The sequence below is a fragment of the Micromonospora sp. NPDC047467 genome, from assembly GCF_040643095.1.
Lineage (GTDB): Bacteria > Actinomycetota > Actinomycetes > Mycobacteriales > Micromonosporaceae > Micromonospora.
In genome coordinates this window covers 57,672-114,339 of the sequence record NZ_JBEYTO010000012.1, presented here as the reverse complement: position 1 = coordinate 114,339, position 56,668 = coordinate 57,672, and the positions used below count along the sequence as shown (strand labels likewise).

Here is a 56,668-nt window from a genome sequence, read left to right as displayed (position 1 = left end):
GAAGATGACGTCGCTGTCGTCCGGGAAGTCGTTGTCCGCCATCGTCTGCGCCAGCTTGTCGCGGTACTCCGCCAGATCACGTCGCGCCGGCTCGTGCGCGATGAGCCGGATCCGACGCCCACTGCGCTCGGCGATGAACGACGACGCGGCCGGGTCCAACTCGACCCGGTCGACCCGCAGTTCGAAGGCCCGCATCAGCCGCGACAGCGCCGACACCAGGATCATCCCGCCGATGAAGCAGGCGGCGATCTTCACGCCGTCGGGACGTTGCACCACGTTCGCCGCCGTGGTGTAGACGAACACCACCGCGATGATCCCGAACGCGACCATGCGCCCGCGCTGCCGGCGCCGCCGCGCGGCGAGGGTCACCGCCGTCGACGCCGAGGTGATCAACACCAGAACACCGGTGGCGTACGCGCCGCCCTGCGCGTCGACGCTGGCCCGGAAGACGATCGTGATCAGGAACGCCACCCCGGTGAACACCAGCACCAACGGCCGGACCGCCCGGGCCCAGGCCGGCGCCATGCCGTAGCGGGGCAGGTAGCGGGGGACCAGGTTGAGCAGACCGGCCATCGCCGAGGCGCCCGCGAACCAGAGGATCCCGATGGTGGACAGGTCGTACACCGTGCCGAACACCTGGCCGAGGTGCTCGTGCGCCAGGTAGGCCAGCGCCCGCCCGTTCGCCGGACCGCCCGGCTGGAACGCCTCGGGCGGGATCAGCACGGTGGTGGTCACGCTACTGGTGATCAGAAAGACGCTCATGGTGGCGGCGGCGGTGGTGAGCAGGCGACGCGCGCCCCGGATCCGACCCAGCGGCCGATCCTCCGAATCCTGGCGGTTCCCCCGGATGTGCGGCATCACCGCCACGCCGGTCTCGAAGCCGGACAGGCCCAGCGCCAGCTTCGGGAACACCAGCAGCGACAGCGCGACGACCATCAGCGGGTCGCCGTGTCCGGTGGTCAGCGTGTGGGTCCAGTCCCCGACCGCGCTCGGATGGGTCACCACCCGCCACAGCGCGTCGACGATCACCACCGCGTTCAACGTCAGGTAGACCGCGACCAGCACGACGGCGATCCCGATGGCCTCGCCGAATCCCTTGAGGAACACCGCGCCGAGCAGCGCCACGAGCAGCAACGTGAGCAGCACCTCGTGACCCTTGAGGCCGCTGGGCCAGAAGGGGTTTTCGTCGAGGTGCGCGGTGGCGTCGGCAGCGGACAGGGTGATGGTGATGATGAAGTCGGTGGCCGCGAAGCCGAGCAGCACCAGCACGAACAGCTTGCCCGGCCAGTAGCTGAGCAGGCGTACCAGCATCGCGATGGAGCCCTCGCCGTGCGGGCTCTCCACCGCCACCCGCCGGTAGACCGGCAGGGCGCCCAGCAACGTCACCAACACCAGCACCAGGGTCGCCACCGGCGACAGCGCCCCGGCGGCCAGCGCCGCGATGCCCGGCTGGTAGCCCAGCGTCGAGAAGTAGTCGACGCCGGTCAGACACATCACCCTCCACCACGGGTGGTGCCGCTGCTGCGGGCGGCGGACGTGCAGGCCCTGCGGCACGGGCCGCTCCGACGCGTCGGTGAGCAGCCAGCGCCGCAGCCGGTCGGTCCGCCGGCCGGCGCGCCTGTCGACCTCCATCGGCGCTACCCCCGTCGTCCCGCCCATGGTCACCGCGAGTATCCGCCGGCAACCCGGCGCCCGTCCGCCGGTGCGCGGAACCCGCCCGTCGTGGCGTCCGGGTGAGCGCCGTGTCGGTGGGTTTCGGGCCGGAGGCAGGGGGGAAGCAGCGCCTCCCGGCGCCACCCCGACTGCCCCGGGTGGGTCGGCACGCCGCCGGACGGGCGGCACCGGGAAAGGGGAGCGGGTCATGGTCGGCGGCCGTCGGTTCCGCCCGGGTGGTGGCTTCGGCCGTCAGCTCGACGAGTACGAGACCCGCGTCGGTGTTCCGCCGGTGGGGGAGCCGGCCGCCGCACCCGCCGGCGGCCTGATGGACAGCGCCGTCTACATCCGGGGTCACCGGTTCGCCTCGCCGAGCGGCCTCGCCGAGACCTACCGCTGCCTTCAGGAGCAGGACGACGCGATGGCCTGGATCGGGTTGTACCGACCCGACATCGACCAGGTCACCTCGCTGGCCCGGGAGTTCCGCCTGCACGACCTGGCGGTGGAGGACGCGATCAACGCCCACCAGCGGCCCAAGCTGGAGCGTTACGGGCACACCCTCTTCGTGGTGCTGCGGGCCGCCCGCTACGACGACCTGAGGGAGGAGGTCGAGTTCTCCGAGCTGCACCTGTTCATCGGGCCGGGCTTCGTGGTGACGGTCCGCCACGGCGAGGCCCCCGACCTGGCCGCCGTACGGCGGCGGATGGAGGCCGACGCGCCGATGCTCGCCCAGGGCCCCGAGGCGGTCCTGTACGCGATCCTCGACCAGGTCGTCGACGGGTACGCGCCGGTGGTGGCCGGTCTGGAGAACGACATCGACGAGATCGAGACGCAGGTCTTCGGCGGCGACCCGAATGCCAGCCGGCGCATCTACGGGCTGAGCCGGGAGGTCATCGAGTTCCAGCGGGCGGCCCGACCGCTGCTCACCATGCTCGACGCCCTCGCCAACGGCGCCGGCAGCTACACCAGCGACGAGGAGCTGCGCCGCTATCTGCGGGACGTCACCGACCACCTCACGCAGGTGGTGGAGCGCGTGGACGGTTTCCGGCACCTGCTACAGAACATCCTCACCGTCAACGCCACCCTCGTCTCACAGCAGCAGAACGAGGAGATGCGCAGCCTCACGGCGGCCAGCTACGCGCAGAACGAGGAGCTGAAGAAGGTGTCCTCGTGGGCCGCGATCCTGTTCGCGCCCACGCTGATCGGCACCGTGTACGGCATGAACTTCGTCCACATGCCCGAGCTGCACTGGCGCTTCGGCTACCTGTTCGCGCTGCTGCTCATGCTGCTGGTCTGCGGCACCCTCTACCTGATCTTCAAGCGGCGCGGCTGGCTGTGACCGGGCAGCCGAGCGTCACTCGATGCCGCGCAGGATGTGCCGCTCGTCTTCGAGGTCGTCCTCGCCAGCGCCGATGCGGCCGAGCAGCACGGCTGCGGCCCAGATGGTCAGTGGCGTGGCGGCACCGGTCATGCCGCCGCCGGTGCGGTCGTCCCGGGTCTGGCTCCGCTGGTTGCGCGGTGGCCTGCGCTGAGCCTGCATGGGCCCTGCCTCTCCTCGTCGAAGCCGCCCTCGGCGCGCGATGTGCACCCGCGCCACCGGCCGGGCCACCCGAGGGCGGGTCGACACCGGTACGGCATCCACGTCGAACCATCCCACGCCCGGCCGCCTCCGCACCGCATGTTTTCAGTTTCCCGACTGTCGCCTGCCAAACCGGACATCACGCACCAACGTCCCTGGTCGCGCCGCCGACGGCCAAGGGGCATGATCATCGCTGCGGCCGAGGTTTGACGCGTCGGTGTCGGCGGTACCTGATCCGCAACAGACCAGGAGGCGTGACCCGTGGACGTGAGTGACCTGCTGACCGAGACGTACGACCGGCTGCCCGACCTCGTCCGCGCGGCGGTCGACGGGCTCACCCCGGAGCAACTGCGCTGGGCGCCCGGCCCGGGCGCCAACTCGATCGGCTGGCTGGTCTGGCACCTGACCCGGGTGCAGGACCACCACGTCGCGCACCTGCTCGACGTCGAACAGATCTGGGCCAGCGGCGACTGGGCGGGGCGGTTCGGGCTGCCCGCCGACCCGGACGACACCGGCTACGGCCACTCGTCGGCGCAGGTCGCGGGGGTCCGCCCGGAGAGCGCGCAGGCGCTCATCGACTACTACGCGGCCGTCGCGAGGCGTACCGGATCGTTCCTGGCCGGGCTTCGACCGGCGGACCTGGACCGTGTGGTCGACGAGACCTGGGACCCGCCGGTCACCCTCGGCGTGCGGCTGGTCAGCATCGCCGAGGACGACCAGCAGCACGCCGGGCAGGCCAACTACGTCCGGGGCCTGCTCGAAGCCGGCTGACCGCCGGGCTCACGGCACGATCACGGCCCGGCCCTCCAGCGTCCCGTCGCGCATCTGGCGGTACGCGTCGAGCGCGTCGTCGAGCGCGAAGGTGGTGGTCTTCGGCCGGATCAGACCACGGGCACCCAGGTCCAGCACCTCGACCAGCTCGGGGCGGCTGCCCCAGTAGGTGGTCGCGATGCTCACCTCGTACGGCACCGAGAAGAACGACACCGGCAGGGTGCCGCCGCCGATGCCGACGATCGTCAGGTCGCCCACGGTGCGGGCCACCGCCACGCCGAGCGCCAGGGTGGCGTCCGCGCCCACGAAGTCGAGCACCACGTCGGCGCCCCGGCCCCCGGTGGCCGCCCGGATCTCCTCCGCGGCGGTCGGGCCGGAGGCGACGGTCTGGTCGGCGCCGCACTCCGTCGCCAACCGCAGCGCCTCGGCGCGGGTGTCCACGGCGATCACCCGGGCGGCCGTGGTGGCCTTGAGGATCTGCACGCCGACGTGGCCCAGCCCACCGACCCCGATGACGACGGCGGTGCTGCCCGGTGGCAGCTTCGGCCAGGAGCGCCGGATGGCGTGGTACGGGGTGAGACCGGCGTCGGTCAGCGGCGCCGCGTCCACCGGATCCAACCCGTCCGGCAACGGCACGATGTGCCGCGCGTCCGGCACCAGCTCGTACTCGGCCATGCCGCCGTCCAGGCCGAGCCCGCCGCCGCCACCGGGCACCGGCGCGCCGGCCGGGTTCTCGCAGTACGGGTCGACGCCGACGCGGCAGCGGGCGCAGGTGCCGCAGCCCCACGGGCCGTACACGGCGACGGGCTGACCGATCGTCAGCCCGCTCACGCCGTCACCGACGGCGTGCACCCACCCCGCGTTCTCGTGGCCCAGGGTGAACGGCGGGTTCCACGGCACGGTGCCCGGTTCGAACTCGTCCATCAGGTGCAGGTCGGAGTGGCAGGCGCCGGCAGCGCCGATGCGTACCACCACCTCGCCGCGTCCGGGCGTTGGCTCGGGGACCTCCACCAGTTCCGGTTCCGACTTCCACTGCCGTAGTCGCAGCGCACGCATTCGATGCCTCCCGTTGGTTTCGGCCTGCCGATTCCTCCCGATGGCCTGGCCTGCCCACTCCCGGGGCCGACAAACGGGCCGGCTCCGGATGCTCGGCGTGACAGCCGTGCCGCCCAGGCCCCGCGTCACCCGGTCCGGGTGAGTTGGGCTCACCCCGACGTGGGCGATCCTGCGGCTATGCCGGAAGAGGGGACGTGATGGCCACGACCGCGGCGCAGTTCCTGCAACGCCTGGACACCCGTCGGCGGCCCGATCTGCCGGAGACCACCGCAGGGACACTGCGGCTGGACATCCGCAGTGACGGCTGCACCGAGCACTGGTACCTGACCATCGCCGACCAGCACGTCCGGGTCACCCGGTCGGCCGACGACGCCGAGTTGGTGGTCAGCGCCTCCCGGGAGATCTTCGATCAGCTGGCCAACGGCCAGATGCACCTCGCGGTGGCCCTGCTGCGCAACGAGCTGAAGGTGCGGGGCAACCTGGCGCTGTTGATGATGCTTCGCCGGATCTTTCCCGGCCCGGCCGGCGCACGGCACCCCCGCGAGCTGGGCCAGGCCGCGCTGGCGCGACGGGAGACGCGTTCATGAAGCAGGAGCAGGTGCACGTCATCGCCGGCAACGTGTTCGCCATCAGCGACGCCCAGGGCGACATGGAGGTCGATCCCCGGGAGCCGGTCGGTCTCTTCTCGTTCGACACCCGGTTCCTGTCCGACTGGGTGCTCAGCATCGACGGGGAACGGCTGCACGCCCTCTCCCGCGACGACATCGCGTACTTCGAGACCCGGTTCGTCCTGGTGCCCGGCGTGGCGAGTCACTACATCGACGCCGACGTGTCGGTCATCCGGCACCGCTCGATCCACGACCGCCTGCACGAGCGGATCACCGTGCTCAACCACTCGTCCGAGCCCGCCGAGTTCACCGTGCGGATGGAGGTGCGCAGCGACTTCGCCGACATCGCCGAGGTCGGCAACGTCCGGCAGCGCGACGTCCAGGTCACCGTCGACGACCGAAACCAGCGGCTCGTGCTGCGCTACGAGCGGGAGCGGTTCGCTCGCGAGACCACGGTGAGCAGCAGCGTCCCCGCCGAGATCGACGAGCGGGGACTGACGTTCCGGATCCGTGTCGCGCCCGCGGGGACGTGGGAGACCACCCTGCACGTCGCCATGATCATGCGCGGCGAGGGCGGCCGGGACATGCGCGCCGGCCTGGAGTCCCACCAGCGCGATGTCGGCAGCGGGATGCACGACGACCTGTCGGCCTGGCTGGACCGGGCGCCGCAGCTGGTGGCCGAACGCGGCAGCCTGGAGCGGATGTACCAGGGCAGCCTCGCCGACCTGGCGGCGCTGCGGTACACGCCGCTGGCGTACAGCGAGCGGGTGCCGGTCGGTGGCCTGCCGTGGGCCATGGCGCTCTACGGGCGGGACAGCCTCATCACCTGCCTACAGACCGTCGCGTTCACCCCCGAGTTGGCCCCCGCGACGTTGCGGATGCTGGCGCTGCTCCAGGGCTGCCAGCTCGACGACGAGCACGAGGAGGAGCCGGGAAAGATCCTGGCCCGGCTGCGTTACGGCGAGTCGGCCGCGTTCGGCGAGCTGCCGTACGCCGGGTACTACGGCGCGGTGGACACCACTCCGCTGTTCGTCGTCCTGCTCGACGAGTACGAGCGCTGGTCCGGTGACACCGACCTGGTCCGCGAACTGCGGCACCCGGCCCGGATGGCGCTGGACTGGATCGACGAGTACGGCGACATGACCGGCGACGGCTACCTGCGCTACGAGCGCCGAAACGAACGGCAGGGCACGATCAACCAGTCCTGGAAGGACTCCACGGACGCCATCATCGACGCGTACGGGCGCCAGCCGGCGTTCCCCCGGGCCACCTGCGAGGTGCAGGGCTACGCGTACGACGCGAAGCGGCGCGGCGCGCGACTGGCCCGCGAGTGCTGGGGAGATCCCGAGTACGCCGACCGGCTGGAACGGGAGGCGGCGGCGCTCAAGGAGCGGTTCAACCGGGACTTCTGGCTGCCGCACCGGGAGTACTACGCGCTGGCCCTGGACCCGTACGGCGAGCCGGTCGACGCCCTGTCGTCGAACATCGGGCACCTGCTGTGGAGCGGGATCGTCCCGAACGATCGAGCCGAGGCCGTCGCCGAACACCTGGTCGGGCCGCGGCTGTTCAGCGGCTGGGGAGTGCGGACCTTCGCCACCGACCAGCATCCGTACAACCCGATGGGCTCGCACCTGGGGTCGGTGTGGCCGTCGGACAACGCGCTGATCGCCGCCGGGCTGCGGCACTACCGCTTCGACGAGCAGGCGGCCCGGATCGCGGCCGGCATCTTCGACATGGCGCAGACGCTCGGCGGCGCGGTGCCGGAGGTGATCGCCGGCTACGAGCGCAGCCTGACGAAGTATCCGGTCCAGTTGCCGCTGGCGGGCCGTCCCCAGTCGTGGTCGTCGGGCGCGCTGCTGATGCTGCTGGGCACCCTGCTGGGCCTGCGACCCACCGGCGACAACCTGCTGGTGAACCCGGCCCTGCCCGCGGGTTTCGGCCGCATCGAGCTGCTGGGCATCCCCGGCCGGTGGGGTCACCTGGACGCCTACGCCGGAGACCGCACGGCACCCCGCCCGCCAAAGACCTAGCGTCGAACCGCCCGATCAGGAGGGTCGGATCACGACGCGTCGGCCTCAGCCCATCGTCTTGGCGCCGTCGATCGCCTCGCGCAGGATGTCGGCGTGCCCGGCGTGCTGGGACGTCTCGGCGATCACGTGCAGCAGCACCCGGCGAACCGTCCAGGTCGCCCCCGCCTCGAACCACGGCTCCTCGGGGAGCGGGTGGGCCGCGTCCAGGTCGAGGGTGCCGACCAGCTCGTCAGTCTGGTCGGCCACCGCACGGAACCGCTCGACCAACCCGGCGAGGGTCTCGCCCGGCGCCATCCGGAACTGACCGGCCCAGTCGACGGCCACGCGCTGCATCTCCTGGGCGCCGCCCACGGCGAAACGCATCCACCGCTCCTCGACGCCGGCCACGTGCTTGACGAGGCCGCCGAGGCACAGCTCGCTGACGGTGCTGCGGGTCGCCGCCTGCTCGTCGGTCAGCCCGTCGACCGTGCGCAGCAGGAAACCCCGGTGCTGGCGCAGCGCTTGCAGCAGGTCGGCCCGCTCGCCGGTGAGCTGGGTGGTGCTGGTCATGGTGATGTCCCTCCGTCGATGTGCGGCCGCGGGTCAGCGTATGGCGGTCCACCGACACTTTCCGGACGCGACGCCAGCGGTTGCCGATCCGCCCGCGGGGCGGTCCACTGAATGACATGGGTGTCATTAGGGTGGGTACGTCCTCCTGGGCCGACCAGTCACTGCTGCGCTCGGGGTGGTACCCGCGCTCGGCCAACACGCCGGCCCGGCGGCTGGGCTTCTACGCCAGCAGGTTTCCCCTGGTCGAGGTGGACACCTCCTACTACGCGATCCCCGTGCCAGAGGTCACGCAGGGCTGGGTCGACGCCACACCGGACGACTTCACCTTCGACGTGAAGGCGTTCAGCCTCTTCACCGGCCACCCCACTCCGGTGGCAACGCTGCCCCGCGACCTTCGCCCGGCCGCCGGCCCGAGCCGGGTCCGCCGCCGGGACCTGCCGGAGCCGACGTACGACGAGCTGTGGGCCCGGTTCCGGGCGGCGCTGGACCCGATCGCGGGCGCCGGCAAGCTGGGCGTGGTGCTGTTGCAGTTTCCACCGTGGCTGGCGCGCGGCGCCGCCGCGCAACACCGGATCGTCGAGCTGGCGCAGCGGTGCCGGCCGTGGCGGGTCGCGGTGGAGCTGCGGCACGGGTCCTGGTTCGACGGTCCGGCCGCACCCGACACTCTGGACCTGCTGCGCGCGCACGACCTGTCGCTGGTCTGCGTCGACATGCCCCAGGGGCACCCGTCGTCGGTGCCGCCGATCGTCACCACCACGGCGGAGCCGGCGATCGTCCGGTTCCACGGCCACAGCGACGCCTGGCGGGACGGCGACAAGCAGGAGAAGTTCCGCTACGCGTACGCCGAGGAGGAATTGCGGCGGTGGGCCGGGCGGCTGGCCGAGCTGGCCGACCCGGTGGACGAGCTGCACGTGCTCTTCAACAACTGCTGCGCCGGCCAGGCGCAGCGCGACGCGACCCGGATGGCGCAGGTGCTCACCGAGACCCTGATCGGCGACGAGGCCGGGCGGCCGACCGTCCCTGCGGTCTCCGGTAGCTGACGACCGGATCGGCGGGCAGCCAGCGCGTGGGTCGGGCCGGCGGGTGCCTCAGGAGCGTCGGCCCCGGCTGCGCAGGGCGTCCTGTGTTCGGTCGTTGACGTCCGCGTCGTCGGGAAAGGACCGGCCGCTCGGAGCCGGGTCCGGAGGCGCGGTCGGTCCGGCCGCTGTCGTACGCGTCGGTTCCACCGAGCCGAAGCCGTGCCGTCCGGCCGGGTCGTGCCGGCCCGCCGCGGCTCCCGCGCGGCGCTCCCCGCGCCGCCCCGGCGGCACCGCGGTCTCCTCGCTGCCCTCGTCCAGCGGCGAGTCCTCGTCGGTGCCCCAGGGCGCTTCGGCGTCGAAGCCGTCGTCGGCCTTCCACGGCTGGGTCGCCTCCGGCTCCAGCCGGTCGCCCTCGCCACTGCGTCCCTCGTGTGCCGTCATGGCCACCTCGCTCGTCGGTCCGCCGCAACCGGCGGACGATTGCCCGTCCTCGGACCGCTGTGCCTCCCGGCCTGCTGTGCCCGCCGGCCTGCTGTGCCGTGCGGGTGACGGTGGCGTCGTACCCGGGGTTGGCCCGGCGTAGGCCGGCCGGAGCCCCGCCGTCGAGGTGTCGGCGGGACGCCGGCCGGGCCGGGCGGTCAGCGCCCGGCCATCGCCATTGGTCGCTTGCCGGCGCCCATCCCCATGTTCATGCCCATCTTGGCCATCGACTTCGGGGCGCTCATCAGCCCACCGGACCGACTGAGAATTCCCCGGAGAACCTGGCCGGGCTTCTGTTGCTCGCCCATGTACGCGGTCACCACCACCAGGGTTCCGGTTATCGCCGGAACGGCCCACTGGAGCAGCTTCATCTGCCGCTGTGAGGAGGCCACGCTGGCCGGTGTCTGGTGATTCGGCTCGGTGGTGCCGTTCACCGGTGGGCTGCCCGCCTTCTCCAGCCGCATGCCGACCAGGCGGCTGTAGCCGGTCACCGCGAGCGCGCCGATCGTCAACGCCGTCTTGAGGGCGCTGGCCCGGGCCACCCCGGACTGGGCGGCCACCCGTGGGCTCTCCGTCACCAGTTCGCCGACCGCACCGGCCAGGTGGGCGCCGATCGCGGCCGCGTTGACCGGAGTCCACTTGGACCATCCCGCCGATGCGACCGGGAGCCGCTGGGTCGAGTCGTTGATTTTCGCCGCTGCGCCGTTGACGCCCAGTGCTCCCATCAGGGAGCCTCCGAACCAGGCCGCCAGGCCCAGATCGTGCATGGAGCGCAGTGCGGTATGCCGTTCGGACATCTGATCCCCTTCCGCCGTGTCGGGCGCTGCGGCTTACCCGCCGCCCGGGTGGCTAACCCCGCCCCGGGCTGGCCGATCCCTGTCCCAGCGGGCACGTCACGGACATCCGGGTCCGGAGCTCCGGGACAGGAGTCGTCGGGGCGGTGGCGGGTAGACCCCGAGCGTCGCCGACGAGAGGGGAACGCGATGTCGCAGCCGGACGAGAGCCGAGAGAAGACCCCCAAAACAGACGCAGTGCTCATGCACCCGGGCAACGACCCACACCGGAACACCGCGGAGGTCGCACCGCGCAAGGATCACGCGGAGATCCAGGTGGAACGCGACGACGAGTTGGTCCCGCTGGAGGATGAGTGAACCGAGGGCGCTCGGTGCGACTCAGCGGGGCGGCAGGTTGCCGGCGAAGTGGGCCACCTGCTGCGCCAGCGGGGTGCTCGCGCGTACCCAGGTGAAGTGGTCCAACGCCGCGCCAGCCTGCGTCGCCGTGTAGCGCTGCCGGGTCACCGGGGCGGCGGCGAGCTTCGCGCAGAGGTGGTCCACGGTCTCGTGCGGGGTGTACTGGTCGTCGTCCACGCTGATCGCGAGCACCGGCGTCCGCACGGCGCGTACCGCCGCCTCGGTGTCCGTACCGTCGAGGCGGGGGAAACGGCCGGTCCGCGCGGTGTGCGCCCAGTCGCGGATCACGCCGCGTGCCTGCCGGCCACCGAAACCCCACCCCGGCCAGACGCCGAGCAGCGCCGCGGTGGCGGCGATCCCCTGGGTGTACGGCAGCACGCCGAACCCTCGCGGGCCCGGGTAGCTGCGCCAGTAGGGGATGCCGACCGCGATCAGCGCCAATCCGTCGACCGCGTCGCCGCCGTCGAGGGCGAGGTGTAGCAGCGCGGCCTGGCCGCCGAGGGAGTGGCCGAGCAGCAGTCGGGTACGCCCGTCCAGGCGAGGCTTCAGCGCGGCCAGGACGGCGCCCACGTCGCCGGCCAGCTCGGTGTAGCCGTACCGGTCGGCGCGGCTCGGCGCGGGGGTGCTCGTCCCGGTGCCGCGCAGGTCGGCGACCACCACGGCCAGCCCGGCGGCGCGCAGCTCGGCGGCGAACGGCCGGTAGTAGCGGGCCCGGACCCCCATCGCGGGCCAGATCACCACGACGGGCGCGCCCTCCGGGCCGTCCGGCTCCGGATAGATCTGCACACCGATCCGGGCGCCGTCGACCTCGATGAACTCCTGCGCGTACTCCGGGTCACCGTTCACCGGCTCAGCCTAGCCGCGCGAGGTTACCGGCTGGTAGCCGCAGGGGTCGGGCGGCCGGACGCGACGGAGGCCCCGCCGGGGTGGCGGGGCCTCCGGTGACGCGGACGCCTCAGGAGACGGAGATGGCGCCGTTGCCGGCCCGGACGCAGCTCACCGCGCGGGCGCTGGTGGCCGCCGCGCCGGCGAGGCACTGGCCGAGCACCTGGTGCCCGGTGGCGTTCGGGTGCCACGACTCCTGGCAGGTCTGGAAGTAGCTGACGCACGTGTTGGCGATCCGCTGAATCGCGATCTTGTCCTTGCCGGAGAGGCTGGTGACGAAGGTGCCGTTCGGGTTGCTGTCCTGCAACCGGATCGGGGTGGCCAGCGCGCCGGTGGGGCTGGTCGTCGTCTCGCAGAGCCGAGCGCCGTCGAAGGCCCGCTGCACGTTGAGGTAGACCAGGTCGTCGGCCGGGAACTCGGCGGCCAGCGTGTCCCGGGTGGTCTTCACGATGGTGCCCAGGCCCTGCGAGAAGCGGTGCCCGGGAGCGAGGCTGGCCCGGTGGATCGGGCAGCCGGCCGCGTACCGCTCGGCCCCGAGGTCGCGGAACTTGTCCCGGGTGTCGTCGCGGCCGTCCTCGGTGTGGAACGTCGAGTTCAGGTCCAACGGCAGCGGGTTGGTGTAGTCCTGGAACACCACCCGGTGCTGCCCGTCCGCGTCCACCTGGTCGAGAGTGGTCAGCAGTTGTCGTACGGCGGCGGTGGTCTCCGCGGTGGCGGCGCTGAGCTGCGCGGCGGTGGCCAGGTCGGCGTCGGTGCACGGCTTCTGCTCCACCGGGCCACCCAGGTATGCCCAGAACTCCCACCAGCCGGTCCAGGCGTCGGCGATGAAGCGGTTGGCGCACTTCTCCGCGACGCTGCCGAACGTGAACGAGCTGTTGTTGGACCCGAGGCCGATCAGCACCAGGTCGATGTCCTGGGTCTGCGCGACGGCACGCAGTTGGGCGAGCTGCGCGGCCACCGTACGGCCGTTGGCCCGCGCGCCGGAGGCGTTGGCGATGTCGTGTGGCTGGCCGCCGGAGCACGCCAGGTTGAACCGGTTCTGGATGCCCGGCAGGTTGGCCTTGTGCAGCGAGGCGTTCGCCGACCGGTGGCAGAAGTACGCGTTGTTGTTGGGAGCCGTCCAGCCCGGGAAGCCCTGGGCGACTCCGTTGGCGTCGACCACCGGGGTGTACGCCCCGGCGCCCTCGCCACTGATGAAGCTGTCACCGAGGGCCACCGCGGCGGTGGGCAGCGCGGCCACCGCGGGAGTGGGCAGCGCGACGGCCGTCGACAACGCGGCCGTGACGATCGTGAGTGCCGCGGCGAGCGCGGTACGCCGGATTCTGGGCATGGGGCCCCCATCCATCGAAAGATGAAAGATTCTCTGAGGGCGCGATCACATCACCCGCGTGTGACGGGCGTCAATGGCCCGTAACAGAATCGTTCGATGAAAGACACGGCCGTGCGGCTGGACGGCCAGCAGGCTGCCCGGGACGCAACCGCCGACCCGCGTACCGGTGGGGTGTTTCCTGGCTCACGTTCGGGGGCCGCCGCGCGGCGGGTCGCGCGGGGCCTACGGATGTTGTCTGGGCCTCGGGCTAGGCTCGCTGCGGCGCGCCACGCCGGCTGATCTCGCCGGTGACCGGCAGCAGACCGCCGAGACCGGGGAGTACGACCAGTTGACCGCAGAGCCTGACACCCTGTACGGGGCCGATGACCTCACCCACCTTGAGGGGCTGGACGCCGTCCGCAAGCGGCCCGGCATGTACATCGGTTCCACCGACAGCCGTGGCGTGGGTCACCTCGTCAACGAGATCCTCGACAACTCGACCGACGAGGGTGTCGCCGGCCACGCCACCAAGGTCGAGGTGACGCTGCACGCCGACGGCTCGGTGCAGGTCGACGACGACGGTCGCGGGATCCCCACCGACGTGCACGCCAAGTCCGGCATCTCCGGCGTCGAGCTGGTGCTCACCCGACTGCACGCGGGCGGCAAGTTCGGCGGCTCCGGCTACAAGACCTCCGGCGGCCTGCACGGCGTCGGCGCCTCGGCGGTCAACGCGCTCTCCCGCCGGTTCGACGTGACCGTCCGCCGCGGCGGCAAGGTCCACGCGATGTCGTTCCGGCACGGCGTCCCCGGGATCTTCGACGGCGACGGCCCGCAGGCGCCCTTCACCGCCGGCCCCGGCCTCCAGGTGACCGGCGCGATGAAGCGCGGCCACCGCACCGGCACCTCGATCCGCTGGTGGCACGACGCCCGCTACTTCGAGACCGGCGCGGCGCTCGACGTCGACGCCGTCCGCACGAAGCTGCGCAACACCGCGTTCCTGGTCCCCGGCGTGAGCTACCTGCTGCGCGACCTGACCGGCGAGACGCCCGTCGAGGAGCGGTTCCACTACCCCAACGGGCTCAGCGACATGGTGGAGTTCCTCGCCCCGGCCGGCGACCGGCCCGTCTCCGGCATCCTGCTCGTCAACGGCGAGGGCGCATACCGGGAGAACGCCGCCGACGCCAACGGCGTCATGCAGTCCAACGTGCAGCGCCGCGCCGAGGTCGAGGTGGCGTTCCGCTGGGGCACCGGCTACGAGCGCACCGTCGAGTGCTTCACCAACACCATCCGCAACGCGCACGGCGGCACCCACCGCAAGGGCTTCGAGCGGGCCCTGGTCCGCTCCCTCGGCGACGCCGTCCGCAACACCCGCGGGCTGCTCAAGGCCAAGGAGGAGCCGCCCACCCTGGACGACGTCCTGGAGGGCATGACCGCGGTGGTGCACGTGCGGATCCCGGAGCCGCAGTTCACCTCGCAGACCAAGGACGAGCTCTCCACCACCGGCATCACCAAGGTGATCCAGTCCCTCGTCGACGCGCACGTCAAGGCGTGGCTGGACGACCGGCGCACCAAGGCCGAGGCGCGCGTCGTCCTACAGAAGATCGTCGACGCGGCGCGGGTGCGGCTCACCCAGAAGCAACAGAAGGACGCCGCCCGGCGCAAGACCGCCCTGGAGGGCGCGTCGATGCCGCCGAAGCTGGTCGACTGCCGGGCCACCGGCATCGACCGCAGCGAACTGTTCATCGTGGAGGGTGACAGCGCCCTCGGGACGAGCCGGATGGCCCGCTCCTCGGAATACCAGGCGCTGCTGCCGATCCGGGGCAAGATCCTCAATGTGCAGAAGGCCAACCTCCAGCAGGTTCTGGACAATGCCGAGTGCGCGGCCATCGTCCAGGTGCTCGGTGCCGGCTCGGGGCGGACGTTCGACCTGTCCGCGCTGCGCTACGGCCGGGTGCTGATCATGGCCGACGCCGACGTGGACGGCGCGCACATCCGTACGCTGCTGATCACTCTCTTCGCCCGGTACATGCGCCCGCTGATCGAGGCCGGCCGGCTCTACGCCGCGATGCCGCCCCTGCACAAGATCACTACCAAGGGGCGCAACCCGCAGACCGTCTACACCTACACGCAGGCCGAGATGGAGACGACGGTCCGCAAGCTGGAGAAAGCCGGCAAGCAGATTGTCACGCCCATCCCACGCTTCAAGGGTCTCGGTGAGATGGACGCCGACGAGCTGTGGGACACCACGATGAACCCGGCCACCCGCGCCGTACGCCGGATCACCATCGAGGACGTGGACGCCGCCGAACGGATCCTCGAACTGCTGATGGGGGAGAAGGTCGAGCCGCGCCGCAACTGGCTGATCGACTCCGCCGACCGCGTCGACCGTGACGCCATCGACGCCTGACGGCAGAAGGAAGAGCTGAACCATGGCACGCCGTAAGGAAAACAAGGTCGATCTCTCCTCGTTCGACCAGGCTGGCGCGCGGGTCTTCGACAATCCGCTGGTAACCGAGGTTTCCGACTCCTACCTGGAGTACGCGTTCTCGGTCATCCACTCCCGCGCTCTGCCGGACGCGCGCGACGGCCTCAAGCCCGTGCACCGGCGCATCCTGTGGTCGATGTACGAGCAGGGCTACCGCCCGGATCGCGGGCATGTGAAGTCTGCCCGAATTGTCGGGGATACGATGGGAAAGTACCATCCGCATGGCGATACGGCGATCTATGACGCCATGGTCCGCCTCGCGCAGGACTTCTCGCTCAACGTGCCCCTTATCGATGGGCATGGAAATTTTGGATCTCCAGACGATGGCCCGGCAGCGAGCAGATACACCGAAGCGCGGATGTCCCGCGAGGCGATGCTGCTCGTCGGTGAGCTGGGCGAGGACACCGTCGACGTCGAGCCCAACTACGACGGGTCGCTGACCCAACCGACCGTGCTGCCGGCCGCATTCCCCAACCTGCTGGTCAACGGCGCGTCCGGGATCGCGGTCGGGATGGCCACCAACATGATCCCGCACAACCTGGCCGAGGTGGTCTCCGCCGCCCGCTGGCTGATCAACCACCCGGACGCCACTCTGGACCGGCTCATGGAGTTCGTCCCCGGTCCCGACCTGCCCACCGGTGGCGTGCTGCTCGGCTTGGACGAGGTGCGCCGGGCGTACGAGACCGGGCGTGGCGTGGTGCGGATGCGCGGCAAGGTGGAGATCGGCCCGATCGAGGGCAGCCGGGGCCGTCAGGCGATTACCGTGGTCGAGTTGCCCTACGGCGTGGGCGCGGAGAAGGTCATCGCGGCGATCACCAACGAGGTCACCAAGACCAAGCGGCTGACCGGGATCGCCGACGTCAAGGACCTCACCGACCGCGAGAGCGGCACCCGACTCGTCGTCGAGTGCAAGGTGGGGGTCAACCCGCAGGCGCTGCTCGCCGACCTCTACCGGTTGACCCCGCTGGAGCAGTCCTTCGGCGTCAACAACCTGGTCCTGGTCGACGGGCAGCCGCGTACCCTCGGGCTCAAGGCGTTGCTGGAGGTCTTCCTGGCCCACCGGTACGAGGTGGTCACCCGGCGCACCTCGTTCCGCCGCCGTAAGCGTCAGGAGCGGCTGCACCTGGTCGACGGTCTGCTGATCGCGCTGCTCGACATCGACCGGGTGGTTCGGCTGATCCGGGGCAGCGACGACGCGCAGGCCGCCAAGGACGGGCTGATGAGCCAGTTCGGTCTCTCCGACATCCAGGCCACCTACATCCTGGACACTCCGCTACGCCGGTTGACGAAGTTCGACCGGATCGAGTTGGAGGCCGAGCAGGAGCGTCTGCGCGCCGAGATCGCCGAGCTGTCCGCGATCCTCGACGACGAGCGGGTGCTCAAGAAGCTGGTCTCCGACGAGCTGGCGGCCGTGGTCAAGCAGTTCGGCACCGACCGGCGTACGACGCTTGTCGACGGTGACCTCAAGGAGGTGCTGGCCGCGTCCGCGCCGGCCGGCCCACTGGAGGTCGCCGACGACCCGTGCCAGGTGATCCTCTCCGCCACCGGGCTGGTCGCCCGGACCGCGGCCGAGTCGGAGGAGAGCGCCGAGGGGCGCCGGCGCAACGGCCGGGTCAAGCACGACACGGTACGCGCGATCGTGCACTCCACCGCCCGTGGCCGGGTGCTCCTGGTGACCAGCGCCGGCCGCGCCTTCAAGATCGATGTGTTGCCGCTGCCGGTGCTGCCCGAGCAGGCCGGCACGGTGTCGTTGCGCGGCGGCATGTCGGCCGCCGAGTTGGTGCCGCTGGAGGCGGGGGAGACCGTGGTCGGCCTGGCCCCGCTCGGTGGGCCGGCGGACGGCTCGCCCGGGCTGGCGCTGGGCACCCGGCAGGGCGTGGTGAAGATCTGCTCGCCGGAGTGGCCGGTGCGGTCCGACGAGTTCGACGTGATCGGCCTGCGCGACGGCGACGAGGTGATCGGGGCGGCCTGGCTGACCGACGGCGCCGAGACGCTGGCCTTCGTCACCTCGGAGGCGTCGCTGCTGCGCTTCGCCGCCGGGGTGGTCCGCCCGCAGGGCCTCAAGGGTGGCGGAATGGCCGGCATCAACCTGCCGGCCGGGGCACGGGTGGTCTTCTTCGGGGCGGTACGCACCGACGACCCGGGGCACGGTGAGCCGATGGTCGTCACGTCCACCGGGGCGACGGTCAAGGTGACGCCGTTCAAGGCGTACCCGGCGAAGGGCCGAGCGACAGGCGGCGTGCGGGCGCACCGCTTCCTCAAGGACGAGACGGACGTCGCGGTCGCCTGGGTGGGGCCGCGCCCGGTCGGCGCGACCGGCACCGGTGAGCCGGTCGAGCTGCCCGCCGCCGACCCCCGCCGCGACGGCAGCGGCTTCGCGGTGATGCTCGGCCCAACGGTCATCGGCCACCTGATCGAACGCGACTAACCCCCACCCTCCCCCTCCCCTGCCCCGCCCCCGCCGGTTGATCATGAAGTTATTGCCTCTCGCCTCGGCGCGTCGCGGCAATAACTTCATGATCAACGGTGAGGGCGGGGTGGGCCGGGGAGAGGGCGGGGAGGGGGCGGGGGTTAGGCGACGTTGATGGGGCGGAACTGGACGCTCACCCGGGGCCCGACCGGGCGGGCGGTCTTGGGGATGGCGTGTTCCCAGGTGCGTTGGCAGGAGCCGCCCATGACGATGAGGTCGCCGTGGCCCACCGGGAAGCGCAGGCTGTCGCCACCGCCGCGCGGACGGAGCAGCAGCGGTCGGGGTGACCCGAACGAGACGATCGCGACGATGGTGTCGCTGTGCGCGGAGCGGCCGATGGTGTCGCCGTGCCAGGCGACGCTGTCGCGGCCGGAACGGTAGAGGCACATGCCGGCGGTGACGAACGGCTCGCCCAGCTCGGGAGCGTAGTGGCGGGTCAGGGCCGCCCGTGCCGCGGTGAGCACAGGGTGCGGCAGTTGCCGGTCGGCGGCGTACCAGCACAGCAGGCGGGGCACGTCGACCTCGCTGTCGTACATGGTGCGTCGCTCGGCCCGCCAGGGCACCTCGGTGAGCAGGGTGTCGAGGACCGCGTCGGAGCCGCGCACCCAGCCGGGCAGGTGGTCGACCCAGGCGCCCCGGCTGAGCTGGTGCCGGCGGATCTGACCGGCCAGCGGCCCCAGGGCCGGCCCGGCGTCGGCGAGGTCGAGCATCGACGGCTGGTAGGCGGCCTGCGTCATGCGGCCACCCTAACAGCACATTCGTACACCCGTGCTATGCCCGCGTCCCGCGCATCCCTCAAGGTCGTGCTCGATCCTCGATGTAGTGCCATCCGCGCGGATCGAGGGGACTATTTCCAGGATCGAGCGTGACCATGGCGGTCAGCCGCCGGGCGTACGGACTCGAACACCGCGTCCACGACTCGGGCCCGGCCCTGCCCGTCGACGGTGGACCAGGCTCGGGCGGCCAGCGCGGCGCGGCGCGGCGGTGAGCTGAGCAGCCCGTGCAGGGTCCGTGCCGCCGCCGCGCGGGCGGTGCGTCCGGGCAGGCCGGCGGCGGTCAGCTCCGGCAGTTCGCCGAGGCCGGCGGTCAGGCCGTGCTGGACCACCCGGGCGTACGACTCGCGTTGGTTGTCGACCACGCAGACCAGCGCGGCGGGTGCGCCGAGGCAGCACAGCTCCCACGTCGAGGTGCCGGCGGCGCTGACCACCAGGTCCGCCTCGGTGATCAGCGACGGCAGTGAGCCGGTGGGTGGGACGGTACGGACGAGTTGCCCCCGGCCGGGGGTGATCTCCTCCAGTTCGGCCTCGATCTCGGGTCTGCCGACGACGACCGTGAGGTCCATCGGGTGGCCGGTGGCCAGCAGCACCCGGGTCAGCACCGGGGCGGCGCCGAGGGCGTCGGTTCCGCCGAAGAAGGCCAGCACCCGGGGCCGGCTGACGGCCGTGGCGGGTCGGGGCGTTGCCGGTCGGGCGGCCACGACTGAGTCGCGCAGCAGGGCGTACCCGCTGCCGACGAGCAGCCGCCCGGGCAGTGTCGCAAGCTTCGCCCCGAAGTTCTGGTCGAGGTAGAGGTCGGCGTCCTGACCCCGGCTGTCCCCGTCGACGATGGCGAGGGTGAACACCCCGGCGGCGCGTAGCGCACCCGCCCCGGCCGGGTCCAGCTCGTAGGAGTCGAGGACCAGCACGTCCAGGTCGTGCCGCCGAGCTGCCTCGACCAGGTCGGCCGGCGACTCGGGGCCCGGGTGCAGTCCGATACCGCGAGCGGCCAACTCGGCGGTGGCCCAGTCGAGCCGCTCCACCGTGCCGAACACCGCGACGTGGGCGCCGCGGGCCAGGAACTCCTCGGCGAGCGCGAGGCAGCGGACGAGGTGCCCGACACCGCGCTGCGGCCCGGCGTCGCAGCGCAGTCCGACGCGTAGCGTGCTCAGGACTCCTCCAACCGCTTCTGCCGTACGTCGGCGTTGAGCGCCCGCAGCCGGGGCTGCCCGTCCAGCCAGTCGGCGAGATTGGCCAGCGGCACGCTGACGTCGCCGAAGTGGTCGGTCACCGCGCTCACGAGCGCCCAGTCCTGTTCGGTGTCGAGGGTCAGCCGCAGCGCCGAACGGTCCGGCGTGAGGGTCACCCCGAGCACCCGGAACAGCTCCGGATGGGTGTACGCGTACGAGGTCACGTGCACTCGGTGGTGCCCGGTGGCGAGCCGGTCGAGGGTACGCAGCGTCTCCGCGCGGATGATCTCGACGTCCAGCCCTCGGGGCAGGGTGCGGGCGATCGACGTGCTCGCGTAGTCCAGGCCCGGCACAGCCCGGTACACGGAGGCGACCAGTGTGATGATCTCCGGGTCGAGCAGTGGACAGTCGGCCGTGAACCGCATGACCGCGTCTCCCGGGTACGCCGCCAGGGCACCCACGAACCGGCCCAGCACGTCGTCGACCGGCCCGCGGTGGCACGGGACGTCCAGTCGCCGGCACTCGGCCACCACCGCGTCGTCGACCGGGTCCGTGCTGGTCGCGACCACCAGGTCGGCGAGGACGCCGCTGTCCCGGGCGGCCCGCACCACCCGGCCCAGCACGGATCGCCCTGCGAGCGGGCGGAGCACCTTGCCGGGCAGCCGCGACGAGCCCATCCGGGCCTGCACGATCCCGACGATGCGCGGCCCGCCGACTTGCGGCCCGCCGGCTTGCGCCCCGACGGCGAGCGGCCCGCCGGCTTGCGCCCCGACGGCGAGCGGCCCGCCGGCTTGCGCCCCGACGGCGAGCGGCCCGCCGGCTTGCGCCCCGACGGCGCGAAGCCCGCCGCCCTGCGGCCCGGCGGTCTGTGCCCCGACGGCCACCCCCGTGTCGGCCGTCGGGGCCGTCCCACCCGTCGTCTCGGCACCGACGAGGGCGTGGCTGTCGCCGGTCACCGCTGCTCCTCCTGCCTCGGCGCGAGCGCGGCGCGTGCCCGGCGTTTGGCAGCCCGGGCACCCCGCTTGGCGAGCCGGGCGGGGGTGATGGCCAGCCGGCCGACACGGTAGCTGATGGACCCGCTGAGCAGGCCGATCTTCGCCTCGGCCCGGCGCAGCGCGCGTTCCCGGGAGGTGAGCAGCTCGTCGGTCCATCTGGTCAGCGCCACGAGCCGGCTGATCTCCTCGCGCTGGCGCAGCCACGCCTCGCGCAGCTGTTGGTAGCTGTGCGAGCCGACCGGTGGGTCGGTCGGCTCGACAGCCCGTAGTTCGCTGGCGAGGTTCGTCTGACCGTCGGCGTCCAGGCCCTGCAGCGTGGCCGTGATCGCCGCCTCGGCCCGCACCGCCTCGGCCACGGTCGCCCGGTCGAGTTCGTGCCCGGCGAGCCCGCCGAGGACCACCGTCAGACCCGCCACGTCGAGGGTGGACGGCCACGGGTGGGCGTACCCACCGGTGAGCAGGCCCGCCGCGAAGCGCCACAGGCCGCGGGCCAGCACCACGTCGCCGGGCAGCGTGCCGGTGGCCCGCCAGCTCGGGTCGAGCACCGCGTAGCGCTCGCCGCTGACCACCACGTTGTCGGTGCTGGCCAGCGCCACCGCGCCGGCCAGTCGGCCGTCGCTGTCGGCCTGGTCGGCGAGCCAGCCCGCGTACCCGTGCAGCAGCGTGCGCAGCGTCGTCAGGTCGCGGCGCAGCGCGGCGTCGAGCAGCAGGGTGCGCAGCAGCCGTCCGGACGGCACCGGCCCGGACAACGCCTCGGGGTCCCGGTACGCCGCCTCGCGACTGGCGGCCGGCGCGGCCGCATCACCCCCGGCGACGCGGCCCCACCGCCAGCCCGACGGGCCGTCCAGCACCTCCAGCAAACCGGTTCCGGGCCGCCCGGTCTGCACCAGCGCCACCGGCAGGTCACCGTCGGCCGGCGTGACCGGGGCGTCCGGGCCGCCCGGTCGGCTGGCGAGCATCAGCCAGCCCGGCGCGAGGTCGGCGGCCCGCCCCGCGTGCAGCGCGTCCACCGCCAGCCGGGCCGGGTCCTGGAGAACCGTCGCGGTGCCGAAGGCCCCGGCGCAGGCGCCGTGCAGCACCGCGTCGAACAGCCCCGAGCCCGCGCCCCGGTCGAGCTGGTCGGCGTCGAGCAGCGCCGTCGCGGTTCCACCATCGGGGTACGCGGCCCAGCAGGCGCTCGGGTGCAGCCCGGCGCCGGTGAGCCGCTCGCGCAGCTGGTCCCGGTTGGCCGGACGGGTCTGGTCCAGCACCCCGCCGATGACCCAGGCGGAGTCGTCGCGGCCGGCGTACCAGGGGGTGGCTGCGACCAGCCGGTGCAGCCCGATCGGGTTGTCCAGGCGCAGCAGCAGCGTGCCACCCGGCCGCACCGCCGCGGCCAGCCGCGCCAGCACGCCGTCCCAGCCGAGTCGGGTGCCCTCCACCGACTCCACCGGGTCCAGCCCGGCACCGGCGATGACCACGTCGTACGTCTCGTCGTCGGGTAGCCCGGTCGGGCCACCCACCACCACGCGGGCGGCCCGCTCGGCCAGCGCCACCGCGTCCGGGTGGCTGCGCAGCAGGCAGGTCACCTCGGCGTGGGCGAGCCGGTCGAGCAGCGCCGGGTCGTGCGGGCCGGCGAGCAGGACCCGGCCGCCGGGCGGCACGATCCGGGCGGCCAGCGTGGCGAGGGGCCCTCCGTCGGCCAACCGTTCCCTCGGAAGGTCGGACCAGGCCAGCATCTCGCCGCCCGGCAGGGTCATCCGGCCGGCGGGTGCCGTCTCAGTCTTCACGGTCGTCCTCTTCCTCTTGCGGGAGGTTCGCCCAGCCGAGCAGCTCACGCAGCTCCGCGGGGGTGCAGCGGTGATCGGTGCCCAGTTCGGCGCGGGCGATCTCGACCGCGGTGGGCAGGTCGACCGCCGTGCCGTGCAACTCCGGCCACTGCCGCCGGATGCGGGCTGTTCCGCCGAAGGTCGGGTCCTCGTTGGACAGGATCATCGGGTCGCCGTACACCGCTGGTTCGCAGCCGGCCGCGATGCCGTAGAAGATCGCGCTGGTCAGGCGGTTGGATGCTACCCGGCGGTGCCGGCGCAGCTCGGTCAGCTGCTTGTCGAGGAACTCCGGGTCGGTGTCCTTCCACCAGTGCCCCCGGTAGCCGTGGCAGATCACCCGGAACCCGGCGCGCTCGTAGAGCCGGCGGACGTGGCGCATCCCGTACTCGTGCCAGTAGAGGCAGACGGTGACCGGGCCGGGCTCGGTGTCCCGGATCAGGGCGATCAGCGCCCGGTGGTCACCCTTGACGTGTTGGCCCTCCCAACCGTGGAACGGGTACCAGATGGTGCCCTCGCGCTCCTCGGTCGGCGGGTCCTCGGGCCGCATGCCCAGCAGGTAGACGAACGGGGCGCCGATCACCACCACGTTGCGCCGCCCCACCGACCAGGCGCGGCGGCGGGTCTGCTCGGACCAGAGCAGGCTCGGGGTACGGTCGGCGTACGGGTGGCCGGGGGCCAGGCCGTCGCCGATGTTCCAGCCGTGCTGCACGTACCCGTTGATCCGGGGCGGGTGGCGGTCGCCGAGCCCGGCGTAGCGGGCCAGGACGTGCGCGTGGCCGTAGAAGTGGTTGGCGTGGTGCATCACATTCCCATCAGGCGGCGGAACGCACCGAGCCGACCCGCAGAGACGCGGTCAGCGCGTCGATGACCCGGTCCTGGTCGGCGTCGCTGAGTCCCGGGTAGAGCGGCAGCGACAGCTGTTGGGAGTAGAACGACTCGGCCACCGGGCAGGAGCCCCGACGGTAGCCCAGGTCGGCGAAGGCCGGGTGCCAGTGCACGGGGATGTAGTTGACCTGGACGCCGATGCCGGCCGCGCGCATCGCGTCGTACACCGCGCGGCGGCGTCCATCCAGGACGCGGACCGGGTAGAGGTGCCACGCCGGCTCGGCCCACGGTTGCTGGACCGGCAGCCGCACCCCGTCCAGGCCGGCCAGCGCCTCGTTGTAGCGGGCGACCAGTTCGGCCCGGCGGGTGACGAACTCACCGAGCCGGCGCAGTTGGCTGCGGCCCAGCGCGCAGAGCACGTCCGGCAGGCGGTAGTTCAGCCCGAACTCGGGGACCTCGTAGAACCAGCCGCCCTCGTCGGGCCGGCGCAGGTCGTCGCGCTCGCGCACCATGCCGACGCCGCGGAACCGGCGGGCCCGCTTCAGCATCTGCGGGTCGAGCGCGGCGACCCCGCCGCCCTCGGCGGTGGTGAGGTTCTTCGTCGGGAAGAACGAGAACGTCGTCAGGTCGGCAAGCGACCCGACCGGTCGGCCGTGGTACGTGCCGCCGATCGAGTGCGCCGCGTCGGCGAGCAGCAGCGCGTCGCTGCCCTCGACGGACGTGCGCAAGGCGTCGTAGTCGGCCGGGTGGCCGGCGTAGTCGACCGCCGAGATCACCTTCGTCCGCGAGGTGACCGCGGCGGCCGCCGCGGCCGGGTCGAGGCAGAAGGTCTCCTCCTCCACGTCCGCGAAAACGATCTTCGCGCCGAGGGCGACTGCGCTGCTGGCGGTCGCCACGAACGTCATCGGCGGAACGATCACCTCGTCGCCGGGGCCGACACCGGCCGCCGCGTACGCCACGTGCAGCGCGGCGGTGCCGTTGGAGACGGCGGCGACACCGACCCCGCCGGTCACCTCGGCCAGGTCCGCCTCGAAGGCGTCGACCTGCGGGCCGGTGGTGAGCCAGTCACTGCGCAGCACCGCCGAGACGGCATCGACGTCCGCGTCGGTGACCGACTGTCGGCCGTACGGGAGCATCGGCATCACGCGGTGAGGCCGAGCATGGTGCGTAGCTGGTCGACGCTGAGCCACTCGTCGTTGGTGTCCGACTGGTAGGCGAAGCCGTCCGGCACCGGCTCGCAGTCGACCGGCGGCTGGTAACCCCAGCCGGCGATGGTCGGCTGGACGATGTAGCGGTCCTTGGCGCGCAGCGTCCGCCGGCTGTCGTCCGGGGCGATCATCTCCTCGTGCAGCTTCTCGCCGGGGCGAATGCCGATCTCGTGCGTGGTGGCCTCCGGCGCGACGGCCTCGACCAGGTCGAGGATCCGCATGCTGGGGATCCGCGGTACGAACAGCTCGCCGCCCTGCATCTGGTCGAACGAGTCCATGACGAACTGGACGGCCTGCTCCAGGGTGATCCAGAACCGGGTCATCCGCTTGTCGGTGATCGGCAGGCTCTTGCCCTCGGCGGCCAGCCGGTGGAACAGCGGGACCACCGAGCCGCGGCTGCCCACCACGTTGCCGTAGCGGACCACCGCGAAGCGGGTCGGGTGGTGCGCGGCGTAGTGGTTGGCCGAGACGAACAGCTTGTCGCCGACCAGCTTGGTGGCGCCGTACAGGTTGATCGGGCTTGACGCCTTGTCGGTGGAGAGCGCGATGACCTTCCGGACGCCGGCCTCGATCGCGGCGTCGACCACGTGCTGGGAGCCGGTGATGTTGGTGGCGATGAACTCGGAGGGGTTGTACTCCGCGGTGTCCACCTGCTTGAGCGCGGCGGCGTGCACGACGTGGTCCACACCGTGCATGGCGCGGGTGAGGCGGTGCCGGTCCCGGATGTCGCCGATGAACCAGCGCAGACGCGGGTCGTCGCCGAGTTGCTGGCGCAGCTCGTACTGCTTGAGCTCGTCGCGGGAGAAGACCACCACCCGGGCGGGGTCGGCCTCGGTGAGAATGTGCTTGAGGAAGGTCCTGCCGAAGGAACCCGTTCCCCCGGTGATCAGAATGGACGATCCATTCAACTCACTCAATTTGGTGCTCCCGTGATCGTGGATGAACGGGCGGCCCTCGGCCGGCCGACCGGGGTGAGACGCTAACCCCGGCGGGTTAACGGGTCGGCGCTCGCGGGTTAACCGCCAGACCGACCGAGGTGAATGGCGAGCAGCGGGCGGGCGAACACTTCCGACCACCCGGAAGGCGGGCTGACCAGCCCGAATCCGGCCGCTACAGTGGCCGCGCGAGCGACCCGGCCGCCCTGTGCGCCGCCGGTTCCCGCGTTCACCCGACATCCGCACCACCTCGGTGCGAGCGGGTCATCCCCGAGCGTCACCGGCCGGGCCGGCGTGCCCACCGGCGGGCGCGGGGGCCGGTCCGGCCGGCACTTCAGGAGGCGTTGATGGCATCCGGCAGCGACGTGATGGAACGGCCGGCGGTCCCGGCCGAGACACCGCCCGCGGCGTCCGCGCGACGGTGGCTGGTGCCGCTCCTGCTGGTCGTCGGCTGGGTGCTCAGCGTCGCATGGCGGATGTGGCTGTCCCGGCACATCGTGCTGCCCATCGCGCACACCGACGAGGACAGCTACCTGAACACCGCCCGCGCCCTCGCTGGCGGGCCGGGTGGGTTCAGCAGCGAGAACGACCTGCTTCGGCGGGTCGGCTACCCGATGCTGATCTCGCCCGCCTTCCTCGGCGACCGGGACTTCACCGACAGCTACCGGCTGGTCCAGCTGATCAACGCGATGGTCAACTCGGCGCTGTTGCCGCTGGCGTACCTGCTCGGTCGGCGCGTGCTCCGCCTGCCCCGCCCGTACGCCCTGCTCGCGGCGGTGGTGGCGGCGACCCTGCCGGCCACCGCCTTCTACGCCGGCGTCGCGATGATCGACACGGTGATGGCGCCGCTGGTGGTCGCCTGGCTGCTCGCCGTACACCGCTGGATCGACCGCCCCGGCCCGCTCGCCGCGGCCACCGTCGGCCTGCTGGTCGGCGCGTTCCACCTGCTGCACTCGCGCGGCCTGGTGATCGTGGCGGTGCACGCCGGCCTGGTCCTGCTGCTGCTCGTCCGCCGCCGCATCACGCCAGCGGCGGTGCTCGCGGCGCTGCTGCCGGTGCTGGCCATGGCGCTGGTCAACGAGGCCGGCATCCGTTTCCTCGGCGACAAGGTCTATCTGCTGGGCAGCACGCCGGGCGGCGGCACGGTCGCGGCGGTCGCCTCCGGCCAGGGTGTGGTCCGCGTCGGCGCGGCCATCGCCACCCAGCTCTGGTACCTCGTGGTGATCACGTTCGGGATGGCCGGGGTGGCCTGGGCCGCCGCCGTCCGGGAGTTGTGGCGCCCGCGTCAGGGCGACGCCACCCGCTGGACGATGGGCGTGGCGCTGGTGGTGAGCGTCGGGGTGGCCAGTGGCGCGTCGGTGATCCTGGCCGGCATCACCGGCAAGCCGCTGGACGCGATCTACGGCCGCTACGTCCAGATGCTGGCCCCGTTCTGGCTGCTGGTCGGCCTCGGGGTGCTGCTCACCGCCGGGCGCCGGGTGGTGCTGCGCCGGGCCGCCGTCGCGGTGGCGCTGCTCGTCGCCGGCGGCGCGCTGATCGCCGCCCGGCTCGCCTACGTGGCCAGCCGAGGACACACCCTGCGCTACGGCGGCTTCGGCGCGCCGGACCTGATGGCGCTGACCGACGGCTGGCGGGAGATGCGACCCGTCGTCGGATCGTTGGTCGGCATCGCCGGCTGCCTGCTGCTCGTCGCGGCGGTCCGCGTGCCCCGGCTACGGCTGCCGATGCTGGGCGCCCTCGTCGTGGTCAACCTCGTCACCATGCAGGTGATCGACCAGAGGTTGGTGCGACCGATGGCGGCCAGCACCGCGCCGACCCCACGGGTCGCCGACGTCGGGGTACGCCCCGGCGAGCGGGTCTGGGCCTCCACGGGAGTGCACTACATCCTGCGGTTCAACCTCAGCCACCAGGTGACCTGGACCGACGTGCGGTGGTTCCGCGAGCAGCCGCCGGCCGCGGCGCAGGTGGTTTTCACGCGCTGGGCGCCCGGCCAACCGGACGACTGGGACGGCGCGAAGTACGGCTTCGTCCGGCTCGGCGGCAACGCGCAGCAGCACTGGGCGGCCTGGCGGCGAGCCTGAGGAGCCGTTGTGTGGATCCGGGTGGACATTCCTTTTCATGAACGGGAGATGTCCACCCGGGGCATCGGCGGTTAATGGTGCTCGACAATCGTGGGAAATAGCCGGCGGCAATCAGCGTTGACGGCGGTCGGCCCGGGCCAGCGAAATCGGGATGACGGTGATTTCCCGACCGTCGGACGACTCCTGTCGCGGCGTGCCTTCGACGAATCGGAAACGCCGGTTCATCTGCCGTACGACGGTGTTGTGCGCGAGCACCTCCCCGTCGAGTCGATCCAGGTGCAACCCGTCGAAGGCGTACTCCACGGCCTCCCGCATGACCGCCAGCCAGGCGGGCAGCGTCTCGCCCCGCTCGGCCAGCCCGTCGGCGTCCAGGTAGAAGCCCCAGGCGCCGGTGCGGGGGCCGTCCAACCGCAGGTCGAAGAAGGTGACCACGCCGCAGGGCAGGTCGTCGCGGACGTACACCAGAACCCGCCGCGACGGATCGTCGCGCACCGCCGACCACCACCGGGCGTGCTCGTCGGAGGTGATTTCGTGGCTGGTCTTGCTGACCTGACGATTGGTTTCCTGATTACGCCAGGACAACATCAGATGAACGTCGTCCGCCGTCGCTTCGCGCAGCACGCGCCTCTCGCTTTCCATCTGTTCACGTCCGGTCGGAGGCACCTTACCGGGCGCACCGGCAAATCGAATATCCATTCGCTGGGTTGTAGACTCCGGCGCATGAACGAATTGAGTCGCGCGCAGATCCGCGACCTCATGGCTCAGGTGTTGAAGAACCAGGACAAGGAGTTGCCCGCCGACGACGCGGCGCAACTGCGGGAGATCGGTTTCCGCTCGCTGGACTTCTCCGAGCTGGCCCTGCGGGTGGAGGACGAGACGGGGGAGGAGCTCAACTTCGACGCCCCCGGCCTACGGCGCATCGCCACCGTCTCCGACGTCCTCGACTTCCTCGTCGAGCTCCAGCAGCAGTGAGGGTCGCGCCCGCCCACCCGGCCTCCGCGCGCCCGGAACCGGCCGGCGTTGACAACCGGCTCGTCGTCGGTGACGCCCCGCTGACCTGGCGGACGCTGCCGACGCCGGTCCTGCCCGACCCCGCCGCGGTGCTGGCGCACAGCGCCGGGCACGCGCTCGCCGCCGCCCGGCAGCACGCCACGCACGGCACCGAGCTGCTGCTCAGCACCGCGAGCCGGGTCGACGCGGCGATGCGCTCGGAGCTGCTGGACGCCGGCTTCACCGTCACCCTCGTCGACGACGACGGCGTGCACCCCAGCGCGCCGCCCCGACCGCGGGCCGCCGAGCCCGGCCGGCTCTGGCTGCTGACCTCCGGCTCGACCGGTCGCCCGAAGCGGGTCGGGCACACCCTCGACACGCTCACCACCGTGCGGGGCGACCAGCCGTCCCGGACCTGGCTGTGCCCGTACGCCCCCGGCACGTACGCCTGGTGGCAGGTGGTGACCCTGTCGCTCACCCAGCCCGGTCAGCACCTGGTCGTGGTCGAACCAGACGAGCTGGACGACTGGCCGGCCGTCGCCGCCGCCCACGGGGTCGACGCCGCGTCCGGCACCCCGACCTTCTGGCGGCGCACGCTCTACCGGGACGCCGACGCGCTCGCCCGGGTGCCGCTGCGGCAGATCACCCTCGGCGGCGAGCCGGTGGACCAAGCGATCCTGGACCGACTGCGGGAGGTCTTCCCCACCGCGCGGATCTCCTGGATCTACGCGTCCTCCGAGGTGGGGGCGTCCATCGTGGTGCACGACGGGCGGGCCGGGTTCCCGGTCGAGTGGCTGGGGCGGGAAACCCCGGGCCGACCCACCCTCACCGTCCACGACGACGAACTGGTCGTCACCTCCCCGCACCACGGGGCTGGGCTGGCCGGCCCGATCCGCACCGGCGACCGGGTGCAGGTGATCGACGGCCGGGTGCTGATCACCGGCCGCTTGGACTCCGACGAGATCAACGTCGGCGGCAGCAAGGTCTCCGCCGGTGTGGTCCGTGGCGTGCTGACCGGGCACCCCGGGGTCGCCTGGGCCCGGGTGACCGGCCGTCGGGCTCCGGTGCTCGGCGCGATGGTGGTCGCCGACGTGGTCCTCACTCCCGCCGGCGGTTCCTCCGCCTCGGCCGATGGCCCTGCCGGTGGTTCCTCTGCCTCGGCCGGTGGTCCCGCTTCTTTGGCCGACCGCTTCGCCGCTGGCGTGCCGGACGAGGCCGCGCTGGTCCGCTGGTGCGCCGACCGGCTGCCCGAGCATGCGGTGCCCCGCCGGATCCGTGTGCTGACCGAGATTCCCGTCAAGGAGACCCTGAAGAGCGATGTCTGACCTCGCCGACACCCCACTCGTACCGCCCAGCTCCGTGGTCCTCGTCTCCGGCGGCTCACGAGGGCTGGGCCTGGCCATCGTCACCGACCTGCTCGACGCGGGCGTACGGGTGGCCGCGTTCGCCCGTACCGTCACGCCGGAGCTGGAGAAGCTCGCCGCCGAGCACCCCGACCGGGTGCACGTCGGCTCGGTCGACGTCACCGACCTGCGTACCGCCCAGGGCTTCGTCCGCGAGGTGGAGCAGCGACTCGGCCCGATCGACGGCATCGTCAACAACGCGGCCATCGGGCAGGACTCCCTGCACGTGCACACCGCCACCGACGACATCGCCCGGATCATCGAGACCAACCTGACCGCGCCGCTGCAACTGACCCGGCTCGTGGTCCGGCGGATGCTCGGCAAGGGCCTGCGAGGGCGGATCGTCAACATCACCTCGATCTGCGCGCAGCGCGGCTTCCCGGGCCTGGTCGCGTACTCCGCCACCAAGGGCGGCATGGACGCCGCCACCCGGTCGCTCGCCCGGGAACTCGGCGGCCGGATGCTGGTCAACGCGGTCGCCCCCGGCTTCTTCGCCTCGGAGATGTCCGCCGTGCTCGGCCCGACCCAGCTCGACCAGATCGTGCGCCGCACGCCGACCGGTCACCTGACCGAGCCGGCGGAGGTCGTGCCCGTCGTGCGGATGCTGCTCCGCGAGCACACCAACATCAACGGCCAGGTCATCGTGGTGGACGGTGCCGCCTCCATCTGACCCGCGCCGGGATCGGCCGGAAGCGGCCGGGCCGATGTCTCTCGCCGTCCCGGCCGCACTGTCGCGCCCGAGCGGTGCTGGTGGGCCGCGTCCCGTGCCGGGACTGCTGGCCGCCGCCGAACGGCACCTGCGTATCGGCCCCGCGGCCGCGCTGGCCGACGCGGTGACCCGCAGCTATCTCGACGACGGCCGTTGCGTTGGCTGGTACGGCCCGCCAGCGCCCGGGTGGCGGGTGGCGATCGATGCGGAGCGCGCTGAGGCCCCGGTGCCCCCGGCACTTGCCCGTCGGTTCGGTGCCGGGGACTTCTGGGCCCGGTGGACTCGGGCCGAGTGCTGCTGCAAGCTTGCCGACGTGCCGGTGGTTGCCTGGTGGCGCCGCTACGGCCTGGGCACACCGTCCGACGGGGCGGCGATCTGGCGAACCCTGCGGCTGGCCGACCTAGTGGTCACGGTCGGCTTCGCCCCCGACACACCCTCCCCGCGATCTTGCACTTACTGACTCCGAATCGCGGCTTACACGCCTTTCGCCCGGGCAGTAAGTGCAAGATCGCCGAAGAGGGCAGCGGTTAGATCTGGTTCCAGCTCAGGGGGGTGCCGCGGGGGACGTTGGTGGTGAAGGTGCGGCCCAGCACCCGCTCGATCTCGACCGGGGCGAGCCCGCCCGCCGGCCGGATCGACCGGACGTTCTCCGCCGTCACCGTCTCGCCGGCCCGGACGTCTTCGACGACATACAGCGAACGGCGGAACCGTAGCCCCTCCCGCTCGGCGGGGGTCGGGCCGATCGCGGTGCCGCCCAGCGCCGCGTACGCCCGGCCGGACTCGGCGATCAGGGCCGTCAGCTCGGCCGGGTTCAGCGAGAAGTCCGAGTCCACGCCGCCGTCGGCCCGGTCCAGGGTTACGTGCTTCTCGATGAAGCAGGCGCCGAGGGCGACCGAGGCGACCGCCACGCCGATGCCGGGCGTGTGGTCGGAGAGCCCGACCGGCACGTCGAAGGCGCCCGCCAGCACCGGCAGCCGGCGCAGGTTGCTGTCGGCGGGCGGCGCCGGGTAGGACGCGGTGCAGGCCAGCAGCACGATGCCCGCCGCGCCGCCGTCCCGGGCGGTCCGTACGGCGGCGTCGATCTCGGCCACCGTCGCCATCCCGGTGGAGATCACCATCGGCTTGCCGGTACTGGCCACCAGCTGGATCAGCGGCAGGTCGACCAACTCCGACGAGGCGATCTTGTAGGCCGGCGCGTCCAGCGACTCCAGCAGCTCCACCGCGGTCGCGTCGAACGGTGACGAGAAGACCGTCAGACCACGTTCGCGGGCGCGCTCGAAGATCGGGGCATGCCACTCGTACGGGGTGTGCGCCCGCTCGTAGAGGCGGTACAGGTTCTCGCCGCCCCACAGCTCGTGACCGCTGGAGATGCGGAATGCCGGCGTGTCGACGTCGATCGTGATCGTGTCCGGGCGGTACGTCTGGAGTTTGAGGGCGTGCGCCCCGCTCTCGGCCACCGCGTCGACGATGGCCAGCGCCCGGCCCAGGTCGCCGTTGTGGTTGCCGGACATCTCGGCGACCACGAAGGGTCGCTCCCCGGAACCGACCGCGTGCGGTCCGATCTTGATTGTCGCCGTCATCCCGACCTCTGCTCAGGTACCCGCACCAGGGTGCGGTGGTGCTGTTGTCGTCCGCCCGGCGGGCGGACGACCTGGAAAACCAGGGCACCGGGAGCCGACACGGCTCCCGGCATGGCGTGGGGTGCTGTGCGGACGATCACGGCAGGCGGCACCCGGCCAGCGCATCAGCGTGGCCCGCCGATTCAACGCCGGCAGCGTGCTCAGCGACGGACCTGTGCGCGGCGTCAGACCTGTGCTCGGCAATGGACCTGTGCGCGGCCTCGGACCTGTGCTCGGCAATGGACCTGTGCGCGGCGTCGGACCTGTGCCCGGGATCAGGCTCGCCTGCGCTGTCGGCCGGTCGGCCCGGGTCCTCGTCGGCGGAGGCCGAGGCCGAGCCGCCGCCGCTGTGGTCGGTGCCGCCGGTTGCGCCCGACCGGCGCAGCCGGCCCGCGACTCGGTGCGCCTGGCGCAGCGCCGAGTACGCCAACCAGTCGCCGCGCCCGACAAGCCGGTGCTTGAGCCCGGTCACCCCGGAGGGCATCGGGTAGCCGCCGGTGGGCAGGTAGCGGCGGTAGTGCTCGGCGACCCGGTGGAAGAAGGCCCGCCGCAGGTGTGGGTGCAGCCGGTCGTCGTTGCCGACCACAACGAGGTAGTGGCTGATCATCAGCTGGAACAACTCGGCCCTCAGGCCCTCGTCCGGGTGCCGCCGGCTGACCCAGTCCATCAGTCGCTCGTACTGGGCGAACGCGTCGAAGTGCCGGCCGCTGCGGGTGGAGGTGATCGCGCCCTGCCGACCCTGCCGGTACAGGTAGCAGACCCGGTCCAGCACCGAGATCTTCTCCGCGCCGATCAGCAGCGGATGGCTGAACGGGATGTCCTCGTACCAGCCGGGAAAGAAGCGCAGCTCCAACTCGTCGAGGAACGCCCGGCGGACCACCTTGTTCCACGCGGTGTGCTGCACCCGCAGCAGGTGCGGCTGGTCGGCGAGCCGGGCGACGCCCGACACCCCGCGCAGCAGGTGGCTGCTCGCGTCGACCTCCCGTCGACCGTCCTCGTGCACCCGCAGGTGGTCGAGCATCAGGACGTCGGGCTGGTGCTCGCGCAGCCGGTCCAGCACCGCCCCGACCGTGCCGGGGGGAAGCCAGTCGTCGCTGTCGACGAACCAGACGTACCGGCCGGTGGCCTCGTCGAGGCCGGCGTTGCGGGCCAGGCCCAGGCCCACGTTGCTGGTCAGGTGCACGACCCGGACGCCGTCGCGCCCGGCGGCGTACGAGCGCAGCATCGCGCCGCAGCCGTCCGGCGAGGCGTCGTCGACGGCGATCAGCTCGACCGCGTCCGACTCGCCCGCCGGGATGTCGGCCCGGATCGATTCGAGGCACTGGTACAGGTACGCCTCGACACCGTAGACCGGCACGACGATGCTCAGCAGCGGTGCGTGCGTCGGCTCATTGACCACGTCGCCACCTTTGACGACGAGAGTGGCCAGTCCCGGAACCTGACGTGGCTGTGGAAGGTGAAATTCCTGAACTCCGGCGAAGCGGAAGGTTAACAACGGCCGCCCGGTTCACCCGGGAGTGACCCGGTAAGGTGCCCCGGTGCGGCCCTTCCGGGCCGTCGCGTCGTTTGACGCGCCCCGGGGAGGAGACATACGTGCTGGTGACCCTGCGGAGCGTCGGGACCCCGGCATGACGAGCACCGCTGACGCCTCGGCGGTTGCGCCCGCACCCGCCGTGGCGCGGCTTCCCTCGCTGACCGGGCTGCGGTGGATCGCCGCGCTGCTGGTGTTCGGCTTCCATGCAGGCACCATGCGGATCATCGCCGAGCCGGACTACAAGGCAGTGGTCGACGGGGTGTTCGCCCTCGGCCTGTCGGGGGTGCAGTTCTTCTTCATCCTCAGTGGCTTCGTGCTGGTCTGGTCGGCCCGCCCGGGCGACTCGCGGCGAACCTTCTGGCGGCGGCGGGTCGCCAAGATCTATCCGAACCACCTGGTGCTGTGGGCGGCGGCGCTGCTGGTCGCCTGGTGGTTCGCCGATCCGGTGCTGCCGGCGGCGGCCCTGGAGAACCTGCTGCTGTTGCAGGCCTGGGACCCCCGGCCGGGCTGGTTCTACAGCATCAACACGGTGAGCTGGTCGCTCTCCTGCGAGTTCTTCTTCTACCTCTGCCTGCCGCTGGCGCTGCCACTGCTGCGCCGGGCCCGTCCGTCGACGCTCTGGGTGCTGGTCGTCGCGCTGCCGCTGGTGATCCTCGCGCTCTGGCCGGCGCAGCAGTTGGTGCCGGAGGTCAGTCGGTGGTGGTTCACCCAGATCTTCCCGCCGGTGCGGTCGCTGGAGTTCTGGCTGGGTGCGGTGGCGGCCGAGTTGATGCGCCGGGGGCTGTGGCGTGGTCCCGGCCTGACGACGGCCACCGTCATCTTCGTGGCGACCTGGGTGGCCGCCTCGCAGTGGATCCGCGCCGAACTGTGGACCACCCTGCTCGCGGTCGCGTACCTGCTGGTGATCACCGCCGCCGCGGACGCGGATGTGCGGTCCCGGCGTTCGCCGTGGCGGTCCCGCCCGCTGGTCTGGCTCGGCGAGGTCTCCTTCGCCTTCTACCTGGTGCATGTGCTGGTGATGACGAGCGTGCTGCGCTGGAGCGGGGACTGGGGGACCGGCTTCCGTGGCTGGCGTGGCCCGGCGGTGGTGCTCGGGTTCCTGGTGGTGAGCCTGGTTCTTGCCGGGTTGCTGCACCGCTTCGTCGAGACGCCGCTGATGCGCCGGCTCGCGCCGCGCCGCGCGGCCCGACCGGCGGCCGTCCCCCGGCAACGGACCGGCGACGCCGAGGCCGCTGGCAGTGAGGCCGTTGGCGGCGAGGCCCGTGGCAGCGGAGGCACCGACAAGCCCGACGAGCGATCGACGTACGCCGACTCGCGCTGACGGGGTCCATCCTGGTCGGACGCGGTCGGCGCGGCGTGGGTCGACACGCCCGGTGCCGATGCGCCCGATCGGGGCCGGCGGTAGCGTGGGACCGTGCTTCCGGTCGCCCTCACCTGTCCCCTGTGGTGGGTGGCGCGTTGGGCGACACGGGTGCTGACCGGCCTCGCCGTCGTCGCCGCCCTCGCGCTGGGCGCGGGCACCTCACCGGGTGCGCCGTCGACGGCGGCCGCCGGGGCGTCGACGGTCGCCGTCGGGTCGGCCGTGTCGTCGTACCGGCCCGCCTCGGTGGTCGGCGTCGGGCACCCGGCCTCCGCCGCCGAGATCACGGCCGACGAGGCCGGCTCGGTGCGCGCGACCGACCCCCAGCCGGCACCGCCCGGCGGCGAGGGTGCCCTGCCCGCCGCCGCGGTCGGGCTGCTGCCGGTGGGCCCGGCCGCCGACCGGTTGCCCCGCGCCGACGACCCGGCCAGCGCGGGTCCTCGCGCCCCACCCGGGCGCTGAGCCCTCGGGACGCCCGTCCCGAGCCCTGCGGGACGCCCGTCCCGCCACCGCACCTGTCGACACACCGCTCCGCACCCCGCCAACCCGTGGCCCGCCCTGGCCCGGACGGTCGTGCGGCTTCCCATCGCAACGCTCTCTTGCCGAGGTGCCGACCATGGAGACCGTCGTCTTCTACCAGTTCCTGACCGAGGTGCCGCAGGCCGCCGCCATCTGGTCGGCCCTGCTCCTGCTGGCGCTGACCGTGCTCGCCGTCCTGGTCGCCCGTCCCGAGCGGGACACCCCGGCGGTCGACCCGGCGCCCACCGCCCGGGAGTTGGCCGCCGCCGAGGCCGCAGACCTGCGCCGGTACGCCGAGGAGGTGGCCGTCGCCGCGGCCGGCGCGGCGCAGACCGCCCGCCGTCGGCGCGCCGACTGGCTGACCGCTCAGGAGCAGGTGGAGCAGGCCTGGATCAGGTACGACGAGGCGGACGCCGCCGCCCGTCGGTTCGCGGGCGCCGGGGCGCTGCCCACCCCGCGTACGCCCCGCACGCCCACCGAGTACGCGGCCCGGGAGCGCTACCTGCACCAGGCGGCGATGGCGGCGCACTGGCGGGGAGACCTGGCCATGCGGCAGCTCAGCGACGTGTTCGGCCACCGGCACGGTTGGGATCCGCGCCGGCACCCGGTGGAGCAGGAGGCGCTGCTCCACCGGGCGATCCGCAACGCGAGGCGGGCCGACTACGAGGTCGCCGCCGCGCGGGAACGGTTGGCGTGGCGCGACGCCGAGTTGGCCGCGTCCTCGGCGCGTGCCCTGGCCGACGAGGCGTACGCGGCGGCGGCTCGGCTGCGGCCGACCCGGGCGATGCCCCGCCGAACCGTGCGGGTGGCGGCCCTTCCGGCTGCTGCGGCGCGCTGGCGTCCGGCCCGGGTGGGCTGAACGCCCCGAATATTCGGTGAGCCCGGTCACACCTTCCGGAAACCGGGCGGCTGACGCGTTCGGCCGGATTGTTCGCGCGGATGTGTCGGCATTGTCGACGACCTGTCCGCTTGTCGACCTGAGGTGCCGCCGTAACCGCTCGTCCCATCGAGTCACGTCAGTGGCAATACGCCCAGAAATTGTCGCGCCGCCTGAGGTTTACGCAGCTGAACCAGGCTTGGCAGGGTTCAGGCCGGCCAGTAGTGTCGTCCCGTCCGGTGCGGTAATCGATCGCAAGTGGCGACGCCGCGCTGACCCGCTCAATCGTGATCAACGAACCGGGGACCCACCAGTAAGTCCGGGGTGAATCCGCGAGCCACGGCCCGCGGTAGGGCGATCTTCCCGCCCGAATCCGTCAGCTAACCCGGTAGGCGGTGTCGGAAGGAGTTCCATCCTCATGCAGCACCCCTGCACCCCTCGGCCATTCCTCCGCCTTCACGGCGTAGCGGTACCCGCGCTTGTCCGTCTCGTGACGGTGAGCTGACCCCCCCCGGGTCACCGCCTTTCCCGCCCGGCCGTGCCGGGCGTTCCCCTGAGCGGTTCACCATCCGCGGACCACGGTCCGCGCGCTGGCGCCTGCCCGAATATCGGGCTGCCCCGGTGTGCCGCTCTCCCCCCGAACCGTGGAGGAACCGTGAAGCACACCCTGCAGCGTCAGCTGCGTCGTCTCGCCACCGAACGTCCGTACCAGATCGCCGCCGCCTCCGTCGCGGCCCTCGCCATCGCGACCACCACCGGCACCCTGGTTGCCGGCGGCGATGACGCCCCGGCCAGCCAGCACACCGCGACAACGGTCGCCGAGATGCGCAGCGACACCGCCGCCTCCCGCAGCGAGGCCCGCGTCGCGTCCCCCTCGGCCAGCGCCGCCCCGAGCACTGCCGCCCCGTCCGCCAGCGCCGCGTCGCCCGCCGCCAAGGCCAGCAGCGACCCGGACGTGACCGTCAAGAAGGCGGCACCGAAGCCACCCGCCACCAAGGTGCTCGACTACGACTACCAGGTGCAGAACACGTACTACAACTGCGGCCCGGCGGCGACCCGCAACGCCCTCAGCGCCGCCGGCATCAACCGCACCCAGAATCAGCTGGGCGCCGAGCTGGGCACCACCGAGATGGGCACCAACTCGGCCCTGGACACCACCCGGGTGCTCAACGCCGAGGTCAAGGGCTCTCCGTACCAGACCCGGATGTTCGCCGGCTCGCCCAGCCCGGCCCAGATGGACCGCCTCCAGGCTGATGTCGTCACCGCGATCACCGACGGTCGCGGCGTGGTGGCCAACGTGGCCGGGGACGCCGTCGACACCAACGGCGGCTGGCACTCCTACGGCGGCGGGCACTACGTCGCGGTGGTGGGCTACAAGGACGACGGCCGTACCGTCCGGATCGCCGACTCGGCCGACGCGGCAAACGCCGAGTACTGGATGACCACGATCGACCTGGCCAACTGGATCGCCACCCGGGGCTACTCCGCCTGACCCAGGTGGAGTCCGAAGACGCCGCGGGCGCCGACCCCCACGAGGGGCCGGCGCCCGCGGCGTCTTCGTCGATGCCGGGGCGACGGCTCTCGTCGCGGGCTGCGAACCGTGGGAGACTGCGGCCGTGGTGGATGAATCGGGTGGTCACGCCGACCGTAGGCCGGTCCTGCTTCTGCTGCACGGCATGGGGGCGACAGGTGACGTCTGGCTGCCCTGGGCTCCACTGTTGGAGCAGCACTGGCCCGGGCGGTGGCTGGCACCCGACCTCGCCGGCCATGGCTGGTCGGCCCCGCTGCCGTCGTACTCCTTCAGCGGTTTCGCCCAGCGGGTCGCCCAGGCTCTGGCGCCCGGCGACCGCATCGTGGTGCTCGGGCACTCGCTGGGTGGGGTGGTCGGCCTGGCGCTGGCCGCCCGCGCGGCCGGGACGCCGGTGGACGCCGTGGTCGGGTTGGGCATCAAGGCCGTCTGGTCACCGGACGAGCTGACCCGCGCCGTCGACCTCGCCGCCCGCCCGGTCAGCTGGTTCGCCAGCCGCGCCGAGGCGGCCCGCCGCTATCTGCGGGTCGCCGGCCTGGCCGGCCTGGTCCCGCCGGACGATCCGATGGTGGACGCCGGCCTGCGCCAGGTCGACGGTCGGTGGCGCCTCGCGATGGACACGAGCGCGTTCGCCGTCGGCGAGCCCGATCTCGCCGCGCTGCTGGCGGCGACCGACGTGCCGGTGGTGCTGGCGCGCGGCGAGCACGACCCGATGGTCACCGACGCGCAGCTCAAGGAGTACGGCGTGCCGGTCGCCACGCTGCCCGGGCTCGGGCACAACGCGCACGTGGAGGACCCGGCGGCCGTGCTGGCGCTGCTGGACGCGTACCGCTGAGCGGTGGGTCAGGTCAGGGGAGTGAGCTGCGCCGGCCGTTCGGTCGCCTGGTGCGTCGGCGCCAGCTCCCGGCGGGCGGCGGTCAGGAACGCCTCGGCGTACGCGTCGGCGGGGAAGTCGCCCAGGTAGCGTCGGCGGGTGGCCCAGCGCGCCTCGGCGAGCGGGTCGGTGTCGAGCAGCGAGGTCAGCACCTCGACCGCGTTCGACATGTCCCGCCGCAGCACGTAGCCCGACCCGGCCAGCGGGAAGTTCTCGGTGAACCGGTCGCCCTCGTCGCCCATGTCGGTGACCGCGTACGGCTTGCCGGAGTAGAGGTAATCCGAGATCACCCCTGACACGTCGGAGATCAGGGCGTCGGAGCGGTTGACGCACTCGGTCAGGCTCAGCTCCCGGGCTGCCGCGCCGACCACGTGCTGCCGCCCGGTGCGGCCCCGGTCGGCGACCAGCAGTTCGGTGAGCCGGCCCAGCTGACGGGCCGAGGTCGGGTTCTGCGCGGTGTAGGGGTGGGCCCGCAGGATCACCGTCGCGCCGCGCTCCAGCAGCCGCCGCAGCAGCTCCTCGGCCACCGGCAGCGAGCAGTAGTCGGCGTCGGCGTGGTGCCCGGTCCAGGTCGGCGTGTACAGCACCGTGGGGTGGGCCAGCCCGGTCGCCGGCTCGGGGCGTACCTCGATCGACTCGACCTGGGGTCGGCCCACCACGACGAACTTCTCCGCCGGGATCTGCACCCCTGCGCGGGCGTACCGGTCGATCGCCGCCGGACCGGCCACGAAGATCCGGTCGAAGATTCCCGACACCGGGTTGGCGCTGGGCGCCTTGTCGCTGTCGCCGTGGTGCAGCTGCACGTGGGTGAGCTGGGTGAACCGGATGCAGTGGCTGTTCTTCGCGCCATGGTTGACGTAGAAGGCCACCCGCAGGCTCGGCACCAGCGCGTCGTCCATGGCCCGCAGGGTGGGGCAGTAGACGACCGGCGCGCTGGTGGCCGCGGCGATCGGCGCGAGGAACTCCGGCTCTCGCACCATGACCATGAACGGGCGGCCGATCCGCTCCAGGTACGGCAGCCACATGGTGACCTGGTACTCGGAGCCGGGCGGCGCGGAGAAGTGGAGCAGGAACTCCGGCTGGTGCCGACGCAGCGCGCGGGCGACCGGGCCGCCGCCGCTGCTCGGCCGGAACCGTCGCCGGGCCAGGTCCAGCGCGACGGCACCGGCGCCAGCGCCCACGAGCAGGCTGGCGGCCAGTGCGACGGTGGCGGGCAGGGTGAGCGCGGCGGCCAGGGCCACGGCGGCGAGCAACCCGAGCAGGCCCACACCGAGTTGACCGGCGATCAGCGGGGTCCAGGTCCGTACCGGCAGGTTGGCCGCCCGGATCTCCAGGTTGCCGGCGGCGCGCAGCGGCCCCACCAGCAGCACCAGCCCCAGCAGGACCAGCGCGGTGGCGACCAGCGCCAGGTCGACCCCGTCGTCCAGGCGCCGGGAGTAGCCGACCAGCACGGCGGCGGCGATCAGCGCGGTCTCGGCGACGAGGTCGGCGCCGGGCCGGATCCGCTGTTCGGCGGCGGCCGCGACCAGCGCGGCGATGGCCAGCGCCAGCCCCCATCCGGTGGCACCGGTCAGCGCCACCACGACGAACGCCAGTACGGCCAAGCCGACGCTCAGGCACCGAGCGGCCAGCTTTCGGATCAGGTCACCACGCATGCCGCTCCGTTCGCCGCCGTCCCGCTTCCGGTGCCCGCGTCAGCTCGCGGCGATCGTGCCGGCCGACACCTCGACCCGCCCCGACCCGGGCTGGGCCGGCACGGTGGCCTGCGTCGGCCCGTCGCCAGGCGCCCGGCGTACGTCGATGACCTGGCCGGTCAGGTCGGACACGAGCACGTCGAGCGACGACTGGGCGACGGCCTCCGCGGCGAGCAGGGTGTGCTCCGGCTCCTCGCCGAAGGCCCGCGTCCGCATCGGGGTGGCCGTCCGCTCCGGGTTGATGCAGTTGACGCGGACGCCGACGTCGGCCCACTCGTCGGCGAGCGCCTGGGTCAGGTTGACCAGGGCGGCCTTGGTGGCCGAGTAGAGCGCGTAGCGAGCCCGACCCCGGGTGTACGAGCTGGACGTGTAGAGCAGCAGCTGACCCTTGGTCTGCTGGAGGTAGGGCAGGGCCTGGCGGGCGATGGTGACCGGGCCGACGAAGTTGACCTGCAGGAGCCGGTCCATCGTCTCCTCGTCCATCTCGGCCAGGGCGCCCCGCTCCAGGATCCCGGCGGTGACCACCACGTGGTCGATCCGGCCGGTGGCCTCGAAGGCGGTCTTCAGGGCGGCCTCGACGTCCTCGGCGCGCTCCACGTGGGTGCCGGTGGTGGAGCGGCTGAACGGGAAGACCTGGGCGCCGTAGCGCCGGGCCAGCTCGGTCAGCTCGTGGCCGATGCCGTAGCTGCCGCCGAACACCACGATGGTGCGCCCGGTCAGCTCCTCGGTGTAGCTGCGGTGGTCGGTCAGCCGGGGCGCCTGCGCCGCGGCGAGCTGGAAGAGCTTGTCCGCCAGGTGTACGTCGACCGGGTGCGTGACCTTGATGTTCTCGTCCGAGCCGTCGATCACCTTGATCGGGGTGCCCGGCAGGTAGCGCAGGACCACGCCGCAGTCGTCGGTGGCGGCGAAGTCGGGGTCACCTTCGGCGAACCGGTACGCCTCGCGGATGGTGGGGGAGCGGAACGCCTGCGGGGTCTGGCCGCGCCGCAGCCGGGAGCGCACCGGGATGTCGGTGATGCAGTCGTTCTCGTCCACCTGGATGATCGTGTCCGCGGACGGGATGGCCACGTCCACGGCGTCGTAGGTCCAGAGCGCGTTGACGCACTCGCGGACGATCCGGCCGCTGAGCAGCGGGCGTACCGCGTCGTGGAAGAGGATGTTGCAGTCGGCCGGGCCGACCGCGTCCAGGGCGATCCGGGTGGTCGCGTTGCGGGTGTCGCCGCCCTCGATCACCTTGGTGACCTTGCGCAGGCCGGCCTTCTCGACGATCTGCTGGGCGTCCTCGACGTGGCCGGTGGCCATCAGCACGATGATCTCGTCGATCTCCGGTGCGGCCTCGAAGACCGCCAGGGTGTGCTCGATGATCGGCTTGCCGGCGATCTTCAGCAGCTGCTTGGGGATGCCGAGGCCCAGCCGGGTCCCGGTGCCGCCAGCCAGCACCACGGCCACTGTCCGTGAGGGCCGCCACGGCACGGGAGTCTCCGGTGTGGCGTCCGGGCCAGTGGTCTGGTCCTGCGTCATTGCCGGATCCTCACTCTCTCCGAATGCGTTAACGGAAGGTTCCGCCCGAGCGGCGACGGAATGAACCTTAACGCGCGGGCCGCGCCGCCCCAACGTGGGCGACGCGGCCCATGGCACCGTGTCGATGCCGGAGGTTCGCCGGCACCTTACTTGCTGTTCGCGTACGCCTCGTATTCGCGGATGACCTCGTCGGTGGGGCCGTCCATCCGAATGACGCCCGATTCCAGCCAGATCGTCCGCTCGCAGGTGTCGCGCACCGAGGAGAGCTGGTGACTGACCAGGAACACCGTGCCGGCGCCCTCGCGCAGCTCCCGCACCCGCTGCTCGCTGCGCTTGCGGAAGCCCTTGTCGCCGGTGGCGAGCGCCTCGTCGATGAGCAGTACGTCGTGCTTCTTGGCGGCGGCGATGGAGAACCGCAGCCGGGCCGCCATGCCGGACGAGTACGTCCGCATCGGCAGGCTGGCGAAGTCACCCCGCTCGTTGATCCCGGAGAAGTCGATGATCCCCTCGGCCTGCTTGGCGACCTCGTCGGGATGCATGCCCATGGCCAGGCAGCCCAGGACGACGTTGCGCTCACCCGACAGGTCGTTGAGCAGCGCCGCGTTCACGCCCAGCAGAGACGGCTGCCCCTGCGTGTGGATCGCGCCCCGGTTGACCGGCAGCAGACCGGCGATGGCCCGCAGGATGGTGGACTTGCCGGAGCCGTTACTGCCGATCAGCCCGATCGCCTCGCCCCGGTACGCGGTGAACGAGACACCCTTGACCGCGTGCACCTCCCGGACGTTCGGCGCGTTGGTGCGCTTGACCAGCCGACGCAGCGCGGCCACCGGCGTGGTGCCACCGCCAGCGCCCTGGTGCACCCGGTAGATGATGTGCGCGTCGTCCACCACCACGGTCGGGATGCGCTCCCGCGCCGGGGTCAGTGTCGCGGTCGCCTCGCTGGAGGCCCCGATGTGCTCAACCACGGCCGTACTCCTGTTCGCCGCGCCAGAAGTAGATGAAGCCACCGATCCCGGCCGCCACCGCCCAACCCGCCGCGACCAGCCAGAGCTGGGTCAGCGACTCGTTGAGCAACGGCGGTTCGTCGAGCAGCGCGTAGCGGGCCAGCTCGATGTAGACCAGCAGCGGGTTGTACTGGACCAGCGTCGCCGCCCAGCCGGGCAGCCGCGCGAAGAGGCTGACGCTGTAGAGCACGCCGGAGCCGTACATCCAGGTACGCATGAGGAACGGCATGACCTGCTTGAGGTCGCTCGCCTTGGAGCCCAGCCGGGCGACGAACAGCACCACGCCGGCGTTGAACACCGCCTGGAGCAGCAGGGCCGGCACCAGCATCAGCCACTTCCAGGTGATCGGCTCGCCGGTGACCAGCACGATCCCGATCAGCACCACCATCGAGGCCAGCAGTTGCTGGAACTGGGTCACCGTGGTGGACAGCGGCAGGCTGGCCCGGGGGAAGTGCAGGGCCCGGATCAGCCCGAGGTTGCCGCTGATCGACTGGGTGCCCGCCAGCACGGCGCTCTGGGTGAAGTTGAAGATGAAGAGCCCGGTGGTCAGGTAGCCGATGAAGTTCGGGATCCGGTCGTTCTGCCCCAGCACCACCCCGAAGATCAGGTAGTAGACGGCAGCGTTGGTCAGCGGGGTGAGCACCTGCCAGAGCTGGCCCAGCTTGGCATTGCTGTACGAGGCGACCAGCTTGGCATTGGCGTACGCGGCGACGAAGTGCCGGTAGGCCCACAGTCGGCGGCTGTACTCGACCAGAGAGGGGCGCTCACCAGCGACCCGCAGTCCGTGTCGAGCGGCCAGCTGCGCCTGGGTCAGGCCCGTGTCGGGGTCGACCAGCGCGGTGGTGGCCATGGAAATGGCGCTCCGATCTTTCGTGCAGACGGGTGGCTCGCGACGATGGAATCCTAGTGGGAAGTGTGCGCGGGGCGCCGCCTCGTCGCTGCGAGGACAGTAGTCCGAAACACGTCGGGACGCAACCGTACCGTCGTTGCGCTACGCTGATGGGCGTGACCTGCGAGAAGAGATCCTGGTGACGACCGAGAAGCGGCGCGCCCCGGCCGGTGCGGCGGTGCTGCGCGGCGAGATCACCACGGCCATCCGGCGCGCGCTGATGCAGGAGCTCGCCGCGGTCGGCTACGGCCGGCTCTCCATCGAGGCGGTGGCCCGGCGGGCCGGCGTCAGCAAGACGGCGATCTACCGGCGGTGGAGCTCCAAGCTCGACCTGGTGGTGGAGATCGTCGCCGCGGCGGCGCACGGCAAGCTGCCGGTGCTGGACACCGGCACCCTGCGCGGCGACCTCGCGCTGCTGTTCCAGGCGGTGGCGCACGCGCTGCGCCACCCCCTCGCGTCGCAGATCATCCCGGACCTGCTGGCCGAGGCCGCCCGCAACCCGGCCATCGACCAGACCCTGCGTCAGGTGCTGCACGCCCGGCAGCAGGAGATCGGCGGTCGCCTGGTCACTCGTGCCGTGCAGCGCGGCGAGTTGCCCGCCGACACCGACCCGGACGCCGCCGTCGACCTCATCGTCGGCCCGCTCTACTGGCGGCTCGCCATCGCCCGGCTGCCGCTCACCGACAGCTACCTGGACAACCTGGTCGAATCCGTGGCCGTCGCGCTCGGCGCGAGCAGCGCGGTCGTCACCCGCCAACGTGACGCCTCGGTGGTTAGTTGACGATCTCGTGACGACTCGGACGAGGTGTCGTCGAGACCGATTCCGCTAGGCTGGCCCCCGCCGTGGCGGTGCCCTGCTTCGCCACCCATATCTGATTAAAGTTTCGCGAACTCGTTCGTATGACGACAAGGACCTCTTGTGCCCAACGTCGAACACGTCGCCGTCGCGCCTACCCCGACAGGCGCCGGGCCGGAGCCGGAGCAGAGCCGCGCCAACGAACCTCGGCCAACCCCCGGAGCGCGGCTGCGCGCCCTCGTGGCTGCGGCCCCGGTGCTGGTGACCGACGCGGGTGTGGTGGCGTTCGCGCTCTGGACCGTCCTCTACCACCTGGCCTTCCTGTTCGGCCTGGCCCCGTCGACGACGTTCCTGGTTTGGGCCGGCTCCTGTGTCGTCGCGCTCGCGGGATGGCTGTGGTGGCGCCGCCGGGCACGCCCGGCGTCCGCCGCCGGTCCCGCCGATCAGGAGGCCGTCGGGAGCGTCGCCCCGGCGTATCCGCGTCCCCTGCTCGCCCTGGTGGTCGGCGCGGGCATCGTCGCCGCCGTCACGGCGGGGTTGACCACCGTCGACGACGGCGTCGGCGAAGGCATCCCGTGGTGGATCCCGGGTGGCTTCGGGGCCCTCGCCGGCGCGGGGGCACTGTTCCTCGCCCGGCGTCGCTGGCTCACCACGCCGGTCGGCGCTGCACCGGCCGCCGCCGCGACCCCGCTCTCGTCGGCGTACGCCCTGATCGTCGCCGTGCTGGCCGCGATCTCCGGGCTCTTCTTCGCCCGCAACTCCGTCGACGACGCCTTCTTCGTTGGTAAGTCGGTCTGGGTGGCCGAACGCGACCAGGTGCCGCTGCGCGACTTCCTGTTCACCGACGGCGTCGCACCCGCGATGAACTCCCAGCCGCCGGTGCCGTCGATCGAGGTCTTCTACGGCGCCTTCGCCCACGTCTTCGGCCTGCACGCCGCCTCCGCCACGTGGTACATCGTGGTGCCGCTCATGTCCGTGCTGGCGGTGCTCGCCCTGTGGCGGCTGGTGCAACGCTGGGCGCCGCGCCGCGCCGTGCTCGCCTTCACCGTTGCCGTGGCCTACCTCTACCTGGTCGCCGGCCAGGACGCGGCCCTCGGCACCTTCCACCTGACGAGGCTGCACCAGGGCAAGACCATGTTCGTGGCGGCGGTGGTGCCGCTGATGTGGGTCTACCTGACCGAGTGGTTCGACTCGCGGTCCCGTCGCGGGCTGGTTCTCATCGCCGCGCTCTCCATCGTGGCCACCGGCCTCAGCACCACCTCCGCCATCGTCCTTCCCCTGCTGGTCGGCGGCGCGGCGTTCGCGATGATGGTGGTCGGCCGCTGGCGGGACGCGATCGTGGCCGGTGCGGCGGCGCTGGTCTACCCCATCGGCGCGACCATCTGGTCGCGGCTCAACGCCGGCCCCATCACCGAGAACGCGGCAGCGGCCTTCTACGACGCCGAGATCACCTACCGGCGGACCATCCTTTTCGGTGTGCTCGGCGTGATCGGTGGCCTGGCCCTGTGGCTCGGCCCCCTGATCGCCCGCCGACGGACGCCCCAACTGCTCGTCGCGGGTAGCACGCTGGCGATGAGCGTGCTGCTCTTCCCCGGCGTCCTTGAGGTGATCAACAGCCTGACCGGCATCGGCGTCGTGCTCTGGCGGATGCCGTGGATGTTCGCCCTCCCGGCGGTGATCGGCATCCTCTGCACCGTCGAGCTGCCGCGCCTGCGGGTGTTCGGCAGCGTCGCGATCGCGGTGGCGCTGGTCGCCGGCTTCGCCCTCGTCGGCACGCCGATGTGGTCGCCGAAGAGTTACGTGACGGTGCACGACCAGCCGGTCTGGAAGCTGCCTCAACAGCGCAAGTCGATCGTCTTCTGGATGACCCAGCTCGACCGGCCCGACGGCGTGGTGCTGGCACCGTCCACCCTGATGCACACCGCTCCGATGGTGACCAGCAGGATGCGGGTGGTCAGCCCCAACGACCGTTACCTGCCTGACTACGGCATCGACACGCCGTTCGCTCAGGACCGGCTGAAGTTGGCCGCGCTCGCCAACGGCAGGGACGGCCTCGCGCCGACGCCCGAGCTGGCCGCGGCGGTCGAGCGGCTCGACGTCACCACGATCTGCGTCTACTCGAGCAACCAGGTGGCCCGGGATCTGGCTCCGCAGTTGGGCTTCGAGCAGTTCGCCACTCGCAAGCGGCCGGGAGCGATGACCTGTTTCCGGCGCGGATGAGAGCCCGTACCCGGCCCTTGTGCAGCACGAACGGCGAGGTACGTCGAACGCCGAACGGGTAGCGAGTTTTGACCGGTTGGGGCATTGATACCCGAGCGGCACCTCGTTGTCGTCTCGCGTTAAGGTCGCAGGTGTACGAAGCGGCACCTCGGGGGACCGGGCCGCGACTCCTCGACCACCCCCGTCCGGTGCTGCCGTGACGACCTCGGGCCCTGCCCGTAAACGATCTAGTAGGGGAGCGAACTCGTTGTTCGGCACGTTGACAGGACGCCTCGGAGTGGCCGCTTACAGCGCGTTGCTGGTGCTGGCCTACCTGGTCATGCTCATCGCCGGCGTATTCGGCTGGATCGGCCTGTTCGCCGTCGCCGGCCTGGCCGCCATCATCGGCGAGTTCGCCGTCGCCCGCTGGTCACCGCCGTCGCAGCTGCTCCTGGAGAAGGTCGGTCTGCACTGGTCGTACCGGCAGCTGACCCGGGACCTCGCTGCCGTGTTGCTGGTCGCCGCCGAGGTGCGGCTCAGCGGCGGTGAGCTGACCCTGCTGCTGGTGCTGCCGGCGGCGGTGTGGGTCGTGTCGGTCTTCGCCGGGGCGTTCTCCACCATGATCGAGCGTCGCAACCCGCTCTCCGCCATGGTGCGCAACATCGAACTGGGGCCGCTGCGCGCCGCCCCCGAGCCGCCGGCCTGGGCGGCGGCGGTCGCCGGGGACCGGATGCCCCTGCTCAACCTGCTGCTGGTGCCGGCCGCCGTGGCCGCTGCCGTGCAGCACGATCCGACGCCGTTCTTCGTCGCCGGCGCGGTGGCGGTCGTGGCGACCGGTGTGGTGGGTGCCATCGTCGCGCTGACCTGGCTGCGGGGTCGGGGCCAGGGCGTGGGGCAGGGCCCGGTGCTGTCCGCCGTTCAGCGGTGGCTGGACACCTACCGGCCCGAGGTGGCGCTCTACTTCGCCGGCCCCGCCAAGGACGTCTACCAGGCGAACATGTGGCTCGCACCGACCGAGGCGCTCCAGCAGCGCGCGGTGGTGCTGCTGCGCAGCAAGGAGGCGTTCCTGGAGTTGGCCGACACCCGGCTGCCGGTGATCTGCGTACCGGCCGGGGTCGACTTCATGAACCTCGAACTCAGCGGCGTCCGCGCGGCGCTCTACGCCGCCAACGTCGGCGCGAACATCCACATGCTCCGCGAGCCGAGCACGAAGCACATCTTCGTCGGGCACGGTGACAGCGACAAGCAGGCCAGCGTCAACCCCTACAGCAAGGTGTACGACGAGGTCTGGGTCGCCGGTCTGGCCGGCCGGGAGCGTTACGCCCGGGCCGGGGTGGGTGTGCTCGACTCGGACATCGTCGAGATCGGTCGGCCGCAGCTCGCCGGGGTGCACACCTTCGGCGCCGAGTCGGTGGATCGTCCGTTCACCGTGCTCTACGCCCCCACCTGGGAGGGCTGGCTCGACGACGACCCCTACCACACCTCGCTGGTGCTGATGGGTGAGCGGATCGTCAAGGGGCTGCTCGCCACGAACCCCCGGTTGCGCCTGATCTACAAGCCGCACCCGCTCACCGGGTCGCGGTCCAGGGCGGCCAGGGTGGCGCACGAGCGGTTGGTGACGGCCATCCGCGCCGCCGGAGGCAACACGGACGCGTCCTCTCTGGACGGCACCGCGCATCTAGTGGTCACCGGCCGTACGCCGGCGCTGTTCGACTGCTTCAACCAGACCGACCTGCTGATCAGCGACGTGTCCAGTGTGGTCTCCGACTTCGTGCAGAGCCAGCGGCCGTACGTGGTGGCCAACCCGGCCGGCCTCTCGGAGGACGACTTCCGCCGCGAGTACCCGACGGCTCGGGCCGCGTACCTGCTCTCCAAGGACTGCGGTGAGCTGGAGAAGATCGTGACGGTGACCCGGGCTGGCGACGACCCGATGACCGACGCTCGCCGGGAGCTGAAGACCTACCTGCTCGGCCCCGCCGAGGCCAACCCGATGGACCGGTTCCAGGAGGAGATCGCCCGCCTCTGCCGCTGACCCTCGCGTGCGCCGACCCGCGCCCGGCCCGACACCCGTCGGACCGGGCGCGGTCGTGTCAGCCGAGCAGGGCGGCCACCGCGTCGGCCACCGGAGTGTCCGCCGGCAACGCCTGCGCCGCCACCACCACCGCCGTCACCGGCAGCGGGCCGTACACGTGCGGGAACAGTTGGCCGCCGCGCGACGGCTCCCAGCGCAGCGCGTCGCCCAGCGACTGCTCGTCGACGCTGAGCAGGGTGAGCCCGGTGGCGCCGGTGAAGTGCCGCCGGGCCGTCTCCACCACCTGGTCGACGGCGGAGAGGTGGATGAAACCGTCCTGCCGGTCCACCGCCGAGCCGGTGAAGCTGCCGGCGGCACGGGCATCGTCCCACTCGACGGTCGGCAACAGCTTGTAGATCACCTCCGCAGCCTACGTCGACCGGCACGCGTTTCGGCCGTACCGCCGCCGACGCCGGTCGCGGCCCGGCATGCTCAGGTGGAGCGGCCGTGGAGGGATGGACGATGGCGAGCTACGACGACGACTGGACCGACAGCCAGCGCGCACTGTACGACGAGTGCTACCGGGCCGGCGGCGAGTGGGCCGAGGACCCGGACACCCCGTCCGACGACGTGCAGCATGTGATCAATCTCGCCGAGGCGGACGACGACGCCTTCAACGACGCGGAGATCGACTATCCGCCCCTGGTCGACGCGGTCACCCAGGCCAGCGGGGTCGACGTCACAAGCGTGCCGGCCCGCCACGACGACCCGGGTTTCCGGGGCTTCGCCGACGGCGTCCGGGACGCCGTCGCCGACGACGTCTTCGGTCTGTAGTCCGAGACGACGGGAGGCGGCGCTCCCGCCCGCAACACCCTTCTGCCACCATTCGCAGGACGACGCTGCGACGGACGGGGGCACGGGTGCGAATCCTGCTGGTGGAGGACGACCGCCGGGTGGCCGCCGCGCTCTCGTCCGCTCTCACCCGCCGTGGGTACGAGGTCGAGCACGCGGCCACCGTCGCCGCCGCGCTCTCCGCCGCCCCGTGCGACCTGGTGCTGCTCGACCTGACCCTGCCCGACGGGGACGGCACCGACCTGTGCCGGGAGCTGCGTCGGCGCAGCAGCCACCTCGGCATCATCGCGGTGACGGCGCGGGGCGAGGAACGCGACCGGGTGCTCGGCCTGCGCCTGGGCGCCGACGACTACGTGGTCAAGCCGTTCTCGATGGTGGAGTTGCAGGCGCGGATCGAGGCGGTGCTGCGCCGGGCCGCGAACGCCGCGCCCCAGCGGCACCTGATCGAGGCGGGAACGGTGCGTATCGACGTGGCCGCCCGCATGGTGACTGTCGACGGCCGCGCGGTCACGTTGACCCGCAAGGAGTTCGACGTGCTGCTGTCGCTGGCCCGGCAGCCCGGCGTGGCGGTGCCCCGCGACCGGATCCTCCTCGACGCCTGGGGCACCACCTGGGCCGACCGGCACACCGTCGAGGTGCACGTCGGGTCGCTGCGCGGCAAGCTGGGTGACCCGCGCCTGGTGGAGACCGTACGCGGGGTCGGCTACCGGCTGCGCGATGCGTGAGGGGCTGTCGTGCGCCGTCGACTGGTGATCAGCTATCTGCTGTTGATGGTGCTCGTCCTCGTCGCGCTGGAGACCCCACTCGCGATCACCCTGGCCAGCAGCGAGACCGAGCGGGTACGCGCCGACCGGCTCGCCGACGCCACCCGGTTCGCCTCGCTGGCCGGGCCGGCGCTGCGCGGCGGTGTGCCGGGCCCGATCGAGGCCGAGCTGCGCAGCTACGACGAGCTGTACGGGATCGGCGCGGCTGTCGTCGACCGGGAGCGGGGCATCGTGGTCGACTCGACGAGTTGGGAGTCCACCGGTACGGCCGCGGTCCTGGACACCGCGCTGTCCGGACAGCAGACCACCGCCCCCGAGTCGGTCTGGCCCTGGTCGGCCGGCCCGGTGGTGGTGGCGGTGCCGATCAACGACGGCGGCGAGGTGCTCGGCGCGGTGGTGATCGTGTCGTCGGCCGACGACATTCGCCGGGCCGTCGTCGCCTGGTGGTTGCTGCTGGCACTGGCCGGCCTGCTCGTCGTGCTGGCGTGCGTGCTGACGGCGTTCGGGCTGGCCGGTTGGGTGCTGCGCCCGGTCACCGAGCTGGACGCGGTCACCCACGAGATCGCCGAGGGTGACCGGGGTGCCCGGGTGCAGCATCGGCTCGGTCCGCCGGAGCTGCGTCGGCTCGCGGCGAGCTTCAACCACATGGCCGACGTGGTGTCCGACGTGATGGACCGGCAGCGGGCGTTCGTCGCGCACGCCAGCCACCAGTTGCGTAACCCGCTCACCGCGTTGCGACTGCGGGTGGAGGAGCTGGGGCCCAGCCTCACCGACCCGGACGGGCGCGCCGAGCACCGGCTGGCGTTGGAGGAGACCGACCGGCTGGCGCTGGTGCTCGACGCCCTGCTCACCCTGGCCCGGGCCGAACGTGAGGAGAACGAGCGGATCACCGTGGATGCCGCCGCGGTGGCCGCGTCCCGGGTGGCGGCGTGGGCGCCGCTGGCCCGGCACCGGTCTGTCGCGCTGCGGCTCGCCACGAGCGATGCCCCGGCGTACGCCCGGACCGTGCCGACCGCCGTCGACCAGGCGCTGGACGCCCTGATCGACAACGCGGTGAAGTTCAGTGGGGCCGGCGCGACGGTGACGGTGACGGTGGCCCGCCACGACGACGGGGTGGCCCTGGAGGTGCGCGACACCGGCCCGGGGATGACCGAGAGGCAGCTCGGTCAGGCCACCGAGCGGTTCTGGCGGGCGCCGGACGCGCAGAACGTCGACGGCGCCGGGCTCGGCCTGACCATCGTCGCGGTGCTGGTGGACGCGTCCGACGGTCGGCTCACCATGCGCGCCGGACAGCCGCGCGGGCTGGTCGCCGGCCTGTGGTTCCCGGCGCCCCCACCCGATGCGGCGGCGGGCCCGGTGGACGACGAGGACCGGGCCGTCGACCTGCGGCCCACCCTGGCGCGGTAGCGGCCGGGCGTCAGGGTTTCGCGGCCCGGTACCAGGCGGCGGCCCCGGGGTGCAGCGACAACGGTGCGGTGACGATCGCCGACCGGGGGCTCATCCGTCCGGCCGCCGGATGCGCCGCGGCCAGCTCGGCCCGCCGTTCCATCAGCAGCCGGGTCACGTCCCGCACCAGCGAGTCCGGCAGGTCGGGCCGGACGATCAGGTAGTTCGGATTGGCCACCGTGGTCATGGGGCTCACGCCGTACACCGAGCGGGGGATGTCTCGGGAGACGTAGACCTGGCCGTAGCGGGCGCGCAGCGGCTCGGTCCAGTCACCGAGGTCCACGATCCGGGTGGCGCTCTGCAGGGTCAGCTCCTCGATGGCGAGGACCGGCAGGCCGCCGGAGAAGAAGAACGCGTCGATGCGCCCGGAGAGCAGCGCGGCCACCGAGTCGTCCAACCCGAGCCGCGCCCGGTGTACCTCGTCCCTGCCGAGCTGGGCCACGTCCAGCAGCCGGGTGGCGGTGATCTCGGTGCCGGAGCCGGGCGCGCCCACCGAGACCCGCCGGCCGCGCAGATCGTCGATAGTGCGGATTGGCCCGCCGCCGATCGCGACCAGGTGCAGTTGGTCGTCGTACACCCGAGCGACCGCGTCCACCGTCTGGACAGCCGTCGTGCTGGCGGGCAGCACGTCGGCCTGGGTGAAGCCCAGCTCGGCCGCACCGGAGCCGACCAGGCGCACGTTCTCCGCCGAGGCGGCGGTGACCACCACGCTGGCGCGTACCCCGGGCAGTTCCCGGTTGAGGATGGCCGCCAGGGACTGCCCGAACGCGTAGTAGACGGCGGTGGGACTGCCCGTGGCGATCCGGATCACCACCGGCTCGGCCCGGGCGTCCCGGCAGCCGGCGGTGAGGAGGGCCGCGACCAGCATCAGCGCGGCCGCGCTGGCACGGTGCTGACCGAACCGGCCCGACGAGGTACGACTCACGCGGTGCACTGTGCGCTGTCGGAGTGGCGGTGCGCAAGCTCGTCTCGGCCGTGGGCCGTCGCGCCGCGCGGCGCGAACCTCGCTCAGCCAGCCTGGTGGGCCGGTTCCAGCACCGTGCCGCGTGCCGACTCCATCGATGCGCTCCGCAGGATGCGGTCCCGGTCCGGACCGTCGGCCACGCTCACGAGGAAGCAACCGGTGCCCGGGCGGAGCTCGGCCGGCACGTCCAACACGGTCGCGCCACGGATCAGCACGGCGGCCAACTCCCGGTCGGTGATCCGGACACCGAGGATGTGCCGCCGGACGTGCCGCCCGCCGGCCAGCAGCGCCGACCGCCACGCTGCCGCCGCGAGCCGGGACACCCATCGCCGGCGGGCCGGCGAGGCGCCCGGCAGGGGACCGCCGAGCAGTTCCCGACGACCCTGCCACCAACCGGCGTTCATCATCCGGGTGTACGTCCCCCGGTGCTCCGGGGGCACCCAGAGTCGGTGCAGTTCGTAGCGGCGGCGCAGACCGCCGACCGCCACCTCCTGGGTAACCGGGATGTCGAGTCGGGCGAGCAGTTGCCGCATCCGCTGCGCGGCGTCCTCCCGGTTGAACTCCACCCCCGGCGAGTGCGACCCGAGTGCCACGCTCGGCCGCGTGGGGGTCGGCGCCGCCGTACAGCGCAGCAGGCAGGCGGCCTCGAACGCGTCGCCCAGGGTCAGCCAGTCCAGCGGGGGTGGGGTCGCTGGAGGGCGGGGCCGGTCGAGCAGGGCGGGATCGCGGGCCAACGGAGGGCTCCCTTGTCGGAGTCTGGGTTCCCCTACCGTCGCCTCTGCGTGGCCGTTGCGGAACGCCTCCCGCCCAGCCTTGAGGAAATCTTGCGGCAGAGCGCGCCTACAGGTCGCTGACCACCAGATCTACCTGCCGGATACGACCGGCGGCGGGGGTTTCCTCCTCGACCGTGTACTTCAGTTCGCGCAACACGTCGACCAGTTCCGTGGCGGTTCGCGGCCGGGCCCCGGCGAGCAGCAGGTCACGGACCAACCGCCCCTTGGTGGCCTTGTTGAAGTGGCTCACCACCGAACGGACCGGCACGCCGTCGACGTCGCGCTCGTGCAGCACCCGCACGGTCACCGTCCGCTCGGCCAGTTCCCCGCGCGGCGTCCAGGTGGCCGCGTACGCCCCGGAGCGCAGGTCCAGCACCGGGCCTCTGCCGGCCGCGCCGGCCAGGACCGGCGCCAGCTCCCCACGCCAGTACGTCGACAGCGCCCCGACGTCCGGCAGCCGCGCGCCGATCGGGCAGCGGTACGGCGGGATCCGGTCGGCGAGGCGTACCGCGCCCCACAGTCCGGAGCTGATGAGGATCGAGCGGCGTGCCGCCCGCTGCGCCTCGGACGGCAGCGACGCCAGGTCCAGCGCCTCGTAGAGCACCCCGGTGTAGATCCGCGCGGCCGGGGCGGTGGCCGCCGCCCGCAGTCGGGCGTTGCGGCGCAGTTCGCCGCGCTGGCCCTCGCTGAGCCCGAGGGCGGCCCGCGCCGCCTCCTCGTCCGGGCCGGCGCTGAGTGTCACCAGCGCGTCGAGGACCCGCTCGCGGGCCGGGTTCAGCTCCGGCAGTGAGAGCTTGTCCGGGGTCCACCGTCGTCCGGTGCCGGCGTCGGCCTTGCCCTCCGAGGGTGGCAGCAGGATGAGCATCGGGTCTCCTCGACGGGCGGTACGGCGCCTCACGCGCCGGCCCGGCCAGCGTACGACCCGCCGTTACCGCCAGGGCCGGACCGGGGTGTCGGGGTGGTACACGCGATACCCGCCAACCTCCCGCACCGGGGCGGCGTCGGGCCGGTCGGCGAGCAGCCGGCGCAGCCGCCGGTCCATCGGCGAGTCGACCTCCACCACGTAGCCCGGCCGCTCGGCTCGCCCGACCTGCCGCCAGTACGGCCGGTAGCGGTTCTGCCCGGGGGACAGGTCGCCGTCGAGCACCCCGCAGACCACCGTCTCGTCGGTGTTGAAGACCAGCCGGTTGCAGGTCCAGTAGTCCCCGTACACCTCGTGGGGGCCGTGGGCGCGCAGCGCGGCGGCCAACTCCCGGGCCTGGCGTTCCTCGGTCCGTGGCGCCGCGACGCCGCTTGTCGCGAAGAGCACGGTGATCACCAGCGTGGTCGCGGTGAGCGCGGCCAGCACGGCGGTGGCAAGCGCGCCGGTGAGCCGGCCGAGCGCGCCCACCGTGCCCCGCCAGCAGGCGACCGCCGCCACCCAGAGCGGCCAGAGCACCGCCGGCAGCGACAGTTGCAGCACCGACAGGTAGCGGGCGTTGTCCAGCGGGCTGGTGGCGGCGAGCGGGCTGCGCACGTACGACAGCACTGTCAACGCCGCGCCGACGACCAGCGCGAGGTGCACCACCGGCCCGACCCGCTCGCCGCGTGGCGTGGCGGCGGCCCGGCGGTACGCGAGCACCGCCAGCACGGCGGCGGCCAGCAGCAGCGCCGGGTAGAGCAGCCCGAACCACTGCTGCCAGCGGCCGCACCCGTCCACCGGGCAGAGCCCGTGCGCCAGCGGCACCCCCTCCAGCAGGCCGCCCCGGATCCGGTCCGACCACGGCGGCAGCGGGCCGGCCTTGGTGCTGACCTCCTGGAACACCGACAGGGAGTCCTCGCCCGGCCCGGCGCGCAGGTTGTCCCAGATCATCGGTGCCACGCCGACGGCGAAGCCCGCCACCAGCAGCAGGCCGGCCCAGCCGAGAAGTTCCCGCCGCACCGCCCAGACCAGCGCCAGCCCGGCCACCGCCAGGTACGGCAGGATCAGCCAGTCCGACCAGACGGCCAGCCCGACGAGGAGGCCGAACAGCGCGACGGCGAGCCGGCGGTGGCGTACCGTCCCGGCGGCCAGCCCCACGGTGATCAGCAGCATCAGCAGCACGGCCGGCTTCACCTCCGGCCGTCCGCCGACGACGGTGAGTTGGTCGCGTACCACCCGTTCGGGCCCGAGCGCCAGCAGGCCGACGACGAGGACGGCCAACCAGGGCGTGTAGATCCGCCGGGTGAGCCGGTAGATCAGGTAGAGGAAGACCGCGTACAGGGCGACCATCGGCAGCCGCAGCACCGGCCAGCTCGGCCCGGTCACCGCGAGCAACGGCGCGGCCAGGTACGACTCCAGCATGCCCATGTAGTGCTGGCCGTAGAGGAAGACGGGCCGTTCCCGACCCTGCCCGATGTGCAGCGCGGCCAGCCCGAAGGTCGCCTCGTCGCTGTTCGACGCCGGCACGGTGTACAGCGTGAGGACCAGCCGGTACCCGAC

At 72.4% G+C, this 56,668-nt stretch carries 50 protein-coding genes, 1 pseudogene and 1 riboswitch (2 of these 52 only partly in view); of the genes and pseudogenes, 24 read left to right on the top strand and 27 right to left on the bottom strand.

Annotation, left to right across the window (positions count from 1 at the left end; translation table 11 throughout):
• On the bottom strand, window positions 1–1,632 hold the 5' portion of the coding sequence (locus tag ABZ780_RS27875; protein ID WP_357005835.1) for an amino acid transporter. 318 nt of this gene lie to the left of the window's left edge; 1,632 of the gene's 1,950 nt are visible here — the first part of the coding sequence; the start codon lies at window positions 1,630–1,632; its stop codon lies off the left edge, out of view.
• Window positions 1,633–1,861: 229 nt separating this feature from the next.
• Here ABZ780_RS27875 and corA point away from each other — a divergent pair, with 229 nt between their 5' ends.
• Entirely contained in the window at window positions 1,862–2,992 is a 1,131-nt protein-coding gene (gene corA / locus ABZ780_RS27870; protein WP_357005838.1) for a magnesium/cobalt transporter CorA, read from the top strand.
• A 15-nt stretch (window positions 2,993–3,007) separates the two neighbouring features.
• On the opposite strand, the gene ABZ780_RS27865 is transcribed toward corA, so the two are convergent.
• The gene (locus ABZ780_RS27865; RefSeq protein ID WP_357005842.1) at window positions 3,008–3,193 is read right to left on the bottom strand and encodes a hypothetical protein; all 186 of its coding nucleotides are present in this window, start codon (window positions 3,191–3,193) and stop codon (window positions 3,008–3,010) included.
• A 300-nt stretch (window positions 3,194–3,493) separates the two neighbouring features.
• On the opposite strand from ABZ780_RS27865, the gene ABZ780_RS27860 reads away from it, so the two are divergent.
• Complete coding sequence (locus ABZ780_RS27860; protein ID WP_357005845.1) at window positions 3,494–4,003, top strand: DUF664 domain-containing protein; 510 nt, start codon at window positions 3,494–3,496, stop codon at window positions 4,001–4,003.
• Between the two features lie 9 nt (window positions 4,004–4,012).
• Here ABZ780_RS27860 and ABZ780_RS27855 read toward each other — a convergent pair whose 3' ends face one another.
• Window positions 4,013–5,059 carry an NAD(P)-dependent alcohol dehydrogenase gene (locus tag ABZ780_RS27855; protein WP_357005849.1) on the bottom strand — a complete coding sequence of 349 codons (1,047 nt, stop codon included), beginning with the start codon at window positions 5,057–5,059 and terminating at the stop codon, window positions 4,013–4,015.
• A gap of 197 nt (window positions 5,060–5,256) precedes the next feature.
• On the opposite strand from ABZ780_RS27855, the gene ABZ780_RS27850 reads away from it, so the two are divergent.
• Both ABZ780_RS27850 and ABZ780_RS27845 read left to right on the top strand, forming a co-directional pair.
• On the top strand, window positions 5,257–5,646 hold the full coding sequence (locus ABZ780_RS27850) for an SCP2 sterol-binding domain-containing protein (protein WP_357487985.1): 390 nt from the start codon (window positions 5,257–5,259) through the stop codon (window positions 5,644–5,646).
• Window positions 5,643–7,697 (top strand): glycogen debranching N-terminal domain-containing protein, encoded by a 2,055-nt coding sequence (locus tag ABZ780_RS27845; protein WP_357487984.1) that lies wholly within the window; start codon window positions 5,643–5,645, stop codon window positions 7,695–7,697. The genes ABZ780_RS27850 and ABZ780_RS27845 overlap by 4 nt, the downstream gene beginning before the upstream one ends.
• 45 nt (window positions 7,698–7,742) lie before the next feature.
• Here ABZ780_RS27845 and ABZ780_RS27840 read toward each other — a convergent pair whose 3' ends face one another.
• Window positions 7,743–8,246 (bottom strand): DinB family protein, encoded by a 504-nt coding sequence (locus tag ABZ780_RS27840; RefSeq protein WP_357487983.1) that lies wholly within the window; start codon window positions 8,244–8,246, stop codon window positions 7,743–7,745.
• A gap of 116 nt (window positions 8,247–8,362) precedes the next feature.
• Here ABZ780_RS27840 and ABZ780_RS27835 point away from each other — a divergent pair, with 116 nt between their 5' ends.
• The gene (locus ABZ780_RS27835; protein ID WP_357487982.1) at window positions 8,363–9,286 is read left to right on the top strand and encodes a DUF72 domain-containing protein; all 924 of its coding nucleotides are present in this window, start codon (window positions 8,363–8,365) and stop codon (window positions 9,284–9,286) included.
• A gap of 48 nt (window positions 9,287–9,334) precedes the next feature.
• On the opposite strand, the gene ABZ780_RS27830 is transcribed toward ABZ780_RS27835, so the two are convergent.
• A complete protein-coding gene (locus tag ABZ780_RS27830) occupies window positions 9,335–9,706 on the bottom strand; it encodes a hypothetical protein (RefSeq protein ID WP_357005861.1) in 372 nt (123 codons plus the stop codon).
• 197 nt (window positions 9,707–9,903) lie between these two features.
• Window positions 9,904–10,542: a hypothetical protein gene (locus ABZ780_RS27825; protein ID WP_357005864.1), complete on the bottom strand. Its 639-nt coding sequence runs from the start codon at window positions 10,540–10,542 to the stop codon at window positions 9,904–9,906.
• Between the two features lie 186 nt (window positions 10,543–10,728).
• Between ABZ780_RS27825 and ABZ780_RS27820 the strand changes: the two genes are divergently transcribed.
• Complete coding sequence (locus ABZ780_RS27820; protein WP_357487981.1) at window positions 10,729–10,896, top strand: hypothetical protein; 168 nt, start codon at window positions 10,729–10,731, stop codon at window positions 10,894–10,896.
• 21 nt (window positions 10,897–10,917) lie between these two features.
• Here the strand turns inward: ABZ780_RS27820 and ABZ780_RS27815 are convergent, their stop codons facing one another.
• Complete coding sequence (locus tag ABZ780_RS27815; protein ID WP_357487980.1) at window positions 10,918–11,781, bottom strand: alpha/beta fold hydrolase; 864 nt, start codon at window positions 11,779–11,781, stop codon at window positions 10,918–10,920.
• 109 nt (window positions 11,782–11,890) lie between these two features.
• Window positions 11,891–13,150, bottom strand: coding sequence for a hypothetical protein (locus ABZ780_RS27810; protein ID WP_357487979.1), 1,260 nt, complete (start codon window positions 13,148–13,150; stop codon window positions 11,891–11,893).
• Between the two features lie 328 nt (window positions 13,151–13,478).
• Between ABZ780_RS27810 and ABZ780_RS27805 the strand changes: the two genes are divergently transcribed.
• Together ABZ780_RS27805 and ABZ780_RS27800 are read left to right on the top strand one after the other, a co-directional pair.
• A complete protein-coding gene (locus ABZ780_RS27805; protein ID WP_357487978.1) occupies window positions 13,479–15,536 on the top strand; it encodes a DNA topoisomerase IV subunit B in 2,058 nt (685 codons plus the stop codon).
• A gap of 22 nt (window positions 15,537–15,558) precedes the next feature.
• Window positions 15,559–18,042, top strand: coding sequence for a DNA topoisomerase IV subunit A (locus ABZ780_RS27800; RefSeq protein ID WP_357487977.1), 2,484 nt, complete (start codon window positions 15,559–15,561; stop codon window positions 18,040–18,042).
• 143 nt (window positions 18,043–18,185) lie between these two features.
• Here ABZ780_RS27800 and ABZ780_RS27795 read toward each other — a convergent pair whose 3' ends face one another.
• From ABZ780_RS27795 to pseB, 7 genes are all read right to left on the bottom strand, one after another.
• Window positions 18,186–18,821: an alpha-ketoglutarate-dependent dioxygenase AlkB gene (locus tag ABZ780_RS27795; RefSeq protein WP_357005883.1), complete on the bottom strand. Its 636-nt coding sequence runs from the start codon at window positions 18,819–18,821 to the stop codon at window positions 18,186–18,188.
• A 110-nt stretch (window positions 18,822–18,931) separates the two neighbouring features.
• Window positions 18,932–20,011 carry a spore coat protein gene (locus ABZ780_RS27790; protein WP_357488025.1) on the bottom strand — a complete coding sequence of 360 codons (1,080 nt, stop codon included), beginning with the start codon at window positions 20,009–20,011 and terminating at the stop codon, window positions 18,932–18,934.
• The gene (locus ABZ780_RS27785) at window positions 20,008–20,730 is read right to left on the bottom strand and encodes a glycosyltransferase family protein (protein ID WP_357488024.1); all 723 of its coding nucleotides are present in this window, start codon (window positions 20,728–20,730) and stop codon (window positions 20,008–20,010) included. The genes ABZ780_RS27790 and ABZ780_RS27785 overlap by 4 nt, the downstream gene beginning before the upstream one ends.
• A gap of 251 nt (window positions 20,731–20,981) precedes the next feature.
• Window positions 20,982–22,793: a class I SAM-dependent methyltransferase gene (locus tag ABZ780_RS27780; protein WP_357487976.1), complete on the bottom strand. Its 1,812-nt coding sequence runs from the start codon at window positions 22,791–22,793 to the stop codon at window positions 20,982–20,984.
• Window positions 22,783–23,634: a hypothetical protein gene (locus tag ABZ780_RS27775; protein WP_357487975.1), complete on the bottom strand. Its 852-nt coding sequence runs from the start codon at window positions 23,632–23,634 to the stop codon at window positions 22,783–22,785. Before ABZ780_RS27775 ends, ABZ780_RS27780 begins: the two co-directional genes overlap by 11 nt.
• Window positions 23,635–23,644: 10 nt before the next feature.
• On the bottom strand, window positions 23,645–24,802 hold the full coding sequence (locus ABZ780_RS27770) for an aminotransferase class I/II-fold pyridoxal phosphate-dependent enzyme (RefSeq protein ID WP_357487974.1): 1,158 nt from the start codon (window positions 24,800–24,802) through the stop codon (window positions 23,645–23,647).
• Complete coding sequence (gene pseB, locus ABZ780_RS27765) at window positions 24,799–25,782, bottom strand: UDP-N-acetylglucosamine 4,6-dehydratase (inverting) (protein WP_357005889.1); 984 nt, start codon at window positions 25,780–25,782, stop codon at window positions 24,799–24,801. Before pseB ends, ABZ780_RS27770 begins: the two co-directional genes overlap by 4 nt.
• A gap of 365 nt (window positions 25,783–26,147) precedes the next feature.
• On the opposite strand from pseB, the gene ABZ780_RS27760 reads away from it, so the two are divergent.
• The gene (locus tag ABZ780_RS27760; protein WP_357487973.1) at window positions 26,148–27,881 is read left to right on the top strand and encodes a hypothetical protein; all 1,734 of its coding nucleotides are present in this window, start codon (window positions 26,148–26,150) and stop codon (window positions 27,879–27,881) included.
• A gap of 111 nt (window positions 27,882–27,992) precedes the next feature.
• Here ABZ780_RS27760 and ABZ780_RS27755 read toward each other — a convergent pair whose 3' ends face one another.
• Window positions 27,993–28,520: a GNAT family N-acetyltransferase gene (locus ABZ780_RS27755; RefSeq protein WP_357487972.1), complete on the bottom strand. Its 528-nt coding sequence runs from the start codon at window positions 28,518–28,520 to the stop codon at window positions 27,993–27,995.
• Window positions 28,521–28,601: 81 nt separating this feature from the next.
• On the opposite strand from ABZ780_RS27755, the gene ABZ780_RS27750 reads away from it, so the two are divergent.
• The 4 genes from ABZ780_RS27750 (at window position 28,602) to ABZ780_RS27735 (ending at window position 31,443) form a co-directional block, all read left to right on the top strand.
• Window positions 28,602–28,853, top strand: coding sequence for an acyl carrier protein (locus ABZ780_RS27750; RefSeq protein ID WP_357005898.1), 252 nt, complete (start codon window positions 28,602–28,604; stop codon window positions 28,851–28,853).
• Window positions 28,850–30,196 carry an AMP-binding protein gene (locus tag ABZ780_RS27745; RefSeq protein WP_357487971.1) on the top strand — a complete coding sequence of 449 codons (1,347 nt, stop codon included), beginning with the start codon at window positions 28,850–28,852 and terminating at the stop codon, window positions 30,194–30,196. The genes ABZ780_RS27750 and ABZ780_RS27745 overlap by 4 nt, the downstream gene beginning before the upstream one ends.
• Window positions 30,189–30,944: an SDR family NAD(P)-dependent oxidoreductase gene (locus ABZ780_RS27740; RefSeq protein WP_357005904.1), complete on the top strand. Its 756-nt coding sequence runs from the start codon at window positions 30,189–30,191 to the stop codon at window positions 30,942–30,944. Before ABZ780_RS27745 ends, ABZ780_RS27740 begins: the two co-directional genes overlap by 8 nt.
• A 94-nt stretch (window positions 30,945–31,038) precedes the next feature.
• The gene (locus tag ABZ780_RS27735; RefSeq protein ID WP_357005906.1) at window positions 31,039–31,443 is read left to right on the top strand and encodes a hypothetical protein; all 405 of its coding nucleotides are present in this window, start codon (window positions 31,039–31,041) and stop codon (window positions 31,441–31,443) included.
• A 67-nt stretch (window positions 31,444–31,510) separates the two neighbouring features.
• Here the strand turns inward: ABZ780_RS27735 and pseI are convergent, their stop codons facing one another.
• Window positions 31,511–32,563, bottom strand: coding sequence for a pseudaminic acid synthase (pseI, locus tag ABZ780_RS27730; RefSeq protein ID WP_357487970.1), 1,053 nt, complete (start codon window positions 32,561–32,563; stop codon window positions 31,511–31,513).
• Window positions 32,564–32,987: 424 nt separating this feature from the next.
• Window positions 32,988–34,001 (bottom strand): annotated as a pseudogene (locus ABZ780_RS27725) (glycosyltransferase); the annotation flags it as partial.
• Between the two features lie 229 nt (window positions 34,002–34,230).
• Here ABZ780_RS27725 and ABZ780_RS27720 point away from each other — a divergent pair.
• The 5 genes from ABZ780_RS27720 (at window position 34,231) to ABZ780_RS27700 (ending at window position 39,255) form a co-directional block, all read left to right on the top strand.
• Window positions 34,231–35,457 carry an acyltransferase gene (locus tag ABZ780_RS27720; protein ID WP_357487969.1) on the top strand — a complete coding sequence of 409 codons (1,227 nt, stop codon included), beginning with the start codon at window positions 34,231–34,233 and terminating at the stop codon, window positions 35,455–35,457.
• A gap of 93 nt (window positions 35,458–35,550) precedes the next feature.
• Entirely contained in the window at window positions 35,551–35,958 is a 408-nt protein-coding gene (locus ABZ780_RS27715; protein WP_357487968.1) for a hypothetical protein, read from the top strand.
• A 154-nt stretch (window positions 35,959–36,112) separates the two neighbouring features.
• Entirely contained in the window at window positions 36,113–36,874 is a 762-nt protein-coding gene (locus ABZ780_RS27710) for a hypothetical protein (RefSeq protein ID WP_357487967.1), read from the top strand.
• A gap of 286 nt (window positions 36,875–37,160) precedes the next feature.
• Window positions 37,161–37,302: riboswitch (cyclic di-AMP (ydaO/yuaA leader) on the top strand.
• Window positions 37,303–37,547: 245 nt separating this feature from the next.
• Complete coding sequence (locus tag ABZ780_RS27705; protein WP_357487966.1) at window positions 37,548–38,384, top strand: C39 family peptidase; 837 nt, start codon at window positions 37,548–37,550, stop codon at window positions 38,382–38,384.
• A gap of 124 nt (window positions 38,385–38,508) precedes the next feature.
• Window positions 38,509–39,255, top strand: coding sequence for an alpha/beta hydrolase (locus tag ABZ780_RS27700; RefSeq protein ID WP_357005923.1), 747 nt, complete (start codon window positions 38,509–38,511; stop codon window positions 39,253–39,255).
• An 8-nt stretch (window positions 39,256–39,263) separates the two neighbouring features.
• Here the strand turns inward: ABZ780_RS27700 and ABZ780_RS27695 are convergent, their stop codons facing one another.
• The 4 genes from ABZ780_RS27695 to ABZ780_RS27680 form a co-directional block, all read right to left on the bottom strand.
• Window positions 39,264–40,949 (bottom strand): CDP-glycerol glycerophosphotransferase family protein, encoded by a 1,686-nt coding sequence (locus tag ABZ780_RS27695; RefSeq protein ID WP_357487965.1) that lies wholly within the window; start codon window positions 40,947–40,949, stop codon window positions 39,264–39,266.
• Window positions 40,950–40,988: 39 nt separating this feature from the next.
• Window positions 40,989–42,509, bottom strand: a complete 1,521-nt coding sequence (locus ABZ780_RS27690) for a bifunctional cytidylyltransferase/SDR family oxidoreductase (RefSeq protein ID WP_357487964.1) — start codon at window positions 42,507–42,509, stop codon at window positions 40,989–40,991.
• A gap of 146 nt (window positions 42,510–42,655) precedes the next feature.
• Window positions 42,656–43,474 (bottom strand): ABC transporter ATP-binding protein, encoded by an 819-nt coding sequence (locus ABZ780_RS27685; RefSeq protein WP_357487963.1) that lies wholly within the window; start codon window positions 43,472–43,474, stop codon window positions 42,656–42,658.
• On the bottom strand, window positions 43,467–44,363 hold the full coding sequence (locus tag ABZ780_RS27680; RefSeq protein WP_357005935.1) for an ABC transporter permease: 897 nt from the start codon (window positions 44,361–44,363) through the stop codon (window positions 43,467–43,469). The genes ABZ780_RS27685 and ABZ780_RS27680 overlap by 8 nt, the downstream gene beginning before the upstream one ends.
• A 178-nt stretch (window positions 44,364–44,541) precedes the next feature.
• Between ABZ780_RS27680 and ABZ780_RS27675 the strand changes: the two genes are divergently transcribed.
• The 3 genes from ABZ780_RS27675 to ABZ780_RS27665 all read left to right on the top strand — a co-directional run bounded on the left by ABZ780_RS27675 (window position 44,542) and on the right by ABZ780_RS27665 (window position 49,429).
• Window positions 44,542–45,183 carry a TetR/AcrR family transcriptional regulator gene (locus tag ABZ780_RS27675; RefSeq protein WP_357487962.1) on the top strand — a complete coding sequence of 214 codons (642 nt, stop codon included), beginning with the start codon at window positions 44,542–44,544 and terminating at the stop codon, window positions 45,181–45,183.
• 138 nt (window positions 45,184–45,321) lie between these two features.
• Window positions 45,322–47,418: a DUF6077 domain-containing protein gene (locus tag ABZ780_RS27670; protein WP_357487961.1), complete on the top strand. Its 2,097-nt coding sequence runs from the start codon at window positions 45,322–45,324 to the stop codon at window positions 47,416–47,418.
• A gap of 247 nt (window positions 47,419–47,665) precedes the next feature.
• The gene (locus ABZ780_RS27665; RefSeq protein ID WP_357005943.1) at window positions 47,666–49,429 is read left to right on the top strand and encodes a CDP-glycerol glycerophosphotransferase family protein; all 1,764 of its coding nucleotides are present in this window, start codon (window positions 47,666–47,668) and stop codon (window positions 49,427–49,429) included.
• A 58-nt stretch (window positions 49,430–49,487) separates the two neighbouring features.
• On the opposite strand, the gene ABZ780_RS27660 is transcribed toward ABZ780_RS27665, so the two are convergent.
• Window positions 49,488–49,829, bottom strand: coding sequence for a DUF952 domain-containing protein (locus tag ABZ780_RS27660; protein ID WP_357487960.1), 342 nt, complete (start codon window positions 49,827–49,829; stop codon window positions 49,488–49,490).
• A gap of 101 nt (window positions 49,830–49,930) precedes the next feature.
• On the opposite strand from ABZ780_RS27660, the gene ABZ780_RS27655 reads away from it, so the two are divergent.
• From ABZ780_RS27655 to ABZ780_RS27645, 3 genes are all read left to right on the top strand, one after another.
• Entirely contained in the window at window positions 49,931–50,242 is a 312-nt protein-coding gene (locus ABZ780_RS27655; RefSeq protein WP_357005949.1) for a hypothetical protein, read from the top strand.
• Window positions 50,243–50,328: 86 nt separating this feature from the next.
• Window positions 50,329–50,985 carry a response regulator transcription factor gene (locus tag ABZ780_RS27650; protein ID WP_357487959.1) on the top strand — a complete coding sequence of 219 codons (657 nt, stop codon included), beginning with the start codon at window positions 50,329–50,331 and terminating at the stop codon, window positions 50,983–50,985.
• A 9-nt stretch (window positions 50,986–50,994) separates the two neighbouring features.
• Window positions 50,995–52,431, top strand: a complete 1,437-nt coding sequence (locus ABZ780_RS27645) for a HAMP domain-containing sensor histidine kinase (protein WP_357005955.1) — start codon at window positions 50,995–50,997, stop codon at window positions 52,429–52,431.
• A gap of 10 nt (window positions 52,432–52,441) precedes the next feature.
• Here ABZ780_RS27645 and ABZ780_RS27640 read toward each other — a convergent pair whose 3' ends face one another.
• From ABZ780_RS27640 to ABZ780_RS27625, 4 genes are all read right to left on the bottom strand, one after another.
• Entirely contained in the window at window positions 52,442–53,338 is an 897-nt protein-coding gene (locus tag ABZ780_RS27640; RefSeq protein ID WP_357006796.1) for a TAXI family TRAP transporter solute-binding subunit, read from the bottom strand.
• Between the two features lie 140 nt (window positions 53,339–53,478).
• Window positions 53,479–54,168: a hypothetical protein gene (locus ABZ780_RS27635; RefSeq protein ID WP_357005958.1), complete on the bottom strand. Its 690-nt coding sequence runs from the start codon at window positions 54,166–54,168 to the stop codon at window positions 53,479–53,481.
• Window positions 54,169–54,274: 106 nt separating this feature from the next.
• Window positions 54,275–55,072 (bottom strand): peroxide stress protein YaaA, encoded by a 798-nt coding sequence (yaaA, locus tag ABZ780_RS27630; protein WP_357487958.1) that lies wholly within the window; start codon window positions 55,070–55,072, stop codon window positions 54,275–54,277.
• A 63-nt stretch (window positions 55,073–55,135) separates the two neighbouring features.
• A protein-coding gene (locus ABZ780_RS27625) for a hypothetical protein (RefSeq protein WP_357487957.1) crosses the window boundary here: on the bottom strand, window positions 55,136–56,668 show its 3' portion. 87 nt of this gene lie beyond the right edge of the window; only the last 1,533 of its 1,620 coding nucleotides appear in the window; the start codon falls outside the window, past its right edge; it ends in the stop codon at window positions 55,136–55,138.

Bases quoted from the DNA above. Each gene is read 5' to 3' on its own strand.
- corA (WP_357005838.1), top strand. From the start codon at position 1,862: ATGGTCGGCGGCCGTCGGTTCCGCCCGGGTGGTGGCTTCGGCCGTCAG.
- ABZ780_RS27865 (WP_357005842.1), bottom strand. From the start codon at position 3,193: ATGCAGGCTCAGCGCAGGCCACCGCGCAACCAGCGGAGCCAGACCCGG.
- ABZ780_RS27855 (WP_357005849.1), bottom strand. From the start codon at position 5,059: ATGCGTGCGCTGCGACTACGGCAGTGGAAGTCGGAACCGGAACTGGTG.
- ABZ780_RS27850 (WP_357487985.1), top strand. From the start codon at position 5,257: ATGGCCACGACCGCGGCGCAGTTCCTGCAACGCCTGGACACCCGTCGG.
- ABZ780_RS27845 (WP_357487984.1), top strand. From the start codon at position 5,643: ATGAAGCAGGAGCAGGTGCACGTCATCGCCGGCAACGTGTTCGCCATC.
- ABZ780_RS27840 (WP_357487983.1), bottom strand. From the start codon at position 8,246: ATGACCAGCACCACCCAGCTCACCGGCGAGCGGGCCGACCTGCTGCAA.
- ABZ780_RS27835 (WP_357487982.1), top strand. From the start codon at position 8,363: ATGGGTGTCATTAGGGTGGGTACGTCCTCCTGGGCCGACCAGTCACTG.
- ABZ780_RS27830 (WP_357005861.1), bottom strand. From the start codon at position 9,706: ATGACGGCACACGAGGGACGCAGTGGCGAGGGCGACCGGCTGGAGCCG.
- ABZ780_RS27825 (WP_357005864.1), bottom strand. From the start codon at position 10,542: ATGTCCGAACGGCATACCGCACTGCGCTCCATGCACGATCTGGGCCTG.
- ABZ780_RS27820 (WP_357487981.1), top strand. From the start codon at position 10,729: ATGTCGCAGCCGGACGAGAGCCGAGAGAAGACCCCCAAAACAGACGCA.
- ABZ780_RS27810 (WP_357487979.1), bottom strand. From the start codon at position 13,150: ATGCCCAGAATCCGGCGTACCGCGCTCGCCGCGGCACTCACGATCGTC.
- ABZ780_RS27800 (WP_357487977.1), top strand. From the start codon at position 15,559: ATGGCACGCCGTAAGGAAAACAAGGTCGATCTCTCCTCGTTCGACCAG.
- ABZ780_RS27795 (WP_357005883.1), bottom strand. From the start codon at position 18,821: ATGACGCAGGCCGCCTACCAGCCGTCGATGCTCGACCTCGCCGACGCC.
- ABZ780_RS27775 (WP_357487975.1), bottom strand. From the start codon at position 23,634: ATGCACCACGCCAACCACTTCTACGGCCACGCGCACGTCCTGGCCCGC.
- ABZ780_RS27760 (WP_357487973.1), top strand. From the start codon at position 26,148: ATGGCATCCGGCAGCGACGTGATGGAACGGCCGGCGGTCCCGGCCGAG.
- ABZ780_RS27755 (WP_357487972.1), bottom strand. From the start codon at position 28,520: ATGGAAAGCGAGAGGCGCGTGCTGCGCGAAGCGACGGCGGACGACGTT.
- ABZ780_RS27750 (WP_357005898.1), top strand. From the start codon at position 28,602: ATGAACGAATTGAGTCGCGCGCAGATCCGCGACCTCATGGCTCAGGTG.
- ABZ780_RS27740 (WP_357005904.1), top strand. From the start codon at position 30,189: ATGTCTGACCTCGCCGACACCCCACTCGTACCGCCCAGCTCCGTGGTC.
- pseI (WP_357487970.1), bottom strand. From the start codon at position 32,563: ATGACGGCGACAATCAAGATCGGACCGCACGCGGTCGGTTCCGGGGAG.
- ABZ780_RS27720 (WP_357487969.1), top strand. From the start codon at position 34,231: ATGACGAGCACCGCTGACGCCTCGGCGGTTGCGCCCGCACCCGCCGTG.
- ABZ780_RS27710 (WP_357487967.1), top strand. From the start codon at position 36,113: ATGGAGACCGTCGTCTTCTACCAGTTCCTGACCGAGGTGCCGCAGGCC.
- ABZ780_RS27695 (WP_357487965.1), bottom strand. From the start codon at position 40,949: ATGCGTGGTGACCTGATCCGAAAGCTGGCCGCTCGGTGCCTGAGCGTC.
- ABZ780_RS27690 (WP_357487964.1), bottom strand. From the start codon at position 42,509: ATGACGCAGGACCAGACCACTGGCCCGGACGCCACACCGGAGACTCCC.
- ABZ780_RS27680 (WP_357005935.1), bottom strand. From the start codon at position 44,363: ATGGCCACCACCGCGCTGGTCGACCCCGACACGGGCCTGACCCAGGCG.
- ABZ780_RS27655 (WP_357005949.1), top strand. From the start codon at position 49,931: ATGGCGAGCTACGACGACGACTGGACCGACAGCCAGCGCGCACTGTAC.
- ABZ780_RS27640 (WP_357006796.1), bottom strand. From the start codon at position 53,338: ATGCTGGTCGCGGCCCTCCTCACCGCCGGCTGCCGGGACGCCCGGGCC.
- yaaA (WP_357487958.1), bottom strand. From the start codon at position 55,072: ATGCTCATCCTGCTGCCACCCTCGGAGGGCAAGGCCGACGCCGGCACC.